Origin of the sequence: Nocardia aurea, from assembly GCF_003123685.1 — a bacterium.
GTDB lineage: Bacteria > Actinomycetota > Actinomycetes > Mycobacteriales > Mycobacteriaceae > Nocardia > Nocardia aurea.
In genome coordinates, this window is record NZ_QCYJ01000021.1 from 57672 (window position 1) to 113924 (window position 56253).

Genomic DNA, 56253 nt, shown 5'->3' on the forward strand with positions numbered 1-56253 from the left:
ACTCTCCACCGAGGGCGCGCACCTCACCGTGGACGAGGTTCGGGCTCGGGTGCGGGAACGGCACGGGCTGTTCGACATCTTCCGCCTCGGCGTTCGGCACGGCCGCTGGCGCAAACCACAGGTGGTGCTGGCCGAGAACCTGGACGTGGACCGGCATCTCGCGCACGCGGAATACACCGACGCGGCCGATCTGCGACAGCGCATGGCGGCCCTGCTCGAAACACATCTGCCCCGCCCGGATCCGCTGTGGCACATCACGTTGTTCACGCCCGGCGCGGCGGGTGCCCAGTTCGTCCTGCTGCGCGTACACCACAGCCTGTCCGACGGTATCGCGGGCGCGGCGTTCGCCGCCCTGCTGGCCGACGGCACATCGGAGGATCTGTCGGAATTCGAACGCTTCGCGACCAGCCCGCGCTACCGGATCGACGCGATCGACCCGGAGGTGCTGAAGGCGTCCAAGGCGGCCTTCGGCGCGCAGTGGAAGGCGGGCAGCGAGGGGCGCGGCTGGCCGAAACTGACCAAGTCGGGACGTCGCGAGGTCGCGCTGTACAGCACCTCGACGCGAACCCTGCGCCGGACCGCGAAGAAACACGGTGCCACCGTCCAGGAATTCGTGCTCGCGGCCATCGGCCGGACCCTCAGCCTCTCCCCGCCCGCGACGAAAAACGCGCAGGCGGAGACGATTCGAGTGACGCTTCCGGTCACCCACGACACCGCGTTCCGGCACACGGGTAACGCGGTGCTCGTCTCGCTGCTCAATCTGCGCGGTAACGAAGCCGACCTCGCTCGCCAGATCGAGCGGTGCCGGTCCGAACTCACCACGATCGAGGCCGAACGTCCGGAACTGGCGTTGGCCGCCACCGAGAACACACCGCAGTTGCCGTGGGCCGCGCAACGCGCGATCGCCAACGCGTCCATGGCGCGGATGAGCCCCGATATCCACATCGGGATCAATCCCGGTTTCTCGCGCGTGCGGTCGGTGCTCGGCAAAGGCATCACCGAACTGACCGCGCTCTCACCGCTGGTCGGCTACTCGTTCTCGGTGACTTCGCTGATCCTGGGCAATACGACCTCCTTCGGCATCGTCACCGACCCCGCCGCGCTGCCGGAGGGTTACGCCTCCGTCTTCGTCGAGCAGTTCGAACGCGTGCTGCACGAAGCCGCCCACACGCAATGAATCGACGATTCGTCCCCGCAGGAAGAGATGTGAACAACCCATGGGCAGATTGACCCGAATGCTGTTCGACGAGCCCGTTTCCGCCACGACCGGCCTGTGGAGCGGCAACGACGCCTCGGCGTTGACGTTCCGATCATGGGACGAGCTGCGGGCGACGGCCCGCCGCGCCGCGGGCGGTCTCGCGGACGCCGGGGTCGAGCCGGGCGGATCCGTCGCGATTCTGGCCGGTGACGCCGCCGATGTCGCGGTTCTCGTGCAGGCGACCTGGATGAGCGGCGCGGCGTTCACGATGCTGCACCAGCCGACACCCCGCACGAATCTGGAGACCTGGGTGGCCGACACCCGCGCGGTCCTGCGGATGTTGGATGCCCGGGTGCTCGCGGTCGGCGAGCCGTTCACCGACGCCGTGCGCGAACTCGATCTCGGTGTGCGGATCGTGCCGATCGAGGAACTCGTCACGGCGGGGGAGCGGCCCTACGTGGCGACCGAGGAAGACGATATCGCGGTCCTGCAACTGACCTCGGGCACGACGGGTGTTCCGAAAGCGGTCGCCATTACCTACCGGAACCTGTACGCGAACCAGCGGGCGATGGTCGCCGCGGCCGGATTCCGGTCCGACGACGTGGTGGTGAGCTGGCTGCCCCTCTACCACGACATGGGCATGATCGGCATGATGATGACGCCGATGTTCGCGCAGGCGACCACGGTGATCAGCACCCCTCTCGCCTTCCTCGGAAATCCGCTGTCGTGGGCCGAACTCATGACACGTTTCGGCGGAACCTTCACCGCGGCACCCAATTTCGCCTACTCGGTGCTTGCGCGGCGGCTGCGGCGCGCCCCCGACGGCGCCTACGATCTGTCGTCGTTGCGCGTGGCGGTCAACGGGGCCGAGGCCGTCGACGAGGCGACCCTGCGGGAATTCATCGCCGAGGGCGCCCGGTTCGGGCTCCGGCCCGAAGCGCTGATGCCCGCCTACGGCATGGCCGAAACCACTCTCGCGGTGTCGTTCACCGCGGCCGACGACCGCTATTCGGTCGACGTCATCGACTCCGATCGCGCCGAGTTGGAAGGGGCCATCGGTCGCGAGCCGAGCACGCGGCCACGGACCCTGACCCGATTGGGGGTGCCCGTCCCCGGGATCGAACTGCGGGTCGTCGACGAACGGGGGACCGCGCTGCCCGCCGATCGGATCGGCGCCATCCTGGTGCGCGGTGATGCCGTCACCACGCGCTACCTCGGTCCGGACGGTTACACCGACGCGTTGGACTCCGACGGTTGGCTGTCCACCGGTGATCTCGGCTACCTCACCGGTAGCGGTGAGGTGGTGGTGACCGGACGCAAGAAGGACGTCATCATCGTCGCGGGGCGCAATATCTCTCCGGTGGTCGTCGAGCGGGCGGCGGTGGGAGTCTCCGGTGTACGGCCGGGAAGTGTCGCCGCGCTGGCGATTCGGCTGCCGAGCATGGCGCGCGAGGGGATCGCGGTCATCGCCGAATCCGACGCCGTCGGTGATTCCGACGAATGCGAGCGGATTCGCAAGGAGGTCGCGCGCGCGGTCTACGACGATGTCGGCATCGCGCCCGCGGTGGTGACCATCGTGCAGAAGGGCGCGTTGCCGAAGACGCCGTCGGGCAAACTCCGTCGGGCGTCGGCGGCGGCGTTGATTCCCGGCTGACGTCGGGCCGAATGGACAATGCCGCCGGGTGGGTTCCTCAGGACCCACCCGGCGGCTTTACTCGTTCGCCGAAAGCGTGCGACCGGACCGGAATCGCTCGGGCGATTCGCCCGTCGTGTCCGGATATCTGTTCTGTCAGCGACTTTCGGCCGCGTGCCGGTAACCGCGCACCGCGAGCGGGCCGAAGACGGCGATCAACCCGATCGTCCAGGCGACGGTGGTGATCAGCGGAGCGGCGATGGCCCCGCCCTCCGTCAGACCGCGGACCGCGTCGATGGCCGGTGTCATCGGCTGATGCCGGACCACCGGCTGCAACCATCCGGGATATTCGCTGATCGGTGCGAAACCGCCGTTGAAGAACAGCAGCAGCAGGAAGAGGCCGCCGAGTTGCTGGACCGCCTGCTTTCCGGAAGCCACTGTCGCCAAGGCGATCACCGGAACCGCGATGCCGATCCCGAAGATCATCGGCACCAGGACCGCCCCGATACCGGCCGCGATGCCGTGCTCGAATCGGAAACCGAGCGGCACCGCGATGAGGAACAGCACCACGGTGGCGATCCCGGCGCGCACGGCTTCGGCCGCCAGCCTGCCCGCGATGAACCCCGACCGGGGGACCGGCAGCGTCCACATCCGCGACAACAGTCCCGAATCGCGTTCGTGGATCAGGCTGATCGCCGTGGCGAGGGTGCCGAACAACGCGCCGACCAGTGCGACGAGACCGGTGTTGCCGTAGACGCTGTTACCGCCGCCCATCGAGGTCACGGTTTTACCGAGGACCAGCTGGAACATCAGGAGCATGAAGGCGGGAAAGACCAGCGACTGCACCACGATTCCGGGATCACGTGACCACGAGCGCAGCAGCGCGGTCGCGTGGACCACCGATTGCGCGGCCAGCGGCACCGACCGCCGTGGCCGCCATGTCTGTGTCGTCGTCATCGTCTCACTCATCGTTTCACCTGTGCCCTGGCCGCCGCGACGATCGCCGCGGACCCCGCCGCGAGCAGTCCGACGGACCAGATCGCGGCCGCGGTCAGGTCGACTCCGCTCCCGTCGGCCAGCCCTCGCAGCGCGTCGGAGAAGACCGACAGCGGCTGGTTGCGGACGAACGGCCGTGCCCAACCGGGGAATCCCTCGGCCGGAACGAGTCCGGTGGAGGCCATCACCAGAATCAACTGCGGAATCATCAGGATGCTCGCGATGGATACCGAGTCGCGTCCGACGGTGCCCACGGCGTCGGTGAGCATGCTCAGCGCCAGCCCGAAGACGACGACGAGCGCCAGGAAGACGGCGGTGTGCCAGATCGATCCGTGGAAGCGGAACCCCAGGCTGTAGCCGATCGTGAGGCCACCGACCAGTGTCAGCAGCATACGGGTGAGCACCCAGGCCATCCGGCCGAGAAAAGGTGTGACACGCGGGATCGGCAGCGACATCACGCGCTCGTGCACCCCGGCGCGGGCGTCGTATCCGGCCGTCTCGGTCGCGCTGATGGCGGTGAAGATCCCGGCCTGCAACAGGATGATCGGGAGCAGGAATTGCGCGTACTCGCCCCCCGCGCGCTCGAATTGCCCGTGCAAGGGGACGTAGAAGCAGAGAAAGAAGACAACCGGCCCGAAGACGGCGAAGACGGCATCGCCCGACCGCACCGCGGCCAGCACCTTCTGGCGCGCCAATGTCGCGGTGGCTGCCGCGAGTCCGACCGAGGTTCGTGCCGTGGAACCACCGCGGGAGCCGGTCGACGTCGTCGGAGCGAGGGTCGCCGTCATGAGGCGGTCTCGGTCAGTTGTAGGAAGACCTCGTCGAGCGAGGGCTGCCGCAGACCGATGTCGACGACATCGATTCCCGCGCCGCGCAATCGCGCGATCACCTCGGCGACCGTCGCCATGCCGTCCGGGGCGCGGACGACCAGACGCGGATGTGCCTGCGCCCCCGAGGCGGTGCCGTCTTCGGGCGCCTCGACCAGTTCCAGCCCGTCGAGCAGATCGATGACCCGTGCGGTGTCACCACGTTCGACGAGGGTCACCTCGCAGACGGCCGCTCCGACCTGTTGTTTCAACTGTCCCGGGGTGCCCGCCGCGACGACCGATCCCCTGTTCAGCATCACGATGTGATCTGCCAGCCGGTCGGCTTCCTCCAGATACTGCGTGGTCAGCAGGATGGTGATGCCCTCGGCCCGCAGGGCTGCGACGGTGTCCCACACCGATGCCCGGCTGCGCGGGTCCAGACCCGTCGTCGGCTCGTCGAGGAACAACACCTCGGGCCGGGTGACCAGCGCGCTCGCGATATCCACGCGTCGCCTCATGCCGCCGGACAGAGTCGCGACCCGCCGATCGCGTTCGGCGCCGAGGTCGAATTGCTCGACCAGTTCGTCGATCCTGACCTTCAGTTCGCGACCGCGCAAACCGGTGAGACGCCCGAACACCGCCAGGTTCTCCACGGCGGTGAGTCCTTCGTCCAGCGAGGCGTACTGTCCGGTGAGCGACACCAGTTCGCGGACCCGGGCCGCCTCGCCGACCACGTCGTGCCCGCAGATCCTGGCGTGACCCGAGCTCGGACGTTGCAGGGTCGACAGAAGGGTGACCGTCGTCGTCTTGCCGCTGCCGTTGGGACCGAGGAGGCCGAGTACCTCCCCTCGCGCCACCTCGAGCGAAATGCCCTTCAGAGCGGACACTTCGCCATAGTTCTTCACCAGGTCCACGACCTCGATCGCGGGTGTGGTCACTTCGGCTCCTTCCGGCGGCGTCCTGTCCCGTGCACCGTCGACGGTGCTGTGGACAGCCGCGCGCCCTGCGAATCGGCATTCGACGACATCGCGCTCGCTCCTCCGATCGGATGGTCCCGACCTTCGGGTCCACGCCTGGGTTAGGTTAGACTAACCTTGCAATCCCTGTCGCGACAGACCCTGGCTCATCGACATCGTGAATCGCGGTGCCCGAGCGGAATTTCGGTAGCCGCGATTGCGCCGGCGGCCCGGCCGCGAGATCCGGGTCGGAAAAACTTAGGGTTGACTTGCCTAACTCGAGGTCGTTAACGTTACGTTTGCCCGAGTGGGTTTCGCTCTGTCGAGAGCACACTCGAGCAGCGTCGGCGGACGAGGCGAGCACTGATCGTGTCGCGAATACCGACCCGCCGCGTTCTCTCGCTCGCTGGTTCAAGAAGGGCTGCCATGCCGAAAGTCATCAGATTAGCCGTCGTCTGTATTCTCACCGCTCTCGTGGGATTGGCCTCGGCTCAACCAGCTTCGGCTGATGTGTCGATTCGGGATTCCACGGTCTCGGACCTGTACGTCCGGGCCGATGCGCCGTCGGCCGCCCAGATCGAAAAGCAATTCGCCGCGTTCTGGAACCCGAATATCTCCCTCGAGCCCAAGATCGAGGTGAGCTACAACGGGCCGAGCGCCCGAGACGCGCTCGAGCGTGTGATGCAGACCAGCACGACCATGGACTTCTTCTCCATCCAGGGACGAGTCTCCGGCCCGATCCAGGTATCGGGCAACAGCCTGTCGGTCACGGTCCAAGGACTCATGGCAGGTTTTCCGGCTCAGACCACGAACTACTATTTCATCCGCGAAGGCGGCCTGTGGAAGTTCGATTGGAAGGCGATCTGCCAGGAGTTGCAGTGCTCGGGCAACCCCGACTTCGGATACTGAATTCCCGGTAGGCCACTCGGGGCGACTTCCGGCGCGCGCTGTGCGTTCGCCCGAGTCGCCCCGTTCTGCGCTGTCGGACAGCGCGAATCCGATTTCTCTGCCGGCTCTTTCACGACCGGCAGTCCTCGATAGTTACCAGGAATTCGACATGCTCAATGTCCGCGGTGTATCCAAGCGCTTCGGTGAGAATCTCGCCGTCGACAGCGTGACCTTCGACGCCGAACCCGGCTCGATCACCTATCTGCTCGGACCGAATGGTGCGGGAAAAACCACAGTCATGCGGATGATCGCCGGGCTCGTGCGGCCGAGTTCGGGGACGATCTCGATAAACGGCCGCGGACTTCGGGATTTCGGCAACGCGATACACGAGATCGGATTCAGCCTCGGCGCCTTCTCGCGGAATCCCGAACATACCGCCGAACAACATCTCTCGTGGCAGGCCGGGCTGGGCGGGCTGCCGAGATCCGATGTCGCCGGTGTGCTCGAGCGGGTCGGACTCGACCAGGTTGCGAAACGGCAGGTCGGCAGATTCTCCTACGGCATGCTCCAGCGATTGGGCATCGCCTCCGCCCTGCTCGGTGATCCGAGCACCATCGTGCTGGACGAACCGGCCAATGGGCTCGATATCGAAGGAATCCTCTGGTTGCGCGAACTGTTCGTGGGTTTGGCCGCAGAGGGTAAATGCCTCCTGGTGGCCTCGCACAATCTGACCGAGGTGGAGATCACCGGAGACCGGATCGTCATCATGGGCCGAGGGCGAATCCTGTCCGACACGAGTAACGCCGACCTGGTGGCGAAAGGTTCGGGTGCCAGGCCGTTGGAGTCCGCCTATATCGATGTCACCGCGGGCAGCGTCGAGTACGCCGCGGGCAAGGGAGAGCAGTGACAGTCCTCAGTCATCTGGGCCGAGCGGTGCGCAGCGAGTCGGCGAAACTCTCGTGGCGGAATTCCCTGTGGTACGCGGTCGTACCGCTCGCCGTCCTGATACCGGTATCGCTGAATTTCGGAATCGCCAAGGCCACGGAGTCGAACACGATCAACGGCGGCGGCGGTATGTACACGAACAACGCCGCCTACTGGATACTCGTCTTCTCGACATTCATCCTGATGTCGGGCGGCGTGTCGTCGATGTGCGCGGAGTTCAAGAACAACACGATCGAGACCGCCTTCGTCATACAGCCGCGCAGATGGATGCTTCCGGTCGCCAAGCTGATCGTGTTCGGTGTGATCGCGGCGGTCACCGCCCTCATGACGACATTCGTCATCCTGTGGGGATTTCCGAACCTGTTCCCGTCGATCTGGGGCCGGGTCGATGCCTTCTCCGCCGACGGGATCCGGCTGTTGTTCGGTGTTCCCGTCTTCACCGTGCTGATCTGCGCACTGGGACTGGGATTGTCGGCGCTGGTTCCCAAACCGGGACTGGTGGTGATGATCATCCTGCTCTGGAAGTTCGGAATCGAAGTGTTCGCTACCTTCATTCCCGGTGATCTCGGATTGTTCGTGCAGCGGCTGTCGCCGTTCAAGAACGGTGAATTGGGCGCCGGTCAATTGTCGACGATCAAAAGTCTCTTCGGCGGACAGAACGGTTCGCTGCTCTACTTCGCCGTCCTGTGCCTGATCGTCTTCGTCGCGGGCACGGTGCGCCTGTCCGTGTCGGATATGAAGGGTAGCTAGCCGTACCCTACGACCGAATCGCCCGTGATCTCAGGTGGTCGGTCACGAATACTCCGGTGGCCTTCAGCGAACAACTCGCTGACGGCCACCGTCGTGTTCTGGCCTCCGGTCCCGGGTGCGGGGGCGGACTCGCTGTCCGTCCCCGCCCGCGTAGGTCGCTCAGATATCGCCGACCGGAACGGGTTCGGAGGTGATCCGCCATCCGGCGGCATCGTGCTGGTGTGCCCAGAACTCCGCGAAACGTCCCGACGCCGCCAGCAACTCCTCGACCGTGCCGTCTTCGACGACTCGACCCCCCTCGAGGAAGAGCACGCGGTCGGCGCCCGCGATGGTCGAGAGTCGATGGGTCACCACGATGCGGGTGCGACGCTGCGGGTCGTCGGTGATCGCGGCGACGACGGCGGCCTCGTTCTCCGCGTCCAGCGCGCTCGTGCCTTCGTCCACGAGTAGCACCGACGACGGCTTGAGCAGGGCGCGGGCGATCGACACACGCTGACGTTCGCCGCCGGACAGGGCGGTGCCCGCGTCGCCGACGACGGTGTCGAGCCCGTCGGGCAGTCGGGCGGCGAACTCGTCGACCCGCGCGAGCCGCAGTGCCGTCGCGATGCGGTCGGCGTCCGCGCTCGGATTGCCGACGAGGACGTTCTCCCTGATGGTTCCAGCGAACAGGTACGGCTGCTGGAACACCACACTGGTCACCACGGGACGCAGTGCGGGATCGAGATCGCCGCGGTCGATCCCGTCGACGACGACGTTGCCCGAGGTGGGTTCCTCCAGCCCCGCCACCAGCGAGAGCAGGGTGGTCTTGCCGGAACCGGACGGCCCGACGACCGCCGTCACCTCACCGGAACGGAATTCGACGTCGAGTCCGTCGAGGACGGGCGTCGATCCGGACGCGACATGCCCGTAGTCGAAGCGGACATCGCGCAGTACCACCGCGGCGGCGCTGTCCGCGCCCCGCGCCGGATCGCCGAGGGTCTCGGGCGCCGGTCCCGGGGCATCGATGACGGTACGGATATCGCGCAACGTATTGCGGCTCGTCTCGATGGCGGGAGCCAGATCGCCCAGAGCGTTGAAGGGTTCGATGAACCGCACGATGACGACGATCAGCGCGATCGCCTCGGGGATACCGACGGTTCCCCGGACCGCGAGCCACGCGGTGGTGCCCGCCATCGTGACCAGTGCGATCTGTCCGACCAGACCGAACAGCACCTGGCCGGGAATGTTCAGGAACAGGAGGCGAACCGTCGCGCCGTGCTGCGCCGCGAGCGCGTCGCCTGCCTGACTGCGCGCCGGTTCCACGCGCCGAGCGGCGCGCAATGCCGCCTGGGTGCGGGCGAATTCGAGGATCCGTTCGGTGAGCGCGCTGTTGGACGCCGCGGCGACCCGATCGGCCTCGCGGGTGATGACCCCGGTCACCCACAGTGCCCCGAGCAGCAGCGGGACGGCGACCAGAGCGACCAGCCCGAGCTGCCACGCGATGGGGATCAGGGCCACCGCGATCATGATCGGCAGCAGCACCGCCTGGATCAGCGGGGTGACCAGGTAGCCGACGAGACCGACCAGATCCGGGCCGGTGGTGGCGATGGCGCGGCGGGTGATCGCCGAGTTGTCATCGGTGAACCAGCGCAGCGGAATACGCGCGACCTGCGCGCTGATATCGCGTTGGGCGTTGTCGAGGATCGTGAATCCCAGATCGAATCCGATCCGCGAGGTGATGGAATCGATGATCCACCCCGCCACCACCGCGACGGTGAGCCCGCCGACCCACGGCCACGCCTCGGCCGGTTCGGCGCCGAACAACGCCGATACGAGGGGAACCACGAGCACGACGGCGATCGCGCGCAGGATGGTCGAGAGGACGGTCAGTGCGAGGTGGCAGGCCAGACGTCCACGATGTTCGGTCGGTAGCAGGCTCAGCAGGGTGCGCCTCATCGGGCGTTCTCCTTCGTATCGTCGACGACGGAACCGGCGTGCCACAGCTGCTGGTAGCGCCCGTCGGTGGCGAGTAGTTCGCTGTGCGTGCCCGATTGGGTCACGCGGCCGCCGTCGAGCACCACGATCCGGTCGGCGTCGGTCACGGTGCGCAGACGGTGTGCGATGACGAGCACGGTCCGCCCGGTGGTCAGGCGGTCGATCGCCCGCTGCACCAGGTATTCCGATTCCGGGTCGGCGAAAGCGGTGGCCTCGTCCAGGATCAGGACGGGGGTGTCGGCGAGCAGCGCCCTGGCGATGGTGAGGCGTTGGCGTTCGCCACCCGACAGCGTGGTCTGCGCGCCGAGGACGGTGTCGTAGCCCTGCGGAAGCCGCAGAATGCGTTCGTGCAGTTGCGCGTCGCGCGCCGCCTGTTCGATCGCGGAGTCCGAGGCGTCGGGTACCGCGAGCGCGATGTTCTCGCGCACCGTGGCGTGCACCAACTGGGCATCCTGGAATACGAAACCGACCTGTGTGTAGAGCTCGTCCGGGGTGAGCGTGGTGATGTCGCGTCCGCCGACCCGGATCGAGCCGTGATCGATGTCGTGGAAGCGCGCGAGCAGGGCCGCCAGTGTCGATTTGCCCGCGCCGGACGGGCCGACCAGGGCGGTGACGGTGCCGGGTTCCAAGGTGAGCGAGATGTTCTCGACGACAGGGACTCCCGGCCGGTATCCGAAGGCGACCTGGTCGAAGACGACACGACCCGGCGGGTCCGCCGGGTTCGGGGCGGCGCCGTCCTCGTGTACCGCGAGGTCGGTCTCGTCGAGGGCCACCTGGATGTTGCGTGCGGCGATACCGCCCTCGCGCAGGCCCGACAGTCCGTAACCGATACCGAGCAGGCGGGAGCCGAAGGTGGTGCCGAGGAACAGGAACGGCAGCAGATCGACCGGATCGAGTCGCTCGGTCGCTATCAGCGCCGTGCCGACGACGGTGATCAACCACAGGAAGGTGACCGGCCGGGTGATGAGATCCATCGCGGACTTCTTGCCGACGAAGGGACGCTGCCAGCCGTCGAGGAAGGCGATGTAGTCGTCGAGGCTGCGCCGGAACGGCGAGGCCGCGGCGCCGCCGAAGACGCGGATGACAGGCTGGCCGTCGAGATAGGAGGTGGATTCCGCGTTCATCCGCTCCACCCACCGCTGCGACTGCACGATCTTCGGCCCGGACTGCGCCATCATCGTCAACATCGTGAAGATGTAGCCGAGGACGGGAACCAGCAGTACCAGCGCGAGTCGCCAGTCCACCCAGAACAGGTAGCCGAGCACCGTCAGCGGCGCGACGATCGCGGAGACCGCGTCGGTGACCGCGTGGGTCACCAGATAGTGCAGCGACAGGGTGTCGCCGGAGACCAGCTTGTTGATCCGGCCCGAACTGCGCGCGGTGAACCAACCCAGCGGCAGCCGCGCCAGTTTGCTCAGCAGTCGGCCGCGCAGGTCTCGGCTGAAGCGGGCGTCGACGGTGTGCAGCCACAGCTGCAACGCCGATTCGAACAGCACGCCGATGCCCAGCAGCGCCAGCGCCCAGAGTCCCAGCGACCACAGGGTGGATTCGTCACGCTCGGTCAGGAGGTTTCGCGCCAGCTCGACCAACAGCACATAGGGGGCGAGCTGGATCAGCGTCACGAGGAATTGCAGAATGCCCGCGACGATCAGCTTCGGGCGCAGTTCGGCGAACAACCGTCCGCCCGCCTGCGAGCGCCAGCTGCCACGTGGCGCCTGCCCGGCATCGGCGACAGGGGACGCGGCGACGACCGCCGCGCCGGCTTCGGGTTCGATGACGGACGGGGTGAGTGTCGCGGCCGGCGATTCGATGGCCTCGCTCTCCGAGCCGTCGCGTTGTTTGCCCATGGAACGGCCGTGCACCCAGTAGGCCTGCGCGTACACGTCCTTCTTCGGGAAGCCGAACTCGTCACGAAGACGCGCGCGTATGTGTTTGAGCGACTGTGACTCCGGTCCGGTCCAGGCGTACCAGTTCGACCAGTTCCGAACCTCGAGCGCCGCGGCGAGCGATTCCTCGGAGGTCCGCGGCACCCAGTGCACCCGTGCGAGTGGGTGCGAGGTCAGCGGTATGGCGAGATCGTTCTCCTCGTGCTGTTCGAGATACAGCTCGATCGCCACATGGTGCGGTACCGCGGCAAGGATCGAATTGATGGCCGGTATCGACGCGGAGTCGCCGATCAGCAGGTAGCCCGCGGGAAGTTCCTCGGAGACCGAGAAGTTCTTCGATCCGAACGAAGTCACCTCGATCGTCTCGCCGCCCCGCACCGCGCATGCCCACGCCGACGCCGGACCGCTCGGTTCGTGCAGTACGAAATCCACCGCGAAGCGGCCGGATCCGGTGTCCGCTTCGGCGATGGTGTAACCACGCTGGAACTCGGTGTCGGAACCTTCCGGATCGGGGAACCAGATGCGTAGCCAGGCGGTCGGTTCGACCGTGACATCCTCGAACAGGGTGGACGAACTGAGCCACACCCGGCGCATACGCGGGGTGGTCTGCTCGGTGTGCAGCACGGTGGCCGTGTGGTATTGAACGCCGAAGCCGCGTAGCACCGCCCCCTGGAATCCTCTGCGCGCCATGGGTTATCTGTCCTTCGATCGGGGTACGGAAAGTGTTCGCATCGCGACCTCGACGGGCAGGTGCCCGGACCGCCGGATCCCTCGCATGCGCCTGCTCATACCGTCTCCGAACCGGGTCACTGCCTCAAACTTTGGTTAGCCTACACAAAGTCGGGATGGTCGGGGATCGGGGTGCCCGTGGGGATCGTCTCGTGACGCTCGAGCCTGGTGGTCGACGTCGGGCCGGTGACGACCGCGCCGCCTGTGCTGGACATTCCGCCCTCGTACCCCAATGCTGTTCATGCGCCGGGATACCGCCGTGTACACCGATTCGGCAGCAGACCTGAAGGAGCAGCCTCGATGACGATCCGTCGTACCCGAATCCACGCCACCGCGATCGTGCTCGGGGTCGCGCTGTCCGCGACGCTCGGTCTGACTTCCTGTAGTAAGTCCGAACGCTGGTGCGAACTCGACCGCGGCGACGTCCTCGTCGAGAACTATCACTGCGAACAGAACCAGGCGGGCTACGAGTGGGAGCCCGACCACGACAAGCCGAAGGTCAAGAAGAAGCCGAACAAGGCGAAGAAGCACTAGAACCGACCGATGCGGTCCTGACTGTCGCCGATCGGGCGTCGGATATACTGTATGTATTACAGTAGAATTATCCGCACAGTTCGAAAGGGATCGGATGGATGTCGGCGCACGTGCGCGGGCGGCCGCGACCATGGCGATCCCCTCTACCCGAGGAGCGCGATCGTGAGTCGAGCCGAGGAACCTTTCCGGGATGCGCCGATCTTCGACGCTGATCAGCACATGTACGAGACGCCGGAGGCGTTGACGAGGTTTCTGCCCGAGGAGTATTCGCGTGCGGTGCAGTTCGCGCAGATCGGTCGCCAGACCCGGATCGTGATCAACAACAGGGTCACCGATTTCATCCCGAATCCGACCTTCGAACGCGTCGCGGCCCCGGGCGCGCACGAGAAGTTCTTCGCGGGCCTCAATACCGAGGGGTTGACGCTGCGGGAGATGCAGGGTCCGGCGATCGAGGCGCCAGCCTCGACCCGGAACCCGGCGGACCGGGTCGCCGAACTGGATCGTCAAGGGGTGGTCGAAGCGCTCAACTACCCGACCCTGGCGAGTCTGGTCGAGCATTCGGCCGCCGACGACCCGCAGTTGACCCTGGCGATCATCCACGCGCTGAACCAGTGGATGGTCGAGCACTGGTCCTACAACTACGAGGACCGGGTCTTCTCGACCCCGATCATCAACCTGTCCGAGGTCGACGCCGCCCAGCGCGAACTGGCCTACATCCTCGAACACGGCGCGAAGGCCGCGTTGATCAAGCCGGGTCCGGTCAACGGGTTGCACGGGTGGCGTTCACCGGCGCTTCCGGAATTCGATCCGTTCTGGCGTGATGTCGAATCCGCCGGTCTGCCGATCGTGCTGCACGCGAGCTATCCGCCGCTGGACGATTACATCGCCAAGTGGGAACCGCCGCATACGGCGAATTTCATGGCGCAGAGCCCGTTCCGGTGGATGGCGCTGGGGCATCGCGAGATCGCCGACATGATCACCAGTCTGATCTGCCACGGCACCCTGACTCGTTTCCCGAACTTGCGGATCGCGAGCGTGGAGAACGGCAGCGGCTGGATCTACCCGCTGTTCCACGATTTCGAGGATCTGTACAAGAAGATGCCGCAGAACTTTCCGGAGCATCCCCACGAGGTGTTCCGGCGCAATATCTGGGTGAGCCCGTTCTGGGAGGGCTGCGTGGCCGACGTCGTCGACACCGTCGGCTGGGACAAGGTCCTTTTCGGTTCGGATTTCCCGCATCCGGAAGGACTGGCCGAGCCGAAGGGGTTCTGGAAATACGCCGAAGGGATGGACGTTCGGCGTACCTACGATTTCATGGGCGACAACGCGCGCCGTTTCCTGGGGTTGCCCATCGCGAACCCCGATCCCGCCGCGATCGAGAGCAGGAGTCCCATCCACGCCGCCTGAACCGCCACGGGCCTATTCGGGCCGCGCCGCGCTCGCGTCCTCGGCGTCGATGTCCTGGAGGGCGCGGCGCAGCAGTTTCCCGGTCGCGTTGCGTGGCAGTTCGTCGAGGAAGAGCACATCGCGGGGAACCTTGTGCCGGGCGAGGTTCGCCTTGACGTGATCCCTGATCTCCTGCGGGTCGCCCTCGGCGCCGTCGGCGAGTACGACGAAGGCGCGCAGACGTTTCCCGAAATCGCGATCGTCGACGCCGATGACCGCCGCCTCCAGCACGTCGGGACGGGCGACGAGCAGATTCTCCACCTCGAGCGGGTAGACGTTCTCACCGCCCGAAACGATCATGTCGTCGTCGCGGCCGTCGATGAAAAGCCTTCCCTCGGCGTCGAAATGGCCGACGTCACCGCTGGAGAGCAGTCCGTCGACGGACTCCTTGTGCCTGCCGTCGGTATATCCGGCGAAACTGAGTCCGCTGGAGACGAAGATCGTGCCCACGACACCGGGTGTCGTGATCCTGTTGCGCTGCTCGTCGTAGATCGCGACGCGGCAGCCGACCGGTGGACGGCCGACCGTTCCCGGTGCCAGCCGCATATCCTCGGGCGTCGCGACGGCGGCGACGGCGACTTCGGTGGAGGCGTAGAGGTTGTAGAGCACTTCGCCGAACGTTTCGGCCGTGCGGCGGCTCAGGTCCGGGGAGATCGACGATCCGGCGGCGAAGATCACCCGCAGCGACGAGGTGTCGTATTTCGCCAGCACCTCGGGTCCGAGGTCGATGATCCGTTGCAGCATGGTCGGGACCACCACGAGGGTCTGCGCGCGATGTTCGGCCACATCGGCCAGCGTTCGGACGGGGTCGAATCTGCGTTGCTCGAACACGATCCTGTTGCCGAGCGCCCAGCCGAGGGTGAGTTGCGACAGGCCGGTGCCGTGGAAGATCGGTGCGGCCATCACCAGGGTGCCGCCGCGTGGCAGCGGTACGCGATCGAGGAATTGTGCCGATTGCAGCGGCGAAACCTTGTCCCGTGGAGCGCCTTTCGGGGTGCCGGTGGTCCCGCTGGTGAGGATGACGAGGCCGCCGGGCCGCGCCGGGGCCGGCAGTGGGTCGGTCGAATTCGCCGCGATCAGTGCGTCGATGACCGCCGCCCCCTCCGGGACGTCGCCGTCGACCCAGGTGAGTACGCGCGGTGTCTCGGTCCCGATCGCGCCGAGTAGTGCGGTGAACTCGCTGTCGTGCAGGATCGCGCCGACCTTCTCGCGTTCGGCGACGGCGGCGAGCTGTGGCCCGGCGAATCCGGTGTTCATCAGCAGCACTCGCGCGCCGAGTTTGCCCGCGGCGAGCAGCGTGAGCACCATGCCCCGATGGTCACGGCACAGCGCCGCGATCACGGTTCCCCCACCGATCCCGGTGGCGGCGAGACCGCGGGCGAGCGCGTTGGACTGGCGGTCGAGTTCACCGAAGGTGAGCGGTCCGCGTTCGTCCACGATCGCCTCGGCGGTGGGATCCAGGCGCGTCGAATGGGCGAGCACCGTGACGAAAGGACCGTAGACGGCCGAATCACGCATCGTCCTGATCATCTCGCCGGGATGACGCCAGTCGAACATCCCGCGTCTGCTCAGGACTCCGACCGCCGACACCGCGTCGGTGACCGGTCGCAGCGCCGTTCGTGGGGACCGAAGTTCCGCCTTCACACAACACCTCCGTGGTCGTTCAGCGGCCCGGAACGCGCCGGGGTCCGACTGCCCGAGAGCTTAGCGCACGAAAGAATGAGTATTCACTTATTGCCGAACAGCCTCCCACCCGCAAACACCGGCGCACCATGCTGACCTTCCCCTATTCGACATCGCTCAATGTCTTGCCCACATCGGCCAGGGTCATGGGTGAGCCGTAGTCGGTGCGGAACTTGTACAGCGGGATGTTGCACCGGAAAAGGCCGGTGTCGGGTGTGAAATCGGCGGGCCGCCACCCCTCGGGCGTCGCCTGCTCGACATTGAAACAGCTCTTCGGCACGAGGGGATTGGACAGATCTATCCGGCCCTGGAGCCCGCCCGCGGTCCACGATGTCTCCGAGGACGCCGCGTCGTACACGCATCGGCGGGTGAGGTTGTCGCCGCATTCGGCCGCCGACATCGCGAACAACAGCCACGCCGAGATCGCGCGCAGCTGCGGGAAACTCATCCTGGCATTGGGCGCGTACTCGTCGAAAATGGCCTTGACCTGGTGGGTCGCGGTGACGGTCTCGGCCTTCTCGAACGGCACGACACCGCCGAGATCCGCGACATTGTTCTGGAAACCGATGGACGCGCCCGCGTCCTTGAGAAACGCGGGGGAGTAGTTGTTGTTGGTCGCGTCGATCCAGTCGGGTCGGTGGCCGAGCGTGGTGAGCGCCTGCTCGAGCTTGGCCAGCTGGCTGGGTTCGCCGTTGAAGACCAGACCGCGCACACCCCGGTCCTTGATCGTCTGCGCGATCGGCATCCAATTCGTCATGCCGACGATGGGGTGCGGGTCGTCGTAGACGATCGTCGCCCCGAGCGCCTGGAAACTCTCCCTGCCCTTGTCTGCCAGCACCTTCGACACCGGAGAGTCGGCGGTGACGAACCGATCTTGCCGATCGATTCGGGATAGGCCTCCTTGACCAGCCAGTGCCGGAAGCCGGTGTAGATATCGTGGCGCGGGAGCGCGGTGGGCGAGGCGCTGAACTCCAGATCGGCTCCCACGCTGCGTGGTTGGACCACCTGGGCGGGGAAACTCGGCAGCAGGCAGCTCAGTCGTTCCCGTACCCCGAGCGCGTCCAGTCCGGCCCCACCGCCGACGATGGCGAAATCCTCGTCGCAGGATTCGAGCATGCGCTGTCGCACCTCGGTGAGGTTGGTGTCGCGGACCGCGACCTCGATCCTGCGCCCCTCGATACCGCCGCGGGCGTTGCACCAGGACGCGAATGCCATTGCCGCGTCGATGAACTCGGGATTCTTGGTGAAACCGAAGTCGGTGAACACGCCGACGCGGATGGTCTCGGCGGTGACTCCACGGGTGGAGGCGCGCGTCGGGTTTCCGTCCCGGCACACCGGGCCGAGGTAACCGAATTCGCTCGACAGTGTCGAGATCGGCGAATCGTTCTCCGTGAGTTCGGTGTTCGTCGTGCCGCAGCCTGCGGCCAACAGTGCCGACACCACAAGCACGAGAAGTCGTCGTTTCATCCGCGCGGGCCGTTGCTCACACTGCACTTGCTACACCCCGCGTGCGCGTGCCGGAGCGTTTTCGGGCATATTTCCCCCACTGGGGAAAATAGTGTCCGCTGATGTCTACCGGGACCGACTCCGGTCCCGGGAAGGATCGGTTCAGGTGGTGCCCGCGCTCCTGCCCGAGGAGATCGTCACCGCCTCGCCGTTGAAGTGGCGTCCCCGCTCGGAGGCGAGCAGCAGTGCCACTTCGGCGATTTCGGCGGGGTCTATCCAGTCGGAGTTGGGCGGCCCGGAGGCGACCATCGCCATGATGTCGGCTCTGGTGGGATTGTCCTTCTTCGGCATGAGCTGCCGATAGATGGCGGGGTTGTTGATCATGTCGGTGTCGACCGCGTCCGGCAGCAGCGCGTTGACCGTGATGCCGTATCCGGCGACCTCGATCGACAGGGATTTGACCAGGCCGATCACGCCCCACTTGGCCGCGGTGTAGTGGGCCATGTGGCGAACACCCATCTTGGCCGCGATCGAGGAGGTCGCGATCACCCGGCCCCATCGGCGCTCGATCATGTACGGGACCACGGCGCGCACGCTGTGGAAGACGCCCGTGAGATTGACGTCGATGATGTCCTGCCACATGCGCTCGTCCATCGAGGCGACGGTGCTGTAGGTGGCGATTCCGGCATTGGCGACCAGGATGTCGATGCGACCGAATTCCTCCATCGCCCGCTCGGCGACCGCGTTCATCTGATCCCGGCTGCGTACATCGGCCTTGATCGCGACGCACCGACGGCCTGCCTTCTCGACCGATTCGACGGTCGCGGCGAGATCGTCGCCGGTGCCGAGCGGATACGGCACGGTCGCGATCTCCTCGTCGATATCGCATACGACGATGTCCGCGCCCGCGTTCGCCATGGTGATCGCGTGCGCGCGACCCTGCCCCCGCGCGCCTCCGGTGATCACCGCTACGCGGTCGTCGAGTTCTCCCATGCTGAGCTCCTCATCGAGTCGGCCGTCGCCGGACGGCCGCGCTCACGAGTTCGTCGGCCACGCCGGGCGATGCTGGCTGTGCGAGCGTATAGCAGGGGTGCCCGCCGATGTGGAACATCCGCGCGCGGATGCTGTTGCGCGGCCGCGGTATGTGGGTCACGATCGGCGGATGGGAATGAAACGTGTGTCGGTCCTGACGGGCGCGGTGCTCGCCGCGACCGGATTGTGTTCCGGAATCACCTCGGCCGCACCGCATTCGACGGATACGCCGCGAGCGGCCGTCGCCAGGGCCTACATCGACGCCCTCGTCTCACACGACGCGAGTGCGGTGCCCTTCGCGCCCGACGCGACACGGGTCGAGGCGGGTTTGCAGACCGGATACTCCGGGCCGCAGCTCGCGAACGACCTGAATCACGGCGTGCAGTACCGGGTGATCCAGGGCATTCGGGATCTCACCATCGACGAGGCCGGTGATGTGGTCACCACCCGGTATCTGCTCGACTCCGGCGTCGCGGGTGTCCGACTGTTGACCGTGGAGATCACCGAGACGTTCGTCATCCCCGACGGGACGATCCACGCCATCACCGCCACCATCGTGCCGACCGCGGGCTGAGTCGCCCCGGAGACGACAGTGCCTCCCCGCCGGACGGCGGGGAGGCACTCGTGTCGGTACGGATCAGTACGCGCCGTTGACGTTGTCCATCGAACCGTAGCGGTGCGCGGCGTAGTTGCAGGCCGCGGTGATGTTGGCGACCGGGTCCCAGATATCGAAGGGGGTGCCCTCGACGTGGTAGGCCTCGAACGTCGGGTCGATCACCTGGAGCAGGCCCTTGGACGGGATGCCCGCGGCGGCGTTGGAGTCCCAGAGGTTGATGGCCTGGGGATTGCCGCCGGATTCGCGCATCACGTTGCGGTGGATGCCGTCGTAGCTGCCGGGGATGCCGCGCACGGCCATGATGTCGAGCGCGTGGCGGATCCAGCCGTCGAGGTTGTCCGGGTAGACCGGGGCGGGCGGCGCGAGGAACGGCAGCCCGGGGAACGCGGGGAGCGGCGGCAGGCCCGGTAGTTCGGGAAGGCCGGGGATCGGGAAGTCGATCGGGGTCGCGGCGACCGGGGTGACACCCGCCGCAACGCTGTCGTCGGCCTGGGCGGTCACGGCGGAGCCGCCGAGGGCGATGACGCCCGCGGCGGCCACGGCGACGGCGATGCCGCTACGCAGCGACGGGAGACGGAAAGCGGGAAAGCGGGTGTCAGGCATGTGCGAATCGGTTCCTTGATCGTGTCCGAAGGTGTTCGAGCCGGGTTCGGGCAGTGCTGATACGCGACGGGAACTCGTCGATATGTCCCGTCCGAATCGGTGGTGCATATGCTGTTTTCGGATTTTGTTGTGAGGCAGGCGGCCTGCGCGCGACGCGGGGGAGGTGCCCGGTCGGTGCCGGGAGGTCCGCCGTCGCGGGGGAGAATGTGCTCACGGCTCGTGCCGCCGGATTCTCCGATGACCGCGCTGTGCGAAACGCATCTGTCGTGCGGTCGTTTCCGAATATGTGTGGATCTACTTATCGGTCCAACCGAAGTGCGGGTTGTGCTCGACCGGATCTCAGCTTGATCACAAGAGATTAATGCGAGATGAACGGAAGTTGAACGGCAGGAATTGATGATCTTGGAAAGCCCAGGTCATGCCCTATGGACCGGTGCGTATGCTGGGAGTTTGCCGATAAACCTTCTGTGACCGACCCCACAGAAATAAAAGTCGAACCGTGATCTTCGGATCGCATTCCGGTAACCGGGCGTGGAGAGAATTCGTCCGGTGACCGCCGAACGCGCGACACCGGTTCGAGTCGAGCGGCGGTCGCCGTCGCGTGCTCGGCCGTCGGGGGTGTCGACCGGAGGGCGAGCATCCCGGGTGAGGTCGAAGGCGACCGCGCCGGGAGAGGGGCGCGGGTGGGGTACCCGGTCGGCGAGACGCCCCGCCGGATGCGCTCCCGCCCCGATTTCGTCGCTCGGCAACACGCCGTTGACGGGCTGTTCGCCCCCTTATCCGGGGATACGGGCGAGTAACAGTCGAACGCTGTGGGCAGATGACGAATAAAGGTGCAGACTACGCGGAACTGAGAAAATGAAACCCCGCGCCTGTCGACCGGGCCTACTGTGGAGGAAGGAGCGGCGAGTGTTCAGCCGCATCGCCATCGTCAATCGAGGAGAAGCCGCCATGCGGCTGATCCACGCCGTCCGGGATCTGGCCTCGGAGACCGGGCGACCGATCGAAACCGTCGCTCTTCATACCGATGTCGACCGCAACGCGACGTTCGTGCGCGAAGCCGATATCGCCTACGACATCGGTCCGGCCGCCGCGCGTCCGTACCTGGACCTGAAAGCGCTGAAGACCGCCCTGCTCGAGACCGGCGCCGACGCGGCGTGGGTCGGCTGGGGCTTCGTGGCCGAGGATCCGGCCTTCGCGGAACTGTGCGAGCAGATCGGGGTCACCTTCGTCGGCCCGAGCCCGGAGGCCATGCGCAAACTCGGTGACAAGATCGGCGCGAAGCTGATCGCCGAGGAGGTCGGCGTACCCGTCGCGCCGTGGAGTCGCGGCGCGGTCGAGACCGTCGAGGACGCGCTGGCGGCCGCGGCGCAGGTCGGCTACCCGCTGATGCTGAAGGCGACCGCGGGCGGCGGTGGCCGCGGCATCCGGGTCATCACCAACGCCGACGAACTCGTCGACGCCTACGAGCGCACCCGCCAGGAAGCCGCGCGCGCCTTCGGCAGCGGCGTGGTGTTCCTGGAAAGGCTGGTCACCGGCGCCAGGCACGTCGAGGTCCAGGTGATCGCCGACGGTCAGGGCACCGCGTGGGCGCTGGGCGTGCGCGACTGCTCGGTACAGCGGCGCAACCAGAAGGTCATCGAGGAGTCGGCCTCGCCGGTGCTGCGCGCCGACCAGGTGGCCGACCTCAAGGCCTCGGCCGAGCGACTGGCGATCGCGGTCGGTTACCGCGGCGCCGCGACCGTCGAATTCCTCTACCACCCGGGCGACGAGCTGTTCGCCTTCCTCGAGGTCAACACCCGACTCCAGGTCGAGCACCCGATCACCGAGTACACCACCGGCTTCGATCTCGTGCGCGCCCAGTTGACGGTGGCCTCCGGCGGCAGGCTCGAGGGCGAGCCGCCCGCCGAGCGCGGCCACGCCATCGAGGCCAGGCTCAACGCCGAGGATCCGGACCGCGATTTCGCGCCCGCCCCCGGCCGCATCGTCCGCTTGGACCTGCCCGCCGGACCCGGTATCCGCGTCGACACCGGTGTCAGCGAGGGCGATGTCATCCCCGCCGACTTCGACTCCATGATCGCCAAGATCATCGCCTACGGACGCGACCGCGACGAGGCGCTCGGCAGGTTGCGCCGGGCCGTGGCGCAGACCCGGGTGGTCATCGAGGGCGGCGCGACCAACAAGAGTTTCGTCCTCGACCTGCTGAACCAGCCCGAGGTGATCGACGCCAGCGCCGACACCGGCTGGATCGACCGCGTGCGCGGCGAGGGACGGCTGGTCTCGCACCAGCATTCCGCCATCGCGCTGGCGGCCGCCGCCATCGACGCCTACGAGGAAGAGGAACGAGCCGAGCGGCACCGCCTGCTCTCCACCGCCTCCGGCGGCCGTCCGCAGGTGCAGCACGAGAGCGGCCGTCCGCTCGATCTCAAACTGCGCGGCGCGGGCTACCGCGTGCGGGTCGCCCGGATCGGCGCGCACCGCTTCCGGATCGGCATCGAGGCGGGCGGCGAGGTCCACACCGCCGACGTCGATCTCGAGCGTTTCGACCGGCACACCGGCCAGATCGTGGTCAACGGCACCCGATACCGCCTGATCACCGGCACGCACGGGCCGATCCATCTGGTCGACGTCGACGGCGTCGCGCATCGCGTCAGCCGTGACGAGGGCGGCGTCGTCCGCTCGCCCGCACCCGCGCTCGTGGTCGCCACACCGCTCGCGGTCGGCGCCGAGGTCGAGGCGGGCGCACCGATTCTCGTGCTCGAGAGCATGAAGATGGAGACCGTGCTGCGCGCGCCGTTCAAGGCGCGGCTCAAGGAATGCGTGGTCTCGGTCGGCAGCCAGGTGGAGACCGGCGCGCCGTTGATGCGGCTGGAACCGCTTGTCGACGACGCCGAGGCCGAGGACGTGGCAGCGTCCGGATCGGTCGAACTCGACCTGCCCGCCGGGTCGGCGCGGGTCCGCCCGCACGAGCGCACCGTGCGCGGTCAGGAGGATCTGCGCAGCCTGCTGCTCGGTTTCGACGTCGACCCGCACGACGACAGCCGGGTACTCGGCGACTACCTCCTCGTCCGCAAGGAGGCCATCGCGGACAACCGCAGGCCGCTGGGCGGGGAACTCGAACTCGTCGAGGTGTTCACCGACCTCGCCGACCTGAGCCACAACAGGACCTCCGGCGAGGACACCGGCAACAGCCACGTCCACAGCTCCCGCGAGTACTTCCACACGTATCTGCAGAGCCTCGACGTCGAACGGGCCGGTGTGCCCGCCTCGTTCCAGGCCAAACTCGCCAAGGCGCTCGGCCACTACGGCGTCACCGATCTGGAACGCACCCCCGAACTCGAAGCCGCGGTCTTCCGCATCTTCCTGGCCCAGCAGCGCCCGTCGGCGACCGTCACGGTCATCACGACGCTGCTGCGCGAATGGCTGACCGAGCCGGTGCCGGACCGGGCGCTGCGCGAGCCGGTCGGTCTCGGGCTGGAGCGGCTGGTTGCCGCGACGCAGGTGCGTTTCCCCGCGATCGCCGATCTCGCGCGCGGCGTGGTCTACGCCTGGTTCGGCCAGCCGCTGCTGCGGCGCAACCGTGCCCGCGTGTACACCAACGTCCGTAACCATCTGCGTCACTTGGACGCCGAGCCCACCTCGCCCGATCGCGCCGAGCGCGTCGCGGAGATGGTGAGCAGCACCGAGCCGCTGGTCCGCCTGCTCGGGCAGCGTCTGGTACGCGGCAACCTCGACAACAGCGTCATGCTCGAGGTGCTGACCCGCCGGTACTACGGCAACAAGGGTCTGCGCGATGTGCGCACCCGCGAGGTCGGCGGCTGCGCGTTCGTGATCGCCGAGCGCGACGGACTCAGCCTCGTCTCGACCGCGGTGAGCTTCGACGAACTCGACACGGCCGTCCGCGGACTCGTCGAGGTCGCGGGCAGCGCGGGGGTCGTCGACGCCGATATCTACCTCGGCTGGGAGCGCCAGCCCGACGATTTCGACGCCATGGCGACGGCACTGCACGAGGTCTTCAGCGCGCACCTGCTGCCCGCCCAGGTACACCGGATCACCGCGACCGTCGCGGGTAGCGGCGGCGCGGTCATGCACCACCACTTCACCTTCCGCCGGTCGAGCACGGGCATGGTCGAGGAGCGGTTGATCCGCGGCCTGCACCCCTACATCGCCCAGCGCATGCAGATGGAGCGCCTGCGCAAATTCGACCTCACCCGGCTGCCGTCCTCCGACGACGACGAGATCTACCTGTTCCGTGCCGTCGCGAAGGAGAACCCTTCCGACGATCGCCTGATCGCGTTCGCGCAGGTGCGCGACCTGGCCGCGTTGCGCGAGCACGACGGCAGGCTGCTCGCCCTGCCGACGGCCGAGGCCACCATCGCCACCTGCCTCGACTCGATCCGCCGCGCGCAGTCACGGCGGCCCTCGGCCAAGCGGTTCAACACCAACCGCATCGTGATGTACATCTGGCCGCCGATCGACGTCACCCCCGCCGAGCTGGAGACCGTCGCCGGACACGTGCGGCCGACGACGGCGGGCGCGGGGCTCGAGGAGATCCTGCTCATCGCGCGCCAGGTCGACCGCAGGACCGGTGAACTGACCAAGGTCGAGATCCGGGTCTCCTTCGACGCCACCGGCAACACCCGGGTACTCGTCGGCGAGCCGTCCGACGAGCCGGTCGAGCCGATCGACGCCTACCGTCAGAAGGTGCTGCGGGCCAGCAGCCGCAACACCGTCTACCCGTACGAATTGACCGGTCTGCTCGGTGATTTCGCCGAATACGATCTGGACGCCGACCACGCCCTGGTGCCGGTCGACCGGCCCAAGGGGCAGAACAAGGCGGCGATCGTCGCCGGTGTGGTCAGCACCCCGACCGAGCGTCATCCCGACGGCGTCAAGCGCGTCGTGCTGCTCGGCGATCCGACGAAATCGCTCGGCGCGCTGTCGGAACCGGAATGCCGTCGCATCATCGGCGCGCTCGATCTCGCCGATCGGATGCGGCTGCCGCTGGAGTGGTACGCGCTGTCCTCGGGCGCCAGGATCTCGATGGAGTCGGGTACCGAGAACATGGACTGGGTGGCGGCCGCGCTCAAGCGGATCGTCGAATTCACCCAGGACGGCAACGAGATCAATATCGTCGTCACCGGCATCAACGTCGGCGCCCAGCCGTACTGGAACGCCGAGGCGACGATGCTCATGCACACCAAGGGCATCCTGGTGATGACGCCCGATTCCGCGATGGTGCTCACCGGTAAGCACGCGCTGGACTTCTCCGGTGGCGTGTCGGCCGAGGACAACTTCGGCATCGGCGGTTACGACCGGGTGATGGGCCCGAACGGTCAGGCGCAGTACTGGGCGCCGGATCTGAACGGCGCGCGCGAAGTCCTGATGTCGCACTACGACCACACCTACATCGCTCCCGGTGAGCAGGCGCCGCGGCGCGCGCGCACCGACGATCCGATCGACCGCGATGTCTGCGACTTCCCGCACGTCATCGAGGGCAGTGATTTCACGACCGTCGGCCAGATCTTCTCGGCGGCGTCGAATCCGGATCGTAAGAAGCCCTTCGACATCCGGACCGTCATGCGCGCTGTCGCCGACCAGGACCATCCGGTGCTGGAGCGGTGGGCCGGCATGGCCGACGCCGAGACCGCGGTGGTGCAGGACGCGCACCTCGGCGGTATCCCGGTCTGCCTGCTCGGCATCGAATCCCAGGGTGTGCAGCGGCGCGGGTTCCCGTCCACCGACGGACCCGACACCTACACGGCGGGCACCCTGTTCCCGCGGTCGTCGAAGAAGGCCGCGCGCGCCATCAACGCGGCCAGCGACAATCGTCCGCTGGTGGTGCTGGCGAACCTGTCGGGCTTCGACGGCTCCCCGGAGTCGATGCGGAAACTCCAGTTGGAGTACGGCGCCGAGATCGGCCGGGCGATCGTGAACTTCCGAGGTCCGATCGTGTTCTGCGTGATCTCCCGGTACCACGGCGGCGCGTTCGTCGTGTTCTCGAAGGCGCTGAACCCGAGCATGACAGTGCTCGCGCTGGAAGGTTCGTTCGCCTCGGTCCTCGGCGGCGCACCCGCCGCCGCGGTGGTGTTCGCGGGCGAGGTCGACTCCCGTACCGCCGCCGATCCTCGGATTCGTGACCTGGAAGCGGGCGTGGTGCACGCGACCGGCACCGACCGGGCGGCGCTCACCGCCGAACTCGACGGACTGCGGTCGTCGGTGCGTACCGAGAAACTCGGCGAGGTCGCCGCCGAATTCGACCGCGTGCACAATATCCAGCGCGCCGTCGAGGTCGGTTCGGTCGACGCGGTCATCCGCGCCGCCGAACTGCGTCCGCGCATCATCGAGTCCATCGAGGCTCACCTGGCAGGCTGATCGGCGAGCCGTCGACAAGGGCGGCCACCATCGGATCGGTTCGTGTTCGTCTGTGACACGGTCGAATCGGAGGTGGCCGCCCTTTCGTCGTTGTCTGCGGTTCCGCGCGCCTGTCACATCGACAATGGCCGGTGCGGTACGAATACCGTGATCGAACAGTTCGGCTGCTTATTCGGATTCGTACACATCGCGGGGAATTCGCGGCGATCGCCGTGCGAATCCGTTGGTGAAAGTTCCCATTCGACTATCACTCGACCGGAGCGTCATGAACCGCAAGCCTTCGTATGTTCTCGTCCTCATCAGCACCGTGATCATCGCCTGCACCGGTATCATCGGCGCCACGGCGGGCGCGGCACCCGGGGAGGTCGCCTCGGGCGGACTGCGCATCGTCGCCTCGGTAGACTCGAATTCCGTGGTCCCCGCCGGTGATATTGCGATGAATGTCCCGTTCGTCCACTCGGTCAAGGTTTCCGGGGACTTCTCGGTCGTGATCGACGGCGCCGCACTGCGCGGCGGCGAGATCGTCGCCGGATATCTGATCGGCTGCGCGGTGGACATCTCCAACGGTATTTCGATAGGTATCTCCCCGAGTGTGGCCGTCGGCGTCGGGATCGCCCCCTCGGTCGGCGTCGATTTCGGCGTCGATCTCGGTTTGGAGATCGACGCGCCGCCGACGGTCGGTATCGGCGCGGGCGTGAGTTTCGCCATTCAACCGTCCATCGAGATGGAAACCGGCCTGGCCGGTGAACTTGCCGTGAACCTGGCGCCGGGTACCGTCACGGCGGCGGTGATCGGTGCGACGGAACTGGATTCGGACGTCGAATTCCCCTACACCTTCGCCCACAGCAATACGCCGCTGAGCGTCAACGGGTGCATTTCCTCGGCCTCGGCCATGCCGTTCGTCACCGTGCGCGCCGACGCGAGGAACGCCACCGCCCAGACGACGGGGTACGGCGCGGCTTTCGGGTTCTGAGCCTTCGGTTTCCGAGCGCTCGGGTTCTGAGACGCCGTTCAGGGACGTTCGGAGTCCTTGTTCGCGAGAACGTCCGGCCCGTAGGTTTTCTCGAACAGGGCCCACGGGTCGGCGTAGTCGCCGCGTCCGTCGCGGCGGCGCTGCACGGCCATGAGCAGGCGGATGGCGGGCCGTAGGACCGGGCCGAATGTCCGCAGCAGCAGCGTGCGGGAGCGTGCCTGCGAGTGAGCGATCCACTCCCGGGTCTCGGACCAGGTGTGCCGCTGGAAGTCCAGCAGTGCCTCGGACTCGGTGGTGTCGAACCAGCCGGTGAACGTCCATCCGCGATCGTCGGCGGGATCGCCGGGCAGACTCACCGACGGACCGAGGCGGCCGAGTCCGAGTGACTGGGTCATGTCGTCCTCGAGTTCGCGCTGGAGTTTGCGGTAGGACTCGTCGCCCGCGATGAGCAGGATCCTGCCGTCGATACTGTCCGCGCGGTCCACCGCGTTGGCGAAGGCCAGGGCGACATCGCGGGCGTCGACGGCGTGAATCCGGTTGTCCCTCGGCGTCGCTCGGATCAGGACCAGGTGGGTCCGGTCCATACTCGACATCCCGTCGGGGGAGATGACCCCGCCCAATCGCAACACCGCGTACGGCAGGCCGCTTTCCCGGATGATCGTCTCGGCCAGCAGTTTGTCCCGGCCGTAATGGTCGATGGGATCGACGGGTGTCTCGTCGGTGACGAGTTCCGGATATCGGTAGGGATTGCGCGACCCGTAGACCGACGCGCTCGACGCCAGGATCAGCAGCGGCGCCCGGTCCAACGCGGTCGCCGCCGCCACCACGTTCCCGGTGCCCTCGACATTGACCCGGTGTGCGGCCGCGGGGTTCAGGTAGGACGCCGGTGCGAGGCTCGCGGCCATATGCACGATCGCGTCGGGACGGTGTTCGCCGACGAGTCCGGCCACCGCGGCCGGATCGAGCAGGTCGACGAAGGCGGGAACCAGCGTGCCGGGCCGTGCCGAGCCCGACAGTTCCTCGGCTGTCGCGACGGATCGATCGGTGCGCAGATCCATCGCGATCACCGTGCGCCCCCGGTCGAGCAGGATCTCACAGCAGCGTTTACCCACCTGGCCGAAACCGCCGGTCACCAGAATTGTGTTGACGGACATGGATATCAGACCTTTCCCGAAGGTTGTCCGGCCGACTTCCGCGCGAATCTCGCTCCGACGTTTCGCATACGCTCCGAGACACGTATCGAGAACAGGGGCGTGGCGATATCCTCCCGGAGCCGGGTCAAGGTGGAGGACTTGACGCGCCATCGCCCGCCGGACTTCTCGTAGGTCTCGTCGTAGTGGCCGTATCCGTGCAGGGTCAACCCCGGGCGCAGCGCGACGATGTCGTGCAGGGCCCACACGCCGCCGGCCGTTGTCGGCGATATCAGCTCGATTTCCGGAGCGTGCACTTGGTGAACGGTGGTCTGCGCGGGCTTGCCGATATTGCGGCGGGTGAATTCCACGAATTCGTCGGCGCCGACAACGACCGCGCCGCCCGCCGCGGAGGTGTCGCTGACGAAATCGTCGGCGAATATCGCGCGCCATGCCCGCCAATCCTTGGCGTCGAGGTAGCGGCAGTAGCGAGCCTTCAGCTGCTTGATCGACTCGATTTCCAGCAGTGCCGCGGTGTTTCCCGGGTCCTGCGGGTTTGCTGGGTTGTTCATGCCTGTCGGTTCTTCCTTGTCGGTCCGGTGCGCGCCGGGAACATGTCTGGTCATAGGGTGGACGGGTGAGCGGTGAAGCACGCGGGATATCCGATGCCGCGGACGGCGACGCCGGGCCGCGTCGGCGCGGTCGGCCACGGCAGCTCAGCCTCGAGCGGATCGCCTCGGCGGCAAGGAAAGTCGCGCCGGAGGCGCTGACCATGCAGGCCGTCGCGGACGAACTCGGCGTCGATCCCAAAGCGCTCAACTATCACGTCGGTGACCGTGAGGGCCTGCGCGAGCTGGTGGCGCTCGACATCTTCGAGACCGAACTGGCCCGTGTCGCCCTGCCGGTGGATCGTGAGTGGCGCGAGGTCGTGCGCTCGTACGCGGTGGCACTGCGTGACGCGGTCGTCCAGGTCGGTGTCCTGGCCTCCTCGGTCCGACTGTCCGGCGCGCGGGGGCTCGGCACCCTCGCACCGGTCGAGCGTGTGCTCGAAGCGCTGGTCGGCGCCGGTTTCGATATCCACGACGCGCGCATCGCGCTCACGTTGATCACGGAGACGAGTTTCTCGTCGGGGATGCACGCGGTGCTGCTCGCACAGCACCGCGTGCATCCCGACGTCCCCGGCGTGCTCAGCGCGCTGGAGACCGTGGACGAACGCGAACTGCCCGTGTTGCGGGAGGTGATCGCCGACCAGGAAGCCGACGACGACCAACTCGATTTCAAGATGACCGTCATCCTGGACGGGCTCGATCGCCTGCTGATCCGCAAACGGGTGTCCGGGTAGTTTCCGCTACCGCAGGTCGGTCATGGATTTACCGACATCGGCCAGCGTCATGGGCGCACCGTAGTCGCCCTGGTATTCGTAGGGAGCGACATCGCAGCGGTAGAGGCCGGTGTCGGGCCGGAAATCGGCGGGTTTCCAGCCGTCGGCCGTCGCCTGCTCGATATTGAAGCAGCCGCTCGGCGCGTCACGATTCGACAGGTTCACCGGCGCCTGCAATCCGCCCGCCGTCCACGCCCGCTCCGAGGAAGCCGCGTCGTAGACGCACCGGCGGGTGAGGTCGTCGCCGCAGCTCGCCGCGGATTTCGCGAAAAGCAGCCAGGCCGATATCGCCCGCAATTGCGGGAAGGTGATCTCGGTGCCGGGCGCGTACTTGTCGAACATGCTCTCGACCTGCTTCATCGCGGGCACGCTGTCGGCCTTCTCGAAGGGCACGACACCACCGAGGTCGGCGACATTGTTCTGGAAACCGATCGAATTGGCCGCCTCTTTCAGGAACGCGGGGGAGTAGTTGTTGTTGGTCGCGTCGATCCAGTCGAGTCGGTATTCGATCGACGTGAGCGCTTCCTCGAGTTTCGAGAGCTGACGCGGTTCGCCGTTGAAGATCAGGCCGCGCACGCCTTTCTCCTTGATCCCCTGTGCGAACGGAGCCCAGTTCGACACACCGGCGATCGGGTACAGGTCGTCGTAGACGATCGTTGCCCCCTGCGCCCGGAAACTCTCCTTGCCCTTCTCCCCGAGCACTTTCGAGACCGGCGAATCGGCGCTGATGAAGCCGACCTTGCCGAGGGATTCCGGGTACGCCTCGGTGACCAGCCAGCGCCGGAATCCGGTGTAGCTGTCGTGGTGCGGGAGCGCGGTGGGCGAGGCGCTGATCTCGAGATCGGCGCCGACACTGCGCGCCTGGGCCACCTGCGCGGGGAAACTCGGCAGCAGGCAGGACAGTCGATCCTTCACGCCGAGCGCGTCGAGTCCGGCTCCACCGCCGACCAGGGCGAAGTCGTCACGGCAGGCTTCGATCATGCGCTGGCGGACCTCGGTGAGATTCGTGTCGTGGATCGCGAGTTCGATGGTGCGCCCGCCGATCCCGCCGTGATCGTTGCACCACCCCGCGAAAACCTTCGCGGCGTCGATGAATTCGGGATTCTTGGTGAAACCGAGATCGCTGAAGACGCCGATCTTGATGCTGTCCGCCGTGACGCCCTGGGCGGAGGCCTTGGTGTGCTGGCCGCTACCGCACACCGTCCCGAGATCACCGAATTCGCCGGTCCCCGTCGCGGTCGACGGTCCTTCGTCGTTCTGCTCGCCCCGTCCCGCGCATCCGGCGAGGAGCAGGGTCGAGACCGCGACGAGGACGATCAGTCCTCGATTCGGCGACATGCGCTTCGCCTGCCGCTGATACCTCATGCCGGGGAGGTGATGTCGCGGGGCAGTGTGAGCGGCAGATCGTTGTAGGTCACGATCCCCGGTGCGGCCGCCACGACCGCGGGGATCGCGTGGATGGGCGGCATGGCGGTCATGATGTGGCCCAGGACCATGAAATCGGCGATCGTCTCGGCCTGGAAATCGGGCGGTGGGAGGAATCCGACGGTCATGTTCACCGTCGGGCGTCCCTCGACGGTGATCTTCCAGCCGTCACCGTCGAGTTTCCAGTCCGGGTCCAGCGTCTGGCCTTTGCGCCAGCGGACATTGATGTCGACGATGGTCCTGCCCCCGACGCGGCCCTGCCAGCTCGCGTGCACCCCGGCGACGCAGCCCTTGTCGATGGTCCACGACGCCATGACCAGATCCTCGGTGGTCTGCGCGTACTCGGCCTCGCACACGATCTCGTCGAGGACAACGCCGAGTGAATCCGCCACCAGTCGAACGGCTTCGGCGAAGACGGCGGTGCCGGCGGCGGCCATGCCCGGCAGATCGGGATCGTCGATCGGGGTGCCGAACCCCACCGGCCGCTCGGTGGCGGGTGAATCGTAGAAGGTGGTGTCGGCCGATTCGGCGATGACGATCTTGTCGACGCGGTCGCAGGCGTTGGCCGCCACGATGGCCAGCAGCTGGGCGAAGCCGGGACTCACGCCGGAGCCGAAGAGTGTCGACCCGCCGCGCACGCACGCCTGGGCGAGCCGATCGCGGCCCTCGCCCAGGTTGTGTCCGGTGATGAAGGACGCCGTGGTCACCATGTTCACGCCCGAGGAGAGGATGCGAACGGCTTGGTCCACGTCGAACCACATGGGGTTGTAGACCACGCAATCGGGTTTCGACGCGAGCAGGGCGTCGATGTCGTCGGTGGCCGTCACGCCGAGCGGTTGCCCACCCGCCAGCTCGCCGATATCGCGCCCGATCTTATCGGGCGACCAGGCGAAACAGCCCACCAGCTCGATCGCGGGATTCGCGGCGAGCGCCCGCACCGAGCTGGTCCCCACATTCCCCGTCGTCCACTGGACGACGCGGTACTTGGTCGATGACATCACTACCTCTTCCTCGCTGAACACGACGCGTGTGCCGCAGCGACGGCTGCCCGCACCGCTCCTGCTTACACCTCGTGATCCGGTCCGCGGAGCGTTTTCGCCCATATTTTTCCCGATCGGAGAAAAATAGTGTCGCGGTCTCCGGTCCGAGGTGCGTCCGCGCAGCGCGGATTCCCGCGACGGTCAGGGGCGACCGAGCGCGACGGCCAGGAAGTGCGGGCGATGCCGGGACTTCTCGTATCGCTCCGGATCGACCCGCCGCGCCTCCTCGGTCGCTCGCGGCTCCGCCAACTCCTCCAGCGTGAATCCGGCGCGCAGGAGTTCGCCGAGAAACGTCTCCAAGGTCATCCGCTGAAATCGGATCGCGCTGTTCGCCAGTGGCAGTTCGACATGGTCGTCGGCGAAATACGAGCCGCCGAAATGAATCCAGTCGCCGGTGGGGTGCGTGGTGGAGACGAGCAGGCGTCCGCCGGGGCACAGCACGCGCCGGATCTCGGCGAGCAACTGGGCGCGCGCGGTCACGTGGTGATAGACGAGCGCCATCACGGCCAGATCGAAGGATCGATCCGCGAGGAAGGTCAGCGGCCGCTCCAAGTCGTGACGGTGCAGGATGGCGTCGTCACCGAGTCGCTGTCTCGCCGCGTCCAGCAGGGTTTCGCTGCCGTCGACGCCGGTGAACCGCGCCACGCCGCGTTTCAGCAGCTCCGCGCCGTAATGGCCCGCGCCGCAGCCGATGTCGAGGACTCGCGATCCGGCGACGTCACCGGCGAGCCGCAACATGGCGGGCCGATCGGTGTGGGCGTTGTGGACGTTGTCGGTGGCCAGGGCGGCGAACTGTTCGCCCAACTCGCCGTGGTACGCGGTATCGGCATTCATCGGACCATTGTCGTCGGATCAGGACAGGTAGTCCTCGAGTCCGCCGTCGCGGACGGTGTCGACGGTGAAGCAGTGGAATCCGCCGCCGAACAGGCGGCGATGGCGGTGCTGGACCGGGACGACCGTCATGCCGCGCGACTCCAGGAGTCCGACGAGTTCGGTGTGCGCGGAATTGACCAGGACGGTCTCGGCGTCGATCGAGAGCACGTTCATGTCGATGTATTTGCTGGTGAGAACCAGGTCGTTGTCGTCGTAGGGCGGGAACTGGTCGGCGGTGGGCTCCGGGTAGTAGATACGGTCCCATTTCTGGAGTGCCGCGGGCAGGCGGTCCACGATCTCCGGTGAGCGGGCAAGCAGCAGTCCGGGCCGCAGCGGCAGCACCGTGCTGTCGATGTGGTCGTCGCTCAATCGGTAGATCCGGTGCAACCGGAATCGATCGCCCAGATGCCGATCCAGCCATTCGTAGGCGAGCTGGTGATTCTGCGTCGAGACGTTGACCAGCACGTCCTTGCCGAAACGCAGGATCTGGGCGGCGTCCATCATCATCTCGAAACCGACGCGGTAGGGCGAGTCGTCGGGAAGCGCGCTGGGCGTGAGGGGTTCGTCGAAGGAGCCGCCGCCCTCGACATAGGAGAAATCGAACGATCCGTCGGTCATCAGCGGACGCGGCATCACCGACCAGCGCGCGCCCCGCTGGAAATAATCCATGAGAACCGGTTTGAGCAATTGGTTCTCGAAATAGCGCGAGCGCATCATCGGCGGCGTCTCGACGATCTCGTCACCCATGATGATCACGTTGTCGCGCACGTTCAGCGCGGGGATCATCGCCGCCGACCAGGCCGGAGTTCCCACCTCGGGAACGTTCGGTCCCAGATCCAAGGGGCGGCGCACCGTGATCGACAGGGATTCCAGAGTTCGGACGAGACCGTCGATATCCTCGTTCAATTCGTCGACGTGCCGCTGCGCGATGGTGATTCTCGACCGTGCGTCGCTGCCCTCGGGCGGCGAGAACGGCGGATAGAGCCAGGGCTTGCGAGAGAGATCGTTGTCGATCGTGATGTTCTCGTGCAGGAACATGTCGAAGGTGAGTTCGCGTTCGTGGGTGGTGTAGTTCAACCCCGAGCCCACGATTACTTCCCGTAGCGGGGACCACTCGTCATAGCTGTTCAGACGCACATCGATCTCTTTCGTCGCTTCGATGGACCGGATTCGATCAGGTTAATGCCGAGACGCGGTCGCGCCGTGTCGTTCCGGCATCCCGGCGGTGGCCTCGCCGCATCGGCGCGGCGTCGCTCGCGGGTCCGGAATCGGCTCCCGGGTCAGATAGTCGACCTGCTGGCCGTAGCCGTTCTCGTTCGATTCCGCGAGGGGGCGCGCTCGTTGGGGGATCGCGATATTCACTCTCTTGAGCCAGCGGTCGGTGCCGTCGAAACGTGCGGTGAACGGAACCCGTCCGTGTACCACCACGTCGTTGTCGATGATCGCGACATCACCGGGTTCGAGCACGACGCGGCGGGTGACCCGTTCGAGTTCGCTGCCGAGTCGCCGGTAGGCGGCACGGAATTCGGCGTCGGCCTCGGCCAACGGCGTGTAATCCGGGTCGTAGCGCAGGCATAGACCGTCCGCGCGTTCCCACAGAGTCGGCACCGCCTCCGCCGACCCCCATCGCGCCGGATCCCCGTAGGTGAGGTCGGGCAGGATCGGAACGGTAGGGCGCGAGAGTATTTCGCGGTCGGTCGCGGACAGTCGGACATCTCGGATCGAGGCGACGGTGGTGGCGACCGCGTCCCTGTTGCGGACGCATCCGAGCAGGAATACGTGGGATCGGTGCGGGTGGAAGGAATCCTCGGTATGCGGGCTCAACAGGATCGAACTGCTCGCTCCGGTCTGGACCGTCTCGTGTCCGCGCGCGGGCATGACATTGTTGACCAGACGCCCCTCCTGTTGGCCGCGCCACCCGAACGGACGTCCGATCATGCACGCCAGCAACAACATCTGTAGGTCGACGGGCAGACTTGTGGTGTCGTCGATCGCCGCCCAGATCGGCGGGGTCCGGCCGATCGAACGCTCGTCGATCAGGATTCCGCGGATCAGGCAGACGCCGCCGTCCGTCGCCGGGGGAGCGATCTTCTCGCGCAACTCGCCGTCGATACTGTCGGCCAGTACCGAGATCGCTTGCCGACAGCGAGGATTGGACAGACTGCCGTACGCCGCGGCGAGCGTCGTACCGAGTTGGTGCAGGAAAGCCCGCGAATTCGTGCTCAACATGCGGGTTTCGAGCGAACGTGACCCACTGTCTGCGGTGACCTGCATGCTGATTCCCCTTGCGTGTGCGCTACCTGTGACTTCGCACGGTTCCGCGACGCTGCGCGGGAACCCGGTGGGGCACACGGGCGCCCGACCGACTCGCAACCATGAACGGTGTCGACCATAACCGAGCGGCGGTCAGTTAGGCAAGGCAGCCCTAAGCTGTGTTGCGGTGTCGCGGGGTCGTCGAATTGCGCACCAGCCCAGTGATATTCACGGGTAAGTCGACGGCGGGAGAGCTGCCGGATACGGTGCGGGAGGTTCGTATCGCGACATCGCGCGCGCCGGGCGGGGCGGATTTCCGGTGTCGCGCACCGTTCGGTCGAAAGGCGGCGGCACCTCGCATTTCATTTCGGGAACGCGTGTCGTGGCGTTTCCGCGGATATTCGGGGCAATGGCCACGGTGAATAGCGGGTCACCGAATTTCTTACTCGGCGATTCAATCCGTCCGGTCATCCGGTCCGAATCAGAAGAAGAGCCTTCCGCCTCCCGGAAAAGAGATCTCATGGTCATATCGAAGCCTGTCTCGCATCGTCGGCCCTCCCGCCGCACCGCCGTATTCCTGGTGGCCGGTGCGTTGCCGGTGGCCGTCGCCGTCGCCGCCGCTCCCGTATTCGCCACGCCGTACGGCGAACCGTCGGTCGTGGCGTCGGAACCGGTCCGGGCCACGCCGATCGATGATCCCGCCCCCGAGCAGGCCGCGCCGCCGCAGGCCCCGGTCAACACCATCCGTATCGGTGATATCGAGGTCGGCAGGCCCGATTTCATCACCCCCGAACAGGCGCAGCAGATCAACGACGGTTCCGAGGGCGTGGAATCCTCGCTGTCGGACGCGCTCGATTCGGCCGGTGTCGATCACGCTCGCTCGGACCGGATCGCCGAGGATGTCATCGGCGCGTCGGTGATCGGCGCGTCCGTCGGATCCACCCTCGCCAGCCCGCTCGCCGCGACCAGCGCGCTGATCGGCGCCGCCACCGGCCTCATCGTCGGCTTTCCGTTCCTGCCCGCCGGTCTCGTCGTCATGCCGGTCGTCTGCGCGGCGATCGGCTACGCCGTGATCGCGGTGCCCGCGGCGGCGGTCGGTGCGGCGGTCGGCGCCGTGGTCGGTGCGGTGGAGGGTTCCGTGGCACCGCTGCCCGAGCCCGCGGCACCCGAGCCGGCGGTGTGACCATCCCGCCGCCCGCTTCCCGTGGGCGGCGGGTTTTCGCGCCGGGTGTCGGCCACACCGGTCGACGCGGCGCTTGCCCTGGCTTGTCGCCGTTGCGATATCCGGGCGTGATATCCGGACGCGCACCCTCTCGGGGATAGTTGGCGCATGCGCGTTGACGGGTCCGTAGGCGAGGGTGGACAGGCGACACATCGGATCACCGTGGCCGCGGAGGTCGCGTTGTCGGCGGAGGTGGCGGGTGCGGGCAGCCCGCTGGTCCTCGTGCCCGGCGCGGGCGGCGACCGTGCGACCTGGGACGATCTGTGGCCGACGCTCACCGCGCGTCACCGCTGCGTCCGCTACGACCTGCGTGGCTGCGGCGAGTCGCCGGATCACACCGTCGAGACGTTCCGGCACGCCGACGATCTGGCGGCGCTACTCGACGGCCTTGGACTCGAACGGGTCTCCGTCGCCGGCGTCTCGATGGGCGGCCGGATCGCCGTAGATTTCGCGCTGTCCCATTCGGATCGGGTCGACCGGCTGGTCTTGATCAGCCCGAACCTGGCGGGCTGGGACTGGTCGGAGTCGTGGCGGGCCCGCTGGCGGGAATTGACGCGCACCGCGGTCGGCGGAGACCTCGACACGGCAAGGAGACTCTGGTTCCGGCACCCGCTGTTCGAACCCGCCCGCCGCGATCCCGAACTCGCCGCGCGGTTGTGGGCGAGCATCGCCGCGGACACCTGCCGGGTGTGGCTCGACGCGGACAGGGAGGCGCCGCCCGAACGGCCCCACGTCGAAAGTCTCGGCGAACTGGGGATGCCGGTGCTGCTGATCACCGGCCAGCGCGACGTGGAGGATCTGCGCCTCATCGCCGAGATCGTCACCGCGATGGTGCCGGGACTGCGTCGCGTCGACCTGCCCGACACCGGGCACCTGCCGCACGTCGAACGTCCGGCCGAGACCGCGGCCGAGATCGTGGCCTTCCTCGCGGGCGCGCCGAACCCGACGGCGACCGCTACCGCGGGCGGGTGATCAGACGCTCGTCGGGCATCAGGTAGGTGATCGACAGATCGCGGTGCGCGATCCCCTGACCGCTGTCGTGGATCGGGCGCACCGCGTCGAGCAGGCCGACGCAGGTCAGGTGGTCGGCGGGATGAACCCCCTGCCCGGCGTCGAACCGCAGCGTCGTCGCACCCTTCGCGGTATCGGTGCTGGTGACCAGGCGATAGCGCAGTGGCGGATCGTCGGTGGTGCGCGCGCTCCAGGTCGAGCGGTAGCCGATGCGCGGGCCGAGAGCGCGGTCGACGGTCACCTTCTCGACGGTGCCCGCGTCGTCGACGCGCACCTCGACCGTCACCACCGGGCGCGCCTCCGGGTCGCTCGCGCCCGCGAAGACCGCGTCCTCCAGCGCGTGCAATCCCGCTTCGTAGTAGTCGGCGACCGCCGCGACGGCCGACCGTGCCGCGACCTCCGTGCCGCCGATACCGATATCGCCCAGGGTGTTCCACGGATACACCCCGGCGGCGGGGAGTTCGAGTTCTTCCTCGAGTTCGATCCGGCGGATGTCGGTGGTCACCTCCGAGAGCGAGCGCAGGATCCTGGTCGCGATCGCGGTCTGGAAACCGCCTGTCGCGTGGAAGGTCGAGTCACCGGCCCGGCACGCCTCGCGGAGGTCGGTGACCGGCAGGTCCGCGCCGGGCGGCAGCGCCGACACCACGTCGTAGCCGTCGCGCAGCAGGCGCGGCACCACGTCTTTCGGTGCGTCGGTGGCGATCTCGGCGAGGGTCGGCACGTACAGGACGCACGCGGTGCCCTCGGGTACGGCCGGCGCGGACGTCGTCCGGCCGGTCGAGCGCAGGTCGGGACGGCGGTCGACTCCGGCGACGAGTCGATCGGCTACCGGTCCCGTGCCGAATACGGCGACCGCGACGGTGCTCATGCGTTCTCCAGTCGGTAGCGCGGGGTCAGATCCGGCATCGCGACTCCCGGTGGCGCGGCGCACAATTCGGGCACCGCGGCGAGCATGGCCCGCACCGAGATATCGGTGACCGCCGACCAGTCCGCGCTGTAGGCCTCATCGTCCATCTCGTTGCGCATCTCGACCCGGCACGGACTGCCGTCCAGGGTGATCACATGTCCGCCGGACAGACTGCGCGGATGGTCGGGTCCGAGATGGGCGTTGCCGGAGCCGACGTGCCAGCATTCCTCGTTGGTCATGAAGAGGCGGTCGCCGATGTAGCCGCGATAGGTCATATGGATGGCGCCGACGGTGCCGGGTTCGATCACCGTGCCGCCCGCGCGCACCCTGGCCCGCGCGGGAACGGGATAGATGTGGCGTTCCACGCGCACCGCGTCGGACCCGATGCCGAACAGGGCGTGGCCGACATTGCCGAGCACATCGTTGAAATAGAAGTGCTGCATCAGACCGATCGCGTGATCGGAGTCGACGGAGCCCAGCGGCGTCCCGAATCCCAGACTCTCCAGACCGCCCCACATGCCGTCGGGCGCGGCGGACAGATCGCCGACCTCGAGGAAGCGCACCTCGGTGACCTCGTCGAGCACCCCGGCCAGTCGCAGCAGTACCTGTTCGACCATCAGGCCCGGGTGCAGGCCGGTGCCGTGCAACGAGACGCCGCCCTTCTCGCAGGCTGCCTGGAGTCGGCTTCCCAAGGGGCGTCGGGGAAGCGCGCGATCGACGACCGGACCCGCGAGTCGCTCGACGGCGGGGCGGAATGGCCGGGCGGGGGCGGAGTCCAGCGCGCGCACACCCCATTTCAGCGCCGTCAGCGCGGGGCGCAGGCTCGGCCCGAACGCGTCACCGGTGACCTTCATATCCGCGACCGTGCGCAGCACCGACAGCGGTGTGCGCGAGGCCGACAGCCAGTTCGTCATCGACGGGTTGTGATACGAGGCGGCCGAGACCACGTTCTTCCCCGATTCGAGCAGATCCACCACGTCGGCGTCCGCGCCGCGCAGCAGCGACGGCGTGGTCGGCGTGTGGACGACGCAGTCGGCGTCGAGGGCGAGAATCGCCTCCTTGGATGTCGTCGCCGCGACGCCGACCGGTGCGAGGCCGACGAGTTCGCCGATATCCCTGCCGTCCTTGTGCGGACTGAAGACCTTGACGCCGACCACATCGAATTCGGGGGATCGCAGCGCGGTCAGGAGCGCGCGCCCACCCATGTCTCCCGGCCCCCAGATGACGAGCCGATACGGACGTGTCACAACCGCCTCCTTGCCGTTGGAGACATGTGTAACACACCGAAAGAAGTTACATACCATTCTTGTGGCAACTTCTCTTGCCAGATTTCCGTTCGCTGGAGTCAGGGTCGGCGAACAGGTCTTTCCGTGAAATCCGGGTCGAGCCGTGACGGGAAGCTAGCGGTGATTCGCGGTTGCTCTACCTATCGGGCGTTCTCGGCTCCCTCGGCCAGCGCGGCGAGATTCTCGATCGAGGCGAGCAGTTTCTCCGCCGTGGTCGCCTTCGCGCGCACCAGACGTTTCGGATCGGTCAGCCGCGACCAGTCGTAGGTGTGGGTGACCCGGGTGAGGCCGTCCCCGGCGGGTTCGAGTTCCCAGCGCCAGAGATGGCCGGGCGGTTCCTGGTCCGGCTCGGAAGGCAGCCAGGCGATACGTCGCCCTTCCTCGAACTCCACCACCCGGTTGTGGCGCACCGCGCCGTTGGTCAGCGCCATGACGAAGACCTCGCCCGCACCGCGCACTCGCTGTCCCGCCGATGCCTCGTTCAGGTTGTCGTTACCGTCCCATCGTGGCTGCTGGGCGGGATCGGCGATCAACTCGAAGATCCGCTCCGCGTCGGCCGCGATCTCGCGTTCGGCCGACACGACCTGCGGTAGCTCGCTGATATCTGTCATGGCTCGATCGAATCACCCTTCCGCCCGCGGTGCCAGCATTCGGTCACCCCGTGAACGTAAAGTGGAGTCATGGCACTGACTTCGCAAGAACGACAGGAGTTCCTCGCCCAACCCCATATCGGCGCGCTCGCGGTCGCCGCGAGTCCGGACCGCGCCCCGCTCAATGTGCCGATCTGGTACCAGTACTCACCCGGCTCCGAACTCTGGGTACTGACCGGGACACATTCGACGAAGATCCGGCTGCTGGAGGCGGCCGGGCGTTTCAGCATCATGGCGCAGGTCGTGACGCCGACCGTCCGCTACGTGACCGCCGAAGGCCCGATCACCCGCACCGAACCCATGAAGGACGGCATGCTGCGCGAGATGGCCGCCCGCTACCTCCCCGCCGAAAAGGTCGACCCCTACCTGGAATTCGCGCAATCCCACGGCGAACAGGTCGCGGTCTTCATGCGCCCGGACCATTGGCTCTCCGCCGACTTGGGCGCGATCTGAGGGAACCGTCGTCGGCGAGACCACTTTGTCGACGGGGCCGACAGACGCCCGGCCTCCCGCCAGTGGACCACGCCGCGCAGGGTGATCGAACTCGCGACCGCGTTGGGGGTCGACCTGCCGGAATTGCCGCGCTGATCGGGATCGCCTGTGCCGCCTTCTTTCTCGAAACAGGGATGCGCGGTGCACGGGTCTCGTCCGTGCGGTTTCCGCTCGCGTCGAACACCCCGATCGGTCTTGCCCGGCCGCGTCGGTAGGGTGGCGCGTATGCAGGTCGGGCAGCCGAGTCGAACCGCGATGGCCGTGGCGCACGCACGGGCGTACCACCAGGTCGCGGACGAGCCGAGGGTTTTCACCGACCCGCTTGCGGTGCGGATCATCGGTGAATCCGCGGTGCGCTCGAACGAATTCGACGACGGTCTCGATCGGGATCTGGCTCGTCGCCGTCGATTGTTCATCGCGGCGCGCAGTCGTTTCGCCGACGATGTGGTCGCCGAGGCCGTCGCCGCCGGGACCGATCAGGTGGTGATCCTCGGCGCCGGACTCGATACGTCCGCCTACCGCGATCCGCACCCCGACGTGCGCTTCTTCGAGGTCGACCACCCGGACACCCAGGCATGGAAGCGGCGGCGCCTGGCCGAGACCGGCATCGCGATTCCCCCGGCGCTGACCTTCGCCCCGGTCGATTTCGAACAATCGACGCTGGCGTCCGGGCTCGCGTCGGCGGGATTCGACCGCGCCCGCCCGGCCGTGTTCGTCTGGCTCGGCGTCACGATGTACCTCACTCTCCCGTCGATCCACGACACGCTGCGCTATATCGCCGACCAGGGCGGCGCCACCGAGGTGGTGTTCGACTACCTGTACCCCGCCGCCACCGCGACCCCCGAATACGGGACGGCGCAGCGCGAGCGCGCGGATCGCGTTGCCGCGGTGGGAGAACCGTGGCTCAGCTACTTCACCGCGGACCGGATCCGCGCCGACCTGGTGGACTCCGGATTCGCGCGAGTCGAGGACCGGTCCGCGGCGCAGTTGCTGGCCGTGTATGGGATCGGAACGACTGCGAGTCCCGCTGATTCGGGGCCGCATCTGGTGCGCGCACGTACCTGATCGACCGCTGTCTACGGCGGAGTCCGAGGCCCGCACCGCTGGGGAGGAACCAGGCATGCGGTGGAACCGGGTGTGCCCTTCCCGCTGATTCGGGGCCGCAACTGGTCCGCGCACGTATCCGCTCGGCTCTCGGACGAGTTCGAGTCTCGCCACTGGGAGGGAGGGATAGCGCGTGCGCGGAACCGGGCGTGCGTTGTTCAGTCGGCCGCCCGGAAGGCGTCGAGTCGGTCGCGTGCTCGCGTCGGCACGCTCGACGTTCGGTCGGCCGCCCGGAAGGGCTCGAGCCCTGGTTAGGCGTGTGCTGGGCGGCACGCCCGACTGTCGGAGGCCGACCTCCGCACAGACGCGCCTCGTTCAGCGCGCCGAGGTCCGGTCGATGGTGAAGTCCTGGATGAGAGCGGCGAGTTCGATCGGCCGGTCGCCCTGGACGGAATGTCCGGCGTCGGTGACGATCTCGATCCGCGCCTCGGGCTGGCGGCGCAGGAATTCGGCGGTGTCTGCGTCGTCGACGACCGGTGAACGCGCACCGCGGACGAGCATGGGCGCGGTGGCGAGCGCGGAGACGTCCTCCCACAGCGGGCCGAAGTCGAGTGTGCCGTCCGCGGTGGGACGTATCCGGTCGTAGCGCCAGATCCAGCGACCGTTGTCCTGTTCGCGCGCGTTGTGGAGGATGCCGCGACGCAGTGACCGGACCGACCGGCCGGGATTGTGCGTGACGGTGCGTTCGAGGATCTCGTCGAAGGACGCGAAATCGGCGGGGCCGTGCACGAAGGCGGTGATGGCCGCCGTCTTCCCGGGATGGTCGCCGGTGCCGGGGGTGACGTCGACCAGGACCAGGCGCCGGACCAGGTCCGGGCGGCGAGCGGCCAGGCGCAGCGCGGTCAGACCACCCAGCGACATGCCCACGATCGCCTGCGCGCCGGGTGCGAGCGCGTCCACGGCGGTCGCGACGGCCGCGGCCAGACGGTCGGGCGTGTACCCGTGGTCGGGCCACCAGTCGGAATGGCCGTGGCCGGGCAGATCGATCGCGACGAGTGGCCGGTTCAGCGCCAGCGCCACCGTGTCCCAGGTGTGGGCGTTCTGCGCGCCGCCGTGCAGCAGGACGAGTTCCGGATCGACCTCACCCCAGCGCAGCGCGCTGATATTCGCACCGTTGCCGATCTCGGCGGAAACCCTGCGCACCCGCGGCGCGCCCGACCACGGCAGCCCCGCCTCCTCGGCGTTCTCGGCGAACAGTCCGAATTCGTCATACTCCGACATACCCGACAGTATGCGTCGGCTCTGTCGCGATGCCCAGGTATCGCGACGGCTCGAGCCGAAGGCCGCCGCCCGGCCCGAAGGCGCCGCCCGGCCCGAAGGCGCCGCCCGGCCCGAAGGCGCCGCCCGGCCCGAAGGCCGCCGCGGAGTCGCATGTCTCCGTCCGGGTCGGACGTCGCTGGTCGCCGACTCGCAATGTCCACGGCTCGGCCGCCACTCGGAGACGCCGCCGCCCGGCCCGAACGTGTCGGGCCGGGCGGCGGTGAACGGCGGTGTCGCCGATCAGCTCACGACACTGTCGACGATCAGCGGCGCGCCGGTGGCGGCCACGACCTGTTCGGTGGTGACGCCCGGCGCGAGTTCGCGCAGGACCAGGGTGCCGTCGCCGGGGATGTCGATGACGGCCAGATCGGTGATGATCCGGTCGACGACGCGACGGCCCGTCAGCGGCAGGGTGCACGCTTCGACGATCTTGGGGTTGCCGTCGCGGTCGGTGTGCTCCATCAGCACGATGACCCGTCCCGCGCCGTGGACCAGGTCCATGGCGCCGCCCATGCCCTTGACCATCTTGCCGGGCACCATCCAGTTGGCGAGGTCACCGTGGCGTGACACCTGCATGCCGCCGAGGACGGCGGTGTTGATGTGACCGCCGCGGATCATGCCGAACGACAGCGCGGAATCGAAGAACGCGGCGCCGGGCAGGACGGTGACCGTCTCCTTGCCCGCGTTGATCAGATCCGCGTCGACGGCGTCGGGTGTCGGGTACGGCCCGGTGCCGAGGATGCCGTTCTCCGAATGCAGGGTGACCTTGACATCGGGGCTCAGGAAGCCGGGAATCAGTGTCGGCAAACCGATTCCGAGGTTCACGTACTCGCCGTCGGTGAGTTCGGCGGCGGCGCGCGCGGCCATCTGGTCGCGGGTCCATCCTGTGCGTGTGGTCATCGGTTCGAACCCTCCTCGACGGTGACGGTGCGCTTCTCGATCTGCTTGTTCTGCGTTCCGGTGTGCACGATGCGCTGCACGAACACGCCGGGCAGATGGACCTGCGCCGGATCGAGGGTGCCCGCGGGCACCAGATTCTCGACCTGGGCGATGGTGACGCGGCCCGCCATGGCGGCCAGCGGATTGAAGTTGAGCGCGGATTTCTCGAAGACCAGATTGCCCGCGGTATCGCCGACGGCGGCGTGCACGAGGGCGTAGTCGGCGGTGATACCCGTTTCCAGGACGTAGCTGTTTCCGCCGAAGGTGCGCGTCTCCTTGGGTGGGGACGCCACCGCGATGGTGCCGTCGGCGGCATAGCGCCATGGCAGGCCACCGTCGGCGACCGGGGTGCCGACGCCGGCCGGGGTGTAGAAGGCCGGAATACCGGCGCCGCCCGCGCGCAGCCGTTCGGCCAGGGTGCCCTGCGGGGTGAGTTCCACTTCGAGTTCGCCGCTGAGGTACTGGCGCGCGAATTCCTTGTTCTCGCCGACATAGGAGGCGACCACGCGCCGAATGCGTCCGGCGGAGAGCAGAATGCCGAGACCGTGCTCGTCGACGCCGCAGTTGTTGGAGAATATCTCCAGATTGTTCACGCCGGATTCGGCGAGCGCTCGGATCAATTCGTCCGGGATACCGCACAGTCCGAAGCCGCCGACTGCGATAGATGTGTCGTTGCCGATATCCGCTACGGCAGCGGCGGGGGTCGTGAAGACCGTGGCGCCCATGTCGTTCCTTCCGGTCGCTTCGATGCGTCCATTCAGTGGTCATCCCGATCGGGATCTGTCGATACTCAACCGCCAGCTTGACCGCATTTCAAGCGGAACGGTGGAGATAGGAGCACATTGTTCGCGACGTGGACGGCTCCGGTTCCAGCGTTCACTGAGTGGACGTATGCTGACGCGGTGGACGATCAGCAGAAGCCGCAGGTGATCCGGCGGGCCACCGCGCTGTTGCGCGCGCTGGCCGCCGCGGAGCCCACGGGCGCGACGACCTCGGAACTGGCGAGCGCCACCGGACTGGCCCGTCCGACGGTACACCGCCTGCTGACGACCCTGGCCGACGAAGGGCTCGCCGACCGCGACCACCGATCCGGCAGGTGGTCGATCGGCCCGGAGCTGTATCTGCTCGGCTCGCTGGCCGCGAGCCGCTACGACATCGTCGACATCGCGCGGCCGGTATTGCGGGATCTGGCCCGCACGACGGGGGAGAGCACCTTTCTTTCGGTACGTCGCGGCGACGAAACCGTCTGTGTGGCAGCCGAAGAGGGAAGTTTCCCGTTGCGTTCGCACGTCCTGCACATCGGTATCCGACTGCCGCTGGGTGTGGCGTCGGCAGGGCTGGTCATCCTCGCGCATCTGGCGCCGCACGATGTCGCGGACTACCTCGACCGGGTCGATCTCACCCGGGAGTGGGGCGAGCGCCATGCCCGGGACGCGGTGACCGAGCGGCTGGTGCGCACCAGGGAGACCGGCTACTCGCTGAACCCGGGACTGCTGGTCGAGGGCAGCTGGGGCATGGGCGCCGCGGTGTTCGACGACCGCGACGAGCCGGCGTGGGCGCTCAGTGTCACCGGGGTCGAGAGCCGTTTCGGCGTCGACCGCCGCTCCCACCTCGGTGATTTGCTGTTGCTGGAAGCGCACCGCCTGACCCGCGCGTTGCGGCAGCGCCATCCGGTGGGCGACACGTGAGCGCTCGTCCGGAACGGGCGGGCGTTCGCGCGCCGGGCGCGGGTCAGCGCGGAATATCGAGGACGGCCGGGATGCCGGTCGCGGCGAGGGTTTCGGCGGTCACCGTGGCGAGATGACCGATCCATGCGGTCACCTCGTCCGGATCGGCGGCGAATCCGAGCATGGCCGAGGGGTGGAAGAGGGCGAGCGCGTCGCCGTCGTCGAGATGGAAGGTGATGTCGACGGCGGTGTCGCCCCTGGTCACCGTCACCGCGGTCACGGGCGGGTTCGCGAGATCGTGCGCGCGATGGAGCACCTGCGGGTCGGCGTCGTCGATGCGCACGGCCGAGATGTCGATGATATTGCGGTACAGCCATTTCCGATGGGAGTCGCGCGCGTCGTGAATGGCGAGGACGAGTTCGGGAAAGCGCACTTCGGCTACTCGGACGGACATGGGTCGCGGTGTCACCGGTGGTCCCCGGCCGGCGCCGACGGCGCGGACCGGCGGTAGAGCACATGTGACTGTCTCATCCACCCACCCTAGGCATTCATCCCACCTGCGGTGTAGTCGGTCGGGCGACCGATTGTTCTGCCGGATATTACATGCGAACATCATTGTTTTTTCGAGGAGTTCCGCGGTCTTCGCTGGCCGGGCGGCCTCGGGCTGCTCGGCTGGGTCGCTGCCGGTGACGACCGGCAAACCGAACCTCGGCGAGCCCGCATCCATCTGGCGCTCCGCTCGGGAACGAATCTGGTTGCGAGTGCACCGTTGTGTGCCGACAGTGCACACGGGCTGCCCCGGCCCCGGTTTCGCACTAACTTGAACGACTGACCGGTTTTGAAGGAAGGGTAGTGGTGACGGCTGCACGGGAGGTGGCGAGGTGGTAGTGGTGTTCCGGTCCGCGGACTACGCGCCGCACGAGCGCGCGGACGCGACGCGGGTGGCCATGCAGGAACAGTCGGTGCCGTCCCGGGTGGTGTTGCAGGATCCGGACAAGATCGACTGTGTGATGGAGGTCTGGTCCTACGGCGAGGCCAGCATCTTCCGTAGCGATATGACCGGCTATCGACTGCTGCGTTCGTCGCGACAGGTGAAGGCGGGACCGGCCGAGGTGCTCGCCATCGCGGTGCAACTGAGCAGCGTCGGATACAACGAACAGTTCGGCGTGCAACAGGTACTGCCCGCGGGCGACCTGTTCGTGGTCGATCTCAACACGCCCTACGACTATCGGCTGCCCGGATTCGGGGCATCGACCTGCCTGCACGTGCCCATCGAAGCCGTCGGCCTGCCGTACGAGGTGGTCCGCGAGGCGGCGACGCGGTTGGCGGCCAGTCCGCTGCACACCCTGGTCACCGCCCACATCGGCGAACTCACGCGACAGGCCGAGCGCCTGTCGGCCGATCCGAGCGCGGCGGTGCTCGGCGACACCGGTATCGAACTCACCAGGGCGCTGCTGGCTTCGGCCTACGACATGGACTACGCGCGCGGCCTGATGGCCGAAGTGCTGCTGCCACGGGTGCGCGCCTATGTGCGCAGACATCTCAACGATCCCGAACTCACCCCGGCGCGGATCGCCCGGGTGCACGACATCTCCACCCGTCGCCTGTTCCGGCTCTGCGCCGAGGCCGGATTCAGTCTGGAGCAGTGGATCATCGCCGAACGGCTCATCGGCGCGCGCGAGGAACTCGCTCGCGACGCCGAATCGCCCGTCGCGGCGGTGGCGCGTCGTTGGGGTTTCGTCAACAACGCGCATTTCAGTCGCCGTTTCCGCGACATGTTCGGCTTGTCTCCGAGAGAGTGGCGCAGGATCGCGCAGCAGGAACGGTCGGTCGGCGCCGAGAGCAAACAACCGTGCGACGAGAGCCAGATCGGCCGTCCCGAACGGCGCTAACCTCGCGGCATCCGCCACCCCCGACCACGGCGCCGACAGCGCCAGAGACGGAGACCGCCATGACCGACGCCCCCGACACCATCGTCCTCGTCCACGGTCTGTGGATGACCCCGCGCAGCTGGGAGCACTGGGTCGAGTACTACGGAGCCAAGGGCTACACCGTGGTCACCCCCGGCTATCCCGGCTTCGAGATCGAAGTGGAGGCATTGCGCGAAAACCCCACGCTGATCGCCGATCTCACCGTCACCGAAACCGTGGATCATCTCGCCGCCGTGGTGGAGGCGCTGCCGACCGCGCCGATCATCATGGGGCATTCCTTCGGCGGCACGCTCACGCAGCTGCTGGTCGACCGCGGTCTCGGCGTGGCCGCCGCCGCGATCGATTCCGCGCCGACCGAAGGCGTGCGGGTGACGCCGCCGTCGCAGGCGAAATCGCTGTTCCCGGTGCTCAAGAGTTTGTCGAACCGGCACAAGGCGGTGGGTTTCACGGCCGAGGAGTTCCACTACGCCTTCGCCAACACCATCGACGAGGCCGCCTCGCGCGTGGCCTACGACCGCTATCACATTCCGGCGCCGGGCAATTGGGTGTGGACCTACGGAGTCTTCGAGAATTTCCGGCCCGGCCATCACGAGACCTGGGTCGACTACTCCCGCGACGACCGCGCCCCGCTGCTGTTCATCGGCGGCGGCGAGGACCACATCATGCCGCCGTCGGTGAACAAGTCGAACGCCAAGCTATATCACAAGTCGAAGGCCGTCACCGAGTACCACGAGTTCCCCGGGCGTTCGCACTGGATCTGCGCGGAACCCGGCTGGCAGGAGGTCGCCGATTACGCGCTGGAATGGGCGCTGGCGCAGGCCGCGCGGGCCGTGCGGGAACCGGCGGGTGACTGAGCGGTCGGTATTCGAGCCGTCCGCCGCGTAGACTCCGAAATCCGCGACCCCGGCGGCGGAGAACACGATGGCACTACTTCTGGATGTCTCGAAGGCGCGGCCCTACGATCCGGCCGCGCTGCGGGCGGCGCTGCGCGAAGCCGGACTTCCCGACACCGTCTCGGTCACCCCGCTGCCGCGGACATCGCCGCGTATTCGACTGCACCAGTGGGATCTCGGTGACGGCACCGCGCTGATGCGACTGGAGAGCACCGGTATCGCCGCTGCCCGCACGGCGGTCCGCGGTGGGGCGGCGCCGGTCGCGCGCATGGCGGTAGCGGTGCTCTCACCCGGCGACTGGACCCTCACCCATCAGGGCACGGTGATCGGTCCGAGTCCCGGCGAGCCGACGCTGGTCGCCGTCGATCACGCGACCCCGTTCGATTTCCGCCGCGGTGGCACCGGGACGGTGCTGGTCGTGCATTTCGACTGCGCGCGTCTCATGCTCTCGGACCGGACAACGGCCAGGGCGGTCCGTGGTCTGCGTCCGGACAACGCCCTGTACGACCTCGTCCGCACCTATCTGCCGCAACTCGCCACCGTGGCGAGTACCAGCGCCGAGATGCTGCCCGAACTGAACACCACGACGATCGACCTCATCCGGGCACTGCTCGTGAACGCCGCCGAGGCGGCCGAAAGCGCCCCCGAACCGGACATGATCGCTCGGATCCGCCGCTTCGTCGAGGACAATCTGGACGATCCGGCCCTGTGCGCCGACAGCATCGCCGTCGCGCACAGCATCTCCACGCGCCAGCTCTACAAGCTGTGGTCGCGCACCGGAATCGGCCTGTCCGACTTCGTGATCGGTAGAAGGCTCGAACGCGCGCGCGTCACACTGCGCACCCACCGGCACCTCACCATCGCCGCGGTGGCTCGCCGGCACGGGTTCAACGACGCCACGCATTTCACGCACCGTTTCCGTGCCGCCTACTCCGCCACGCCGTCCGAGTGGCGCAACGCGGAGATCACCGCCGTCTCGGGGCAGTGAGTATCGGCCGTCTCGGTGCGGTGAGAACCAGCCGTCTCGGCGCAGTGAGTACCGGCCGTCTCGGCGCGCTGAGCAAAAAACCGTGCTCGCGTAGCCAGTTCGATGTGGGCACGCGTTCCTAGAGTCGGCGCGAGGGCTCTCACACACTCGAACCACGGAGGATCCATGAACTTCCGAAGAACGGCTCGCCGCCGACTTCGCACGGCCGCGACCCTGGTCGCTTCCGTCCTGACGCTCGCCGGACTCGCCGCCGCACCCGCCAACGCGGCTCCCGTGCCGACGGTCGTGCTGGTGCACGGCGCCTTCGCCGATGCCAGCGGCTGGACCGATGTGGCCGCGCAGTTGTCCGCGAGCGGCTACCCGGTCCGCACCTTCGACAACCCGCTGCGCAGTCCGGCGGGCGACGCGTCCCGGCTCACCGAATTCCTGGCCGATATCAAGGGCCCGATCGTGCTGGTCGGCCATTCCTACGGTGGTGCGGTGATCACCAACACCCATGATTCCGATGTGCGCGCCAATGTCTACATCGCCGCCTTCGCGCCTGCGGAGGGCGAATTCGTCCAGGGTCTGCTGAACCCGGTCACCTATCCGGGCAGCCGGTTGCTGCCGCCGGCGTTGCAGCTCACCTCCGTGCCGGACGGGGCGAGCCCGGTGGGGGCCAATGTCGACGGCTACATCGCCGAGGAGTACTTCCACGAGGTGTTCTGCCAGGACGTGTCGGCGGCGGTGGCCGCCGATATGTACGCCCACCAGAAGTCGGCGGCGCTGGCGGCCAATCTCGAGCCGAGCGGCGCACCGTCCTGGGCCGACACCCCGAGCTGGTACCTGATCTCCCAGCAGGACCGGGTGATCCCGCCCGCACTCCAGAAGATGATGGCCGGACGCGCCGCGCCAGGCCGCACCAGCGAGGTCGACGCCTCCCACGTGTCGCTGGTGTCGCAACCAGGCCGGGTCGCCGACGTGGTGCGCGCGGCCATCACCGCGACCTCGTGACTCCGGCGGGTACCGGACCCGGCAGGTGTCCGGTACCCCGCCGTGCCGATGCCGTATTGATCAGTTGCCGGATTGATCAGTTTCGAAGAAGCCCGCGGCCGTCCCGGCTTCCTACGATGAGAGTCGTTCACATCGACTCCGGTAGGGAAGGAAACGGCAATGGCCGAAGCGCAGAAGACCACCCGGGCAGCCGCGCGGAAGAAGTCCGCCGTCGGGTTCTCCGACGAGGAGAAGGCCGCGATGAAGGAGCACGCGCAGGAGCTGAAGACGGCCGCGCGCCGCGGCTCGCGCGCGTCCAAGGCCAACGGCGAAGCCGACGTGGTCGCCAAGATCGCCGAGATGGCGGCCCCCGACCGCGCCATGGCGGAGAGAATCCACGCCATCGTCGGCGCGGGCGCTCCCGAACTCACTCCGAAACTCTGGTACGGCATGCCCGCCTATGCCAAGGAGGGCAAGGTCGTCCTGTTCTTCCAGAGCGCCGAGAAATTCAAGGCGCGATACGCCACCCTCGGCTTCAACGACATCGCCGCCCTCGACGACGGCACCATGTGGCCCACCGCCTTCGCTCTGACGAAACTCACCCCCGCCGTCGAGGCCAGGATCACCGAACTGGTGCGGAAGGCGGCGGGCTGAGTCCGGGTTCGTTCAGTGCGCCGATTCCTGGACCAACACGGGTTCCTCGAGCGATTCGGCCTGTCCGGCAACGACATTGGTCAGGATCGCACGTGCCACGCGCAGCAGTTCGGCCACCTGCGGCGAGGTCAGGGCGTAGGTCACCGACAGGCCCTCCCGTCGCGCGGTGACCAATCCGGTGCGCCGCAGTACGGCCAGTTGCTGCGACAGATTCGCGGGTTCTATCCCGACCTCGGGCAGCATTTCGGACACCGCGTGGTCACGTTCGCTCAGCAATTCCAGAACCCGTATTCGCACCGGATGTCCGAGTGTTTTGAAGAAATCCGCTTTCATTCGGTACAGCGGCTGTCGCGCACCACCCACGAAAACCTCCGACCCCGCACACGGCGTAACCAAATATCTTTCCGATCCCGATGACTCGACTGTCCGTCGGCACCGACAGACCCGCGGCACGGCTCGTTCCGTGGGGATTCGCGGATGCGACGGTTGTTCGCCGGGTGGACCTCCGAATCGGATCCGGTACACCGGCGAACGGCCGAGCGCTGATGGAGATTACCATCGGGCATATCGATCCCGGTGGGGATTCCGGCGCTCCGGTGCGACAGCGAATGTCGGGCTCGGGATGATTCTTCCGATGCGCGGATCGCGTGCCGAAAGAATCATACCGACCGGTCAAAAGATTCAGATTTCGAGTTCTGCCTCGATATCTTTGAGCCGGTGCCGCGCCATCGCCAGATTGCCGCGCGACCGGTCGAGTGCGAGATAGAGGAAAAGGCCCTTGGCCCGGCGGCTGCGCGTCGGCCGGATCAGATGGTATTGGGTCGCGAGGGTGATGAGCACATCATCGATCTCCTCGCTCAGCCCCAACTGCTCGATGGTGCGCATCTTCGCGCGGATCACCTCGGTATTACCCGCTGACGCGACCTCGAGGTCGAAGGACTTCGATCCGCCGAGCACGCCGAGCGGCATCCCGCTGCCGTAGTCGACGACGGCGGCCCCGATGGCACCGTCCAGCATCATCATGTCCTTCAACGCAACTTCCATGTCCGCCAAGGTCTTTCCTCTCTCCCGCGGTACGAACGGCTTCGTGCGGGCCGACGCTACCGAGAAAGGGGCGGGATGAGGGGAGATCGGTGAAGAATTCCGCAAGGTATGCAATTAACAAGTTGTGCAATCAGATCGGCGTCGTCACAGGTCGCGGCGCGATCGACCGCACCGCCGGGTGGCGTCGCCTCGCCGACGGGGCGTCAAGCCCACTGAACGTCAAGTGTGAATCCGTCGATCAACGCGGAACCACGCGCACGGTGGTCTCCGCCGCACCGGGGCTGTTGATCGAATCGATGATCGAGGCGGCGCAGCGGCGGTACTTGTCGCGGTAGGCGGCATCGCCACGGTCCTCGACCGTGGCGCCGACATCGGTGAACGTCACGTCGGCATCGACACCCGCCGCCTTCGGGCCCTCGTGGCGGTCGCGGGTGGCGCGGTACCGAGCGGCGCTCGATCCCGTTCATCGAGGATGTAGACGTCGTCACCGTCGCGCACAGCCCAGATGACCCGTAGCTTGTCCAGTAGGCGGCTCCGCGACCCTCGATCGGCGCGAGTATCGGACGCGGCGGTTTCGCGTACTTGCCTGGCACACCGGCTTTTACGCCCTCCGATCGGTGAAACACGGGACCCGGCCGTGGCATTGCCCCTTGCCCGTGGCACGGCATCGGCGCATGATGTCAGGCGGGTCAACACTGGCTCGCCAGTCGCCATACCGCTCAGCCGAGGAACGTGATCATGATCAACAAAGCCGCACAAGCGTTTGCCGTCACCGCCATCGCGCTGTCCATCGGTGCGATCGCCGCTCCCGCCGCCTCCGCCGCACCCGCCACAGCGGAACCGTCCGCCACACCCGTCGGCTCGGTCGCGCTCTGCCTGAACATCCCGATCCCCCCGTTCAGCATCAGCGTCTGCCTCTGATCCGATCCGGCGCGCCGCGGATCGTTCGCGGATGCCGAGACGTCCATCGACGCGAACTCGACCCACACGGTCCGGTCCGCGCGGTACCGCTGCCATGATGACGAGATGCAGCTGAACGACGAACTCCTCTACGCCGTAGCCCCTTTCGCCGAAACTCTCGGTGTCCGAATCGAGGAAGCGAGCGCCGAGTCGGTGCGGGTGCGGCTGGCCCATCGGGAGCAATTGGGCACGATGGGCGGCGGCATGCACGGCGGTGCGCTCATGAGTCTGTGCGATATCGCGGCGGCGCTGTGCGCGGCCACCCGGGTCGAACCGGGACAGGTCACCACCACCGCGGAATCGTCGACCTACTTCCTGGCCCCGCTGCGGGGTGATTCGGCCACCGCCGTGGCCCGACCGGTCCGGGTCGGCCGGACGCTGATCTGCGTAGAGGTCGACGTGCACGACGCGCAGGGCCGCCACTGCGCGCGTACCACCCAACTGCTCGCGGTCACACAGTCCTGACCGGCGCGGACGCCGTCGTCAGACGATTTCCACGTACAGCGTGTACGTCGCGTTGCCACGCGTGGGTGCGACGGTCACCCGGTAGAAGCCGTCCGACGGCAGCACGATCCGGGTCCAGGCGTCGGATACGACGATCACGGGTCCGTCGGGGCCGGAGATGCTGAGATTCGCGTTCCCCTCCACCGAGGTCAGGGTGCTGTCGAGCACCTGCCCGCGGCGCGCCTCGAAGAAATAGCTGTCGGCATCGCCGCGCACCACCGCTCCGTCGACCACCGCCGCGCTGGTACCGGGCGCGAATTCGACCTCGGTGTAGACCCCCGCGTGCGCGGTGCCCGCGAAAGCGACGGCGACGGTGGTCGCGACGGTGGCGAGCGCGATCGCGGAGGCGGCGCGCACGGTGCGGATGCTGGAGGCCATGGTCGGTGTCCTGTCGTGGGGGCGATGTGGATGTCGCCGGTGGGATGCGATGTCACCGACTCTGGTCGCCGCGACTTGCCGATACCTGAAAGGGCGGTTAACGCGCTGGTCCGGCACCCGATGCCCGCGGATCGAGTCGGGCGCGCCACCGCGGTGGATACCGCGTCAGGGATTGGCAGCGCGATAGGCGACGGTCTGTGCCGCCACGATGCGCACCAGATCGCCCAGTGCCATCTCGACGTCGGCCAGATGCAGCCCCCAGTCCGGGTCGGGAACGGCGGGCAGATTCGGGCTGCCCGGTTCCGGGGTCGCCATGAGCGCGGTCGCGCCGTCCTCGTGAATACACCGCACCCGGTAGGACTGTGCGGGGACCAACCACGGTGTCGACGCGGCGACCGCGCCGGGACCGACCTGTAGCGCGAGTTCGACGCCCATCGGACTCGGTACCGGTTGGGCGCGCATTATGGTTGCTGCGGTGCGTGATTCGTTGAGCTCCAGCGAGGCCGGATTGGTGCAGGCGAGTTCGTAATCCGGCCCGTACGGCTGCGGAGTCGCCTCCGGTGTCACCGGGTTGCGGCCGAATCTGCTGTCCCGCGGCGGTATTTCGTCGAAGGTCTGCCAGGCGAGCACGCACCCGGTCTGGCGCTCGCTACGGCACAGCGGCAGATGCCGGAAATCGCCGCCGACATCGCTGTTCTTGCGCACCACCGTATTTCCGCCGAGCAGGATCGCGGACAGGATTCGATCGCGTATCGCGGGCCGCGGGTCGATCTCCTCGCGGATCAGCTGCCGCAACATACGGGTGCCCTGCGAATGGCCGATCAGCACCACCGGCCGAGACGGATCGTGTTCGGCGAGGAACTGCTGCCAGGCGCGTCGCACATCGGTGTACGCGATGCGCGACAGGTCGGCGCGCTGTTCGGCGGTGTATTCGTCTTCGTCGGCGAGCGCGCCGAGGGTGCGCTGGCGGTACACCGGCGCGTATACCTCGCACACCTGGGAGAAGCGCGCCGCCTGCTGGGCGGCGACGGTGCGCAGTTCGGGCGTCACGGTGGTGTCGGCGTTGGGCGTCGGCTGCAACGACACCGTGGGGTACACGTAGAAGCAGTCGACGCCGGGATCGGCGGGCGCGGGCGCCTCCTCGCGCAGGTCCGGTTGTCCGGTTCGCCGCACGGTCGTCGCCGTGCTCGCGGTACACGGGTCGTCGGCCAGGCCGGGACGGCACAACCACACGACGCCGTCGGCGGGTGCGGCGTCCGCGCCGACCGGCACCCAGGGAAGTACACCGATGCCGCAGACCACGGCCGCCACCGCACGCCACCACCGACTATCGCGCATCGCCTCCGCCTTCACAGTGTCGGTCCCGCCATCGGGCGCCGTGGATCTGCGGCACCGCGCGGGGGAGATCCGGGTCGGGTCATCGTAGCCGTCCGGTTCTCCCGTTCCCGGGATCGCGCCGAGGTCGTCGGGTCCGGGGTCGCGGCTGCGTCGAAGACCCGGGCGACGCTCGCGTGCGAGTATCGGGGTCATGCCACGTATCGCCACCGCCGACGTCGTCCGACGAGCCGAACTGCTCGAATTCCTGCGCCCGCGTCACCGTGCCGTCCTGGAGACGAAACGCGCCGACGGCAGTCCCCAGCTGTCGCCGGTCACCTGCGGCGTCGACTCCGACGGCCGCCTGGTGATCTCGACCTATCCGACCCGCGCCAAGACCCGCAATATCCGCCGTGATCCCCGGGTCTCGTTGTGCGTGCTGTCCGACGAATGGAACGACGCCTACGTGCAGGTCGACGGACGCGCCGAGGTGCTCGACATGCCGG

52 protein-coding genes and 1 pseudogene (2 of these 53 running past the window's edge) are annotated in these 56253 nt (G+C 67.4%); 23 read left to right on the forward strand and 30 right to left on the reverse strand.

The annotated features are described in order from the left end of the window. Together DAT37_RS07875 and DAT37_RS07880 are read left to right on the forward strand one after the other, a co-directional pair. Positions 1–1177, forward strand: the 3' portion of a protein-coding gene (locus DAT37_RS07875) for a wax ester/triacylglycerol synthase domain-containing protein (protein ID WP_109524057.1). The gene continues 122 nt to the left of window position 1, outside the view; 1177 of the gene's 1299 nt are visible here — the last part of the coding sequence; its start codon lies beyond the left edge, outside the window; it ends in the stop codon at positions 1175–1177. Between the two features lie 40 nt (positions 1178–1217). Then, entirely contained in the window at positions 1218–2852 is a 1635-nt protein-coding gene (locus DAT37_RS07880; protein WP_109524058.1) for a long-chain-fatty-acid--CoA ligase, read from the forward strand. 135 nt (positions 2853–2987) lie between these two features. Here the strand turns inward: DAT37_RS07880 and DAT37_RS07885 are convergent, their stop codons facing one another. The 3 genes from DAT37_RS07885 to DAT37_RS07895 are packed head-to-tail and all read right to left on the reverse strand — an operon-like array spanning position 2988 to position 5571. Next, positions 2988–3800: an ABC transporter permease gene (locus DAT37_RS07885; RefSeq protein WP_109524059.1), complete on the reverse strand. Its 813-nt coding sequence runs from the start codon at positions 3798–3800 to the stop codon at positions 2988–2990. Then, positions 3797–4615 (reverse strand): ABC transporter permease, encoded by an 819-nt coding sequence (locus DAT37_RS07890; RefSeq protein ID WP_109524060.1) that lies wholly within the window; start codon positions 4613–4615, stop codon positions 3797–3799. The genes DAT37_RS07885 and DAT37_RS07890 overlap by 4 nt, the downstream gene beginning before the upstream one ends. Next, the gene (locus DAT37_RS07895; RefSeq protein ID WP_109524061.1) at positions 4612–5571 is read right to left on the reverse strand and encodes an ATP-binding cassette domain-containing protein; all 960 of its coding nucleotides are present in this window, start codon (positions 5569–5571) and stop codon (positions 4612–4614) included. The genes DAT37_RS07890 and DAT37_RS07895 overlap by 4 nt, the downstream gene beginning before the upstream one ends. Before the next feature lie 528 nt (positions 5572–6099). Here DAT37_RS07895 and DAT37_RS07900 point away from each other — a divergent pair. The 3 genes from DAT37_RS07900 (at position 6100) to DAT37_RS07910 (ending at position 8172) form a co-directional block, all read left to right on the forward strand. After that, on the forward strand, positions 6100–6498 hold the full coding sequence (locus DAT37_RS07900; protein ID WP_109524062.1) for a hypothetical protein: 399 nt from the start codon (positions 6100–6102) through the stop codon (positions 6496–6498). A 148-nt stretch (positions 6499–6646) separates the two neighbouring features. Then, positions 6647–7384: an ABC transporter ATP-binding protein gene (locus DAT37_RS07905; RefSeq protein WP_109524063.1), complete on the forward strand. Its 738-nt coding sequence runs from the start codon at positions 6647–6649 to the stop codon at positions 7382–7384. Continuing rightward, positions 7381–8172, forward strand: coding sequence for an ABC transporter permease (locus DAT37_RS07910; protein ID WP_109524064.1), 792 nt, complete (start codon positions 7381–7383; stop codon positions 8170–8172). Before DAT37_RS07905 ends, DAT37_RS07910 begins: the two co-directional genes overlap by 4 nt. Before the next feature lie 159 nt (positions 8173–8331). On the opposite strand, the gene DAT37_RS07915 is transcribed toward DAT37_RS07910, so the two are convergent. Both DAT37_RS07915 and DAT37_RS07920 read right to left on the reverse strand, forming a co-directional pair. Further along, complete coding sequence (locus DAT37_RS07915; protein ID WP_109524065.1) at positions 8332–10107, reverse strand: ABC transporter ATP-binding protein; 1776 nt, start codon at positions 10105–10107, stop codon at positions 8332–8334. Further along, complete coding sequence (locus DAT37_RS07920; RefSeq protein ID WP_109524066.1) at positions 10104–12722, reverse strand: ABC transporter ATP-binding protein/permease; 2619 nt, start codon at positions 12720–12722, stop codon at positions 10104–10106. Before DAT37_RS07920 ends, DAT37_RS07915 begins: the two co-directional genes overlap by 4 nt. Before the next feature lie 339 nt (positions 12723–13061). Here DAT37_RS07920 and DAT37_RS07925 point away from each other — a divergent pair, with 339 nt between their 5' ends. Beyond that, complete coding sequence (locus tag DAT37_RS07925) at positions 13062–13295, forward strand: hypothetical protein (RefSeq protein WP_109524067.1); 234 nt, start codon at positions 13062–13064, stop codon at positions 13293–13295. A 219-nt stretch (positions 13296–13514) separates the two neighbouring features. Beyond that, the gene (locus DAT37_RS07930; protein WP_109524068.1) at positions 13515–14702 is read left to right on the forward strand and encodes an amidohydrolase family protein; all 1188 of its coding nucleotides are present in this window, start codon (positions 13515–13517) and stop codon (positions 14700–14702) included. Between the two features lie 12 nt (positions 14703–14714). Here the strand turns inward: DAT37_RS07930 and DAT37_RS07935 are convergent, their stop codons facing one another. The 4 genes from DAT37_RS07935 to DAT37_RS07945 all read right to left on the reverse strand — a co-directional run bounded on the left by DAT37_RS07935 (position 14715) and on the right by DAT37_RS07945 (position 18863). Then, positions 14715–16298 carry an acyl-CoA synthetase gene (locus tag DAT37_RS07935; RefSeq protein WP_232839634.1) on the reverse strand — a complete coding sequence of 528 codons (1584 nt, stop codon included), beginning with the start codon at positions 16296–16298 and terminating at the stop codon, positions 14715–14717. A 229-nt stretch (positions 16299–16527) separates the two neighbouring features. Then, positions 16528–17271, reverse strand: coding sequence for an ABC transporter substrate-binding protein (locus tag DAT37_RS45320; RefSeq protein ID WP_232839584.1), 744 nt, complete (start codon positions 17269–17271; stop codon positions 16528–16530). Further along, the gene (locus DAT37_RS45325; RefSeq protein WP_232839585.1) at positions 17178–17864 is read right to left on the reverse strand and encodes a hypothetical protein; all 687 of its coding nucleotides are present in this window, start codon (positions 17862–17864) and stop codon (positions 17178–17180) included. The genes DAT37_RS45320 and DAT37_RS45325 overlap by 94 nt, the downstream gene beginning before the upstream one ends. A 168-nt stretch (positions 17865–18032) precedes the next feature. After that, complete coding sequence (locus DAT37_RS07945) at positions 18033–18863, reverse strand: mycofactocin-coupled SDR family oxidoreductase (protein WP_109524070.1); 831 nt, start codon at positions 18861–18863, stop codon at positions 18033–18035. 169 nt (positions 18864–19032) lie between these two features. Between DAT37_RS07945 and DAT37_RS07950 the strand changes: the two genes are divergently transcribed. Then, complete coding sequence (locus DAT37_RS07950) at positions 19033–19476, forward strand: hypothetical protein (RefSeq protein WP_232839586.1); 444 nt, start codon at positions 19033–19035, stop codon at positions 19474–19476. Positions 19477–19539: 63 nt separating this feature from the next. Here the strand turns inward: DAT37_RS07950 and DAT37_RS07955 are convergent, their stop codons facing one another. Then, the gene (locus DAT37_RS07955) at positions 19540–20121 is read right to left on the reverse strand and encodes a transglycosylase SLT domain-containing protein (RefSeq protein ID WP_198654148.1); all 582 of its coding nucleotides are present in this window, start codon (positions 20119–20121) and stop codon (positions 19540–19542) included. Between the two features lie 909 nt (positions 20122–21030). Between DAT37_RS07955 and DAT37_RS07960 the strand changes: the two genes are divergently transcribed. After that, on the forward strand, positions 21031–26496 hold the full coding sequence (locus DAT37_RS07960) for an ATP-binding protein (RefSeq protein WP_109524071.1): 5466 nt from the start codon (positions 21031–21033) through the stop codon (positions 26494–26496). Positions 26497–26761: 265 nt separating this feature from the next. After that, positions 26762–27469: an MspA family porin gene (locus tag DAT37_RS07965; protein WP_109524072.1), complete on the forward strand. Its 708-nt coding sequence runs from the start codon at positions 26762–26764 to the stop codon at positions 27467–27469. 38 nt (positions 27470–27507) lie between these two features. Here the strand turns inward: DAT37_RS07965 and DAT37_RS07970 are convergent, their stop codons facing one another. After that, complete coding sequence (locus tag DAT37_RS07970) at positions 27508–28623, reverse strand: NAD-dependent epimerase/dehydratase family protein (RefSeq protein ID WP_109524073.1); 1116 nt, start codon at positions 28621–28623, stop codon at positions 27508–27510. A gap of 5 nt (positions 28624–28628) precedes the next feature. After that, positions 28629–29171, reverse strand: a complete 543-nt coding sequence (locus tag DAT37_RS07975; RefSeq protein ID WP_109524074.1) for a nuclear transport factor 2 family protein — start codon at positions 29169–29171, stop codon at positions 28629–28631. A gap of 65 nt (positions 29172–29236) precedes the next feature. On the opposite strand from DAT37_RS07975, the gene DAT37_RS07980 reads away from it, so the two are divergent. Beyond that, a complete protein-coding gene (locus DAT37_RS07980; protein WP_109524075.1) occupies positions 29237–29941 on the forward strand; it encodes a TetR family transcriptional regulator in 705 nt (234 codons plus the stop codon). Between the two features lie 6 nt (positions 29942–29947). Here the strand turns inward: DAT37_RS07980 and DAT37_RS07985 are convergent, their stop codons facing one another. From DAT37_RS07985 to DAT37_RS08005, 5 genes are all read right to left on the reverse strand, one after another. Next, positions 29948–31318, reverse strand: a complete 1371-nt coding sequence (locus DAT37_RS07985) for an ABC transporter substrate-binding protein (protein ID WP_109524458.1) — start codon at positions 31316–31318, stop codon at positions 29948–29950. Between the two features lie 23 nt (positions 31319–31341). Continuing rightward, the gene (locus DAT37_RS07990) at positions 31342–32403 is read right to left on the reverse strand and encodes an NAD(P)H-dependent amine dehydrogenase family protein (protein ID WP_109524459.1); all 1062 of its coding nucleotides are present in this window, start codon (positions 32401–32403) and stop codon (positions 31342–31344) included. Between the two features lie 183 nt (positions 32404–32586). Next, positions 32587–33279: a class I SAM-dependent methyltransferase gene (locus DAT37_RS07995; protein WP_109524076.1), complete on the reverse strand. Its 693-nt coding sequence runs from the start codon at positions 33277–33279 to the stop codon at positions 32587–32589. Between the two features lie 18 nt (positions 33280–33297). Further along, entirely contained in the window at positions 33298–34455 is a 1158-nt protein-coding gene (locus DAT37_RS08000; protein WP_109524077.1) for a glycine amidinotransferase, read from the reverse strand. 42 nt (positions 34456–34497) lie between these two features. Continuing rightward, complete coding sequence (locus DAT37_RS08005; RefSeq protein WP_109524078.1) at positions 34498–35592, reverse strand: TauD/TfdA family dioxygenase; 1095 nt, start codon at positions 35590–35592, stop codon at positions 34498–34500. Between the two features lie 499 nt (positions 35593–36091). On the opposite strand from DAT37_RS08005, the gene DAT37_RS08010 reads away from it, so the two are divergent. Together DAT37_RS08010 and DAT37_RS08015 are read left to right on the forward strand one after the other, a co-directional pair. Then, positions 36092–36754 (forward strand): hypothetical protein, encoded by a 663-nt coding sequence (locus DAT37_RS08010; RefSeq protein WP_157978354.1) that lies wholly within the window; start codon positions 36092–36094, stop codon positions 36752–36754. A 147-nt stretch (positions 36755–36901) separates the two neighbouring features. Next, positions 36902–37765: an alpha/beta fold hydrolase gene (locus DAT37_RS08015; RefSeq protein WP_109524080.1), complete on the forward strand. Its 864-nt coding sequence runs from the start codon at positions 36902–36904 to the stop codon at positions 37763–37765. Here the strand turns inward: DAT37_RS08015 and DAT37_RS08020 are convergent. The 3 genes from DAT37_RS08020 to DAT37_RS08030 all read right to left on the reverse strand — a co-directional run bounded on the left by DAT37_RS08020 (position 37749) and on the right by DAT37_RS08030 (position 40608). Then, positions 37749–38672 carry a hypothetical protein gene (locus DAT37_RS08020; protein WP_109524081.1) on the reverse strand — a complete coding sequence of 308 codons (924 nt, stop codon included), beginning with the start codon at positions 38670–38672 and terminating at the stop codon, positions 37749–37751. The genes DAT37_RS08015 and DAT37_RS08020 overlap by 17 nt on opposite strands. Next, positions 38669–39958: a hypothetical protein gene (locus tag DAT37_RS08025; protein ID WP_157978355.1), complete on the reverse strand. Its 1290-nt coding sequence runs from the start codon at positions 39956–39958 to the stop codon at positions 38669–38671. Before DAT37_RS08025 ends, DAT37_RS08020 begins: the two co-directional genes overlap by 4 nt. Before the next feature lie 179 nt (positions 39959–40137). Continuing rightward, on the reverse strand, positions 40138–40608 hold the full coding sequence (locus tag DAT37_RS08030) for an SRPBCC family protein (RefSeq protein ID WP_109524083.1): 471 nt from the start codon (positions 40606–40608) through the stop codon (positions 40138–40140). 69 nt (positions 40609–40677) lie between these two features. Between DAT37_RS08030 and DAT37_RS08035 the strand changes: the two genes are divergently transcribed. Both DAT37_RS08035 and DAT37_RS08040 read left to right on the forward strand, forming a co-directional pair. After that, positions 40678–41100: a pyridoxamine 5'-phosphate oxidase family protein gene (locus DAT37_RS08035; RefSeq protein WP_109524084.1), complete on the forward strand. Its 423-nt coding sequence runs from the start codon at positions 40678–40680 to the stop codon at positions 41098–41100. A gap of 264 nt (positions 41101–41364) precedes the next feature. Beyond that, complete coding sequence (locus DAT37_RS08040) at positions 41365–42204, forward strand: class I SAM-dependent methyltransferase (RefSeq protein WP_109524085.1); 840 nt, start codon at positions 41365–41367, stop codon at positions 42202–42204. A 354-nt stretch (positions 42205–42558) separates the two neighbouring features. Here DAT37_RS08040 and DAT37_RS08045 read toward each other — a convergent pair whose 3' ends face one another. The 3 genes from DAT37_RS08045 to DAT37_RS08055 all read right to left on the reverse strand — a co-directional run bounded on the left by DAT37_RS08045 (position 42559) and on the right by DAT37_RS08055 (position 45167). Beyond that, entirely contained in the window at positions 42559–43464 is a 906-nt protein-coding gene (locus DAT37_RS08045) for an alpha/beta fold hydrolase (protein WP_109524086.1), read from the reverse strand. A gap of 279 nt (positions 43465–43743) precedes the next feature. Further along, the gene (locus DAT37_RS08050) at positions 43744–44403 is read right to left on the reverse strand and encodes a CoA transferase subunit B (RefSeq protein WP_109524087.1); all 660 of its coding nucleotides are present in this window, start codon (positions 44401–44403) and stop codon (positions 43744–43746) included. Next, complete coding sequence (locus DAT37_RS08055; protein ID WP_109524088.1) at positions 44400–45167, reverse strand: CoA transferase subunit A; 768 nt, start codon at positions 45165–45167, stop codon at positions 44400–44402. Before DAT37_RS08055 ends, DAT37_RS08050 begins: the two co-directional genes overlap by 4 nt. 177 nt (positions 45168–45344) lie before the next feature. On the opposite strand from DAT37_RS08055, the gene DAT37_RS08060 reads away from it, so the two are divergent. Continuing rightward, complete coding sequence (locus DAT37_RS08060; RefSeq protein ID WP_198654149.1) at positions 45345–46130, forward strand: IclR family transcriptional regulator; 786 nt, start codon at positions 45345–45347, stop codon at positions 46128–46130. A 43-nt stretch (positions 46131–46173) separates the two neighbouring features. Here the strand turns inward: DAT37_RS08060 and DAT37_RS08065 are convergent, their stop codons facing one another. Continuing rightward, the gene (locus DAT37_RS08065) at positions 46174–46563 is read right to left on the reverse strand and encodes a hypothetical protein (protein ID WP_157978356.1); all 390 of its coding nucleotides are present in this window, start codon (positions 46561–46563) and stop codon (positions 46174–46176) included. Between the two features lie 427 nt (positions 46564–46990). Between DAT37_RS08065 and DAT37_RS08070 the strand changes: the two genes are divergently transcribed. The 5 genes from DAT37_RS08070 (at position 46991) to DAT37_RS08090 (ending at position 51547) form a co-directional block, all read left to right on the forward strand. After that, the gene (locus DAT37_RS08070) at positions 46991–48001 is read left to right on the forward strand and encodes a helix-turn-helix domain-containing protein (RefSeq protein WP_109524090.1); all 1011 of its coding nucleotides are present in this window, start codon (positions 46991–46993) and stop codon (positions 47999–48001) included. 59 nt (positions 48002–48060) lie between these two features. Next, the gene (locus DAT37_RS08075; protein ID WP_109524091.1) at positions 48061–48894 is read left to right on the forward strand and encodes an alpha/beta hydrolase; all 834 of its coding nucleotides are present in this window, start codon (positions 48061–48063) and stop codon (positions 48892–48894) included. Between the two features lie 67 nt (positions 48895–48961). Next, positions 48962–49921 carry an AraC family transcriptional regulator gene (locus tag DAT37_RS08080; protein ID WP_109524092.1) on the forward strand — a complete coding sequence of 320 codons (960 nt, stop codon included), beginning with the start codon at positions 48962–48964 and terminating at the stop codon, positions 49919–49921. A gap of 165 nt (positions 49922–50086) precedes the next feature. Further along, positions 50087–50914 (forward strand): alpha/beta hydrolase, encoded by an 828-nt coding sequence (locus DAT37_RS08085; RefSeq protein ID WP_109524093.1) that lies wholly within the window; start codon positions 50087–50089, stop codon positions 50912–50914. Between the two features lie 159 nt (positions 50915–51073). Then, positions 51074–51547, forward strand: a complete 474-nt coding sequence (locus DAT37_RS08090; RefSeq protein WP_109524094.1) for an iron chaperone — start codon at positions 51074–51076, stop codon at positions 51545–51547. Between the two features lie 12 nt (positions 51548–51559). Here the strand turns inward: DAT37_RS08090 and DAT37_RS08095 are convergent, their stop codons facing one another. From DAT37_RS08095 to DAT37_RS43945, 4 genes and pseudogenes are all read right to left on the reverse strand, one after another. Next, entirely contained in the window at positions 51560–51880 is a 321-nt protein-coding gene (locus DAT37_RS08095) for an ArsR/SmtB family transcription factor (protein WP_109524095.1), read from the reverse strand. A gap of 348 nt (positions 51881–52228) precedes the next feature. Continuing rightward, entirely contained in the window at positions 52229–52591 is a 363-nt protein-coding gene (locus tag DAT37_RS08105) for a hypothetical protein (RefSeq protein WP_405181149.1), read from the reverse strand. A 238-nt stretch (positions 52592–52829) separates the two neighbouring features. Then, a pseudogene (locus DAT37_RS08110) lies at positions 52830–53039 on the reverse strand (DUF2255 family protein); the annotation flags it as partial. Between the two features lie 271 nt (positions 53040–53310). Beyond that, a complete protein-coding gene (locus DAT37_RS43945; protein WP_157978357.1) occupies positions 53311–53580 on the reverse strand; it encodes a hypothetical protein in 270 nt (89 codons plus the stop codon). Positions 53581–53617: 37 nt separating this feature from the next. Between DAT37_RS43945 and DAT37_RS08120 the strand changes: the two genes are divergently transcribed. Next, the gene (locus DAT37_RS08120; protein WP_109524099.1) at positions 53618–54016 is read left to right on the forward strand and encodes a PaaI family thioesterase; all 399 of its coding nucleotides are present in this window, start codon (positions 53618–53620) and stop codon (positions 54014–54016) included. Positions 54017–54034: 18 nt separating this feature from the next. Here the strand turns inward: DAT37_RS08120 and DAT37_RS08125 are convergent, their stop codons facing one another. Both DAT37_RS08125 and DAT37_RS08130 read right to left on the reverse strand, forming a co-directional pair. Continuing rightward, positions 54035–54433 (reverse strand): PPC domain-containing protein, encoded by a 399-nt coding sequence (locus DAT37_RS08125; RefSeq protein WP_109524100.1) that lies wholly within the window; start codon positions 54431–54433, stop codon positions 54035–54037. A 165-nt stretch (positions 54434–54598) separates the two neighbouring features. After that, complete coding sequence (locus tag DAT37_RS08130) at positions 54599–55771, reverse strand: DUF3089 domain-containing protein (RefSeq protein WP_109524462.1); 1173 nt, start codon at positions 55769–55771, stop codon at positions 54599–54601. A gap of 190 nt (positions 55772–55961) precedes the next feature. Between DAT37_RS08130 and DAT37_RS08135 the strand changes: the two genes are divergently transcribed. Then, on the forward strand, positions 55962–56253 hold the 5' portion of the coding sequence (locus tag DAT37_RS08135; RefSeq protein WP_109524101.1) for a PPOX class F420-dependent oxidoreductase. 164 nt of this gene lie beyond the right edge of the window; the window shows 292 of its 456 coding nt (coding positions 1–292); its start codon is at positions 55962–55964; its stop codon lies off the right edge, out of view.

What these genes read in the sequence shown, in the direction of transcription:
- DAT37_RS07880 (WP_109524058.1), top strand. Translation starts at nt 1,218, where the DNA reads ATGGGCAGATTGACCCGAATGCTGTTCGACGAGCCCGTTTCCGCCACG.
- DAT37_RS07885 (WP_109524059.1), bottom strand. Translation starts at nt 3,800, where the DNA reads ATGAGTGAGACGATGACGACGACACAGACATGGCGGCCACGGCGGTCG.
- DAT37_RS07890 (WP_109524060.1), bottom strand. Translation starts at nt 4,615, where the DNA reads ATGACGGCGACCCTCGCTCCGACGACGTCGACCGGCTCCCGCGGTGGT.
- DAT37_RS07905 (WP_109524063.1), top strand. Translation starts at nt 6,647, where the DNA reads ATGCTCAATGTCCGCGGTGTATCCAAGCGCTTCGGTGAGAATCTCGCC.
- DAT37_RS07915 (WP_109524065.1), bottom strand. Translation starts at nt 10,107, where the DNA reads ATGAGGCGCACCCTGCTGAGCCTGCTACCGACCGAACATCGTGGACGT.
- DAT37_RS07920 (WP_109524066.1), bottom strand. Translation starts at nt 12,722, where the DNA reads ATGGCGCGCAGAGGATTCCAGGGGGCGGTGCTACGCGGCTTCGGCGTT.
- DAT37_RS07925 (WP_109524067.1), top strand. Translation starts at nt 13,062, where the DNA reads ATGACGATCCGTCGTACCCGAATCCACGCCACCGCGATCGTGCTCGGG.
- DAT37_RS07930 (WP_109524068.1), top strand. Translation starts at nt 13,515, where the DNA reads ATGTACGAGACGCCGGAGGCGTTGACGAGGTTTCTGCCCGAGGAGTAT.
- DAT37_RS07935 (WP_232839634.1), bottom strand. Translation starts at nt 16,298, where the DNA reads ATGTTCGACTGGCGTCATCCCGGCGAGATGATCAGGACGATGCGTGAT.
- DAT37_RS07945 (WP_109524070.1), bottom strand. Translation starts at nt 18,863, where the DNA reads ATGGGAGAACTCGACGACCGCGTAGCGGTGATCACCGGAGGCGCGCGG.
- DAT37_RS07950 (WP_232839586.1), top strand. Translation starts at nt 19,033, where the DNA reads ATGGGAATGAAACGTGTGTCGGTCCTGACGGGCGCGGTGCTCGCCGCG.
- DAT37_RS07955 (WP_198654148.1), bottom strand. Translation starts at nt 20,121, where the DNA reads ATGCCTGACACCCGCTTTCCCGCTTTCCGTCTCCCGTCGCTGCGTAGC.
- DAT37_RS07965 (WP_109524072.1), top strand. Translation starts at nt 26,762, where the DNA reads ATGAACCGCAAGCCTTCGTATGTTCTCGTCCTCATCAGCACCGTGATC.
- DAT37_RS07970 (WP_109524073.1), bottom strand. Translation starts at nt 28,623, where the DNA reads ATGTCCGTCAACACAATTCTGGTGACCGGCGGTTTCGGCCAGGTGGGT.
- DAT37_RS07975 (WP_109524074.1), bottom strand. Translation starts at nt 29,171, where the DNA reads ATGAACAACCCAGCAAACCCGCAGGACCCGGGAAACACCGCGGCACTG.
- DAT37_RS07985 (WP_109524458.1), bottom strand. Translation starts at nt 31,318, where the DNA reads ATGTCGCCGAATCGAGGACTGATCGTCCTCGTCGCGGTCTCGACCCTG.
- DAT37_RS07990 (WP_109524459.1), bottom strand. Translation starts at nt 32,403, where the DNA reads ATGTCATCGACCAAGTACCGCGTCGTCCAGTGGACGACGGGGAATGTG.
- DAT37_RS07995 (WP_109524076.1), bottom strand. Translation starts at nt 33,279, where the DNA reads ATGAATGCCGATACCGCGTACCACGGCGAGTTGGGCGAACAGTTCGCC.
- DAT37_RS08005 (WP_109524078.1), bottom strand. Translation starts at nt 35,592, where the DNA reads ATGCAGGTCACCGCAGACAGTGGGTCACGTTCGCTCGAAACCCGCATG.
- DAT37_RS08010 (WP_157978354.1), top strand. Translation starts at nt 36,092, where the DNA reads ATGGTCATATCGAAGCCTGTCTCGCATCGTCGGCCCTCCCGCCGCACC.
- DAT37_RS08015 (WP_109524080.1), top strand. Translation starts at nt 36,902, where the DNA reads ATGCGCGTTGACGGGTCCGTAGGCGAGGGTGGACAGGCGACACATCGG.
- DAT37_RS08020 (WP_109524081.1), bottom strand. Translation starts at nt 38,672, where the DNA reads ATGAGCACCGTCGCGGTCGCCGTATTCGGCACGGGACCGGTAGCCGAT.
- DAT37_RS08030 (WP_109524083.1), bottom strand. Translation starts at nt 40,608, where the DNA reads ATGACAGATATCAGCGAGCTACCGCAGGTCGTGTCGGCCGAACGCGAG.
- DAT37_RS08035 (WP_109524084.1), top strand. Translation starts at nt 40,678, where the DNA reads ATGGCACTGACTTCGCAAGAACGACAGGAGTTCCTCGCCCAACCCCAT.
- DAT37_RS08040 (WP_109524085.1), top strand. Translation starts at nt 41,365, where the DNA reads ATGCAGGTCGGGCAGCCGAGTCGAACCGCGATGGCCGTGGCGCACGCA.
- DAT37_RS08045 (WP_109524086.1), bottom strand. Translation starts at nt 43,464, where the DNA reads ATGTCGGAGTATGACGAATTCGGACTGTTCGCCGAGAACGCCGAGGAG.
- DAT37_RS08050 (WP_109524087.1), bottom strand. Translation starts at nt 44,403, where the DNA reads ATGACCACACGCACAGGATGGACCCGCGACCAGATGGCCGCGCGCGCC.
- DAT37_RS08055 (WP_109524088.1), bottom strand. Translation starts at nt 45,167, where the DNA reads ATGGGCGCCACGGTCTTCACGACCCCCGCCGCTGCCGTAGCGGATATC.
- DAT37_RS08065 (WP_157978356.1), bottom strand. Translation starts at nt 46,563, where the DNA reads ATGTCCGTCCGAGTAGCCGAAGTGCGCTTTCCCGAACTCGTCCTCGCC.
- DAT37_RS08075 (WP_109524091.1), top strand. Translation starts at nt 48,061, where the DNA reads ATGACCGACGCCCCCGACACCATCGTCCTCGTCCACGGTCTGTGGATG.
- DAT37_RS08080 (WP_109524092.1), top strand. Translation starts at nt 48,962, where the DNA reads ATGGCACTACTTCTGGATGTCTCGAAGGCGCGGCCCTACGATCCGGCC.
- DAT37_RS08085 (WP_109524093.1), top strand. Translation starts at nt 50,087, where the DNA reads ATGAACTTCCGAAGAACGGCTCGCCGCCGACTTCGCACGGCCGCGACC.
- DAT37_RS08090 (WP_109524094.1), top strand. Translation starts at nt 51,074, where the DNA reads ATGGCCGAAGCGCAGAAGACCACCCGGGCAGCCGCGCGGAAGAAGTCC.
- DAT37_RS08095 (WP_109524095.1), bottom strand. Translation starts at nt 51,880, where the DNA reads ATGAAAGCGGATTTCTTCAAAACACTCGGACATCCGGTGCGAATACGG.
- DAT37_RS08105 (WP_405181149.1), bottom strand. Translation starts at nt 52,591, where the DNA reads ATGGAAGTTGCGTTGAAGGACATGATGATGCTGGACGGTGCCATCGGG.
- DAT37_RS08120 (WP_109524099.1), top strand. Translation starts at nt 53,618, where the DNA reads ATGCAGCTGAACGACGAACTCCTCTACGCCGTAGCCCCTTTCGCCGAA.
- DAT37_RS08125 (WP_109524100.1), bottom strand. Translation starts at nt 54,433, where the DNA reads ATGGCCTCCAGCATCCGCACCGTGCGCGCCGCCTCCGCGATCGCGCTC.
- DAT37_RS08130 (WP_109524462.1), bottom strand. Translation starts at nt 55,771, where the DNA reads ATGCGCGATAGTCGGTGGTGGCGTGCGGTGGCGGCCGTGGTCTGCGGC.